Annotated in this window: 60 protein-coding genes and 1 pseudogene (2 of these 61 running past the window's edge); 34 read left to right on the top strand and 27 right to left on the bottom strand. The window is 65.0% G+C overall.

What is annotated here, in order from left to right; genetic code table 11:
- From FXN65_RS22655 to FXN65_RS22640, 4 genes are all read right to left on the bottom strand, one after another.
- Positions 1-273, bottom strand: the 5' portion of a protein-coding gene (locus FXN65_RS22655) for a DUF1513 domain-containing protein (RefSeq protein ID WP_151136629.1). Its footprint begins 822 nt before the window's first position; only the first 273 of its 1,095 coding nucleotides appear in the window; its start codon is at positions 271-273; the stop codon falls past the left edge of the window.
- A gap of 1 nt (position 274) precedes the next feature.
- Positions 275-1,339, bottom strand: coding sequence for an imelysin family protein (locus tag FXN65_RS22650; protein ID WP_151136627.1), 1,065 nt, complete (start codon positions 1,337-1,339; stop codon positions 275-277).
- A gap of 10 nt (positions 1,340-1,349) precedes the next feature.
- A complete protein-coding gene (locus FXN65_RS22645) occupies positions 1,350-2,777 on the bottom strand; it encodes a di-heme oxidoreductase family protein (protein ID WP_151136625.1) in 1,428 nt (475 codons plus the stop codon).
- A 305-nt stretch (positions 2,778-3,082) separates the two neighbouring features.
- Positions 3,083-4,423, bottom strand: coding sequence for an imelysin family protein (locus FXN65_RS22640; protein WP_151136623.1), 1,341 nt, complete (start codon positions 4,421-4,423; stop codon positions 3,083-3,085).
- Between the two features lie 202 nt (positions 4,424-4,625).
- On the opposite strand from FXN65_RS22640, the gene FXN65_RS22635 reads away from it, so the two are divergent.
- Both FXN65_RS22635 and FXN65_RS22630 read left to right on the top strand, forming a co-directional pair.
- On the top strand, positions 4,626-5,198 hold the full coding sequence (locus FXN65_RS22635; RefSeq protein ID WP_151136621.1) for a LemA family protein: 573 nt from the start codon (positions 4,626-4,628) through the stop codon (positions 5,196-5,198).
- Between the two features lies 1 nt (position 5,199).
- The gene (locus FXN65_RS22630; protein ID WP_151136619.1) at positions 5,200-6,102 is read left to right on the top strand and encodes a GIDE domain-containing protein; all 903 of its coding nucleotides are present in this window, start codon (positions 5,200-5,202) and stop codon (positions 6,100-6,102) included.
- A gap of 619 nt (positions 6,103-6,721) precedes the next feature.
- Here the strand turns inward: FXN65_RS22630 and FXN65_RS22625 are convergent.
- From FXN65_RS22625 to FXN65_RS22610, 4 genes are all read right to left on the bottom strand, one after another.
- A complete protein-coding gene (locus tag FXN65_RS22625) occupies positions 6,722-8,788 on the bottom strand; it encodes a putative bifunctional diguanylate cyclase/phosphodiesterase (RefSeq protein WP_151136617.1) in 2,067 nt (688 codons plus the stop codon).
- A 287-nt stretch (positions 8,789-9,075) separates the two neighbouring features.
- Positions 9,076-9,657 carry a superoxide dismutase [Fe] gene (gene sodB / locus FXN65_RS22620; protein ID WP_120654729.1) on the bottom strand — a complete coding sequence of 194 codons (582 nt, stop codon included), beginning with the start codon at positions 9,655-9,657 and terminating at the stop codon, positions 9,076-9,078.
- A gap of 205 nt (positions 9,658-9,862) precedes the next feature.
- The gene (locus FXN65_RS22615; RefSeq protein WP_151136615.1) at positions 9,863-10,465 is read right to left on the bottom strand and encodes a LysE/ArgO family amino acid transporter; all 603 of its coding nucleotides are present in this window, start codon (positions 10,463-10,465) and stop codon (positions 9,863-9,865) included.
- 5 nt (positions 10,466-10,470) lie between these two features.
- A complete protein-coding gene (locus tag FXN65_RS22610; RefSeq protein ID WP_151136613.1) occupies positions 10,471-10,878 on the bottom strand; it encodes an ACT domain-containing protein in 408 nt (135 codons plus the stop codon).
- Positions 10,879-10,977: 99 nt separating this feature from the next.
- Between FXN65_RS22610 and FXN65_RS22605 the strand changes: the two genes are divergently transcribed.
- Together FXN65_RS22605 and FXN65_RS22600 are read left to right on the top strand one after the other, a co-directional pair.
- Positions 10,978-11,874: a LysR family transcriptional regulator ArgP gene (locus FXN65_RS22605; protein WP_151136611.1), complete on the top strand. Its 897-nt coding sequence runs from the start codon at positions 10,978-10,980 to the stop codon at positions 11,872-11,874.
- Between the two features lie 126 nt (positions 11,875-12,000).
- The gene (locus tag FXN65_RS22600; RefSeq protein WP_151136609.1) at positions 12,001-12,990 is read left to right on the top strand and encodes an NAD-dependent epimerase/dehydratase family protein; all 990 of its coding nucleotides are present in this window, start codon (positions 12,001-12,003) and stop codon (positions 12,988-12,990) included.
- Here FXN65_RS22600 and FXN65_RS22595 read toward each other — a convergent pair.
- Positions 12,987-13,250 carry a hypothetical protein gene (locus FXN65_RS22595; protein WP_151136607.1) on the bottom strand — a complete coding sequence of 88 codons (264 nt, stop codon included), beginning with the start codon at positions 13,248-13,250 and terminating at the stop codon, positions 12,987-12,989. The two genes, FXN65_RS22600 and FXN65_RS22595, sit on opposite strands and share 4 nt — an antisense overlap.
- A 306-nt stretch (positions 13,251-13,556) precedes the next feature.
- Here FXN65_RS22595 and FXN65_RS22590 point away from each other — a divergent pair, with 306 nt between their 5' ends.
- A complete protein-coding gene (locus FXN65_RS22590) occupies positions 13,557-14,405 on the top strand; it encodes an ATPase (protein ID WP_151136605.1) in 849 nt (282 codons plus the stop codon).
- 60 nt (positions 14,406-14,465) lie between these two features.
- Here the strand turns inward: FXN65_RS22590 and FXN65_RS22585 are convergent, their stop codons facing one another.
- The 4 genes from FXN65_RS22585 to FXN65_RS22570 form a co-directional block, all read right to left on the bottom strand.
- Positions 14,466-14,798, bottom strand: a complete 333-nt coding sequence (locus tag FXN65_RS22585; RefSeq protein WP_151136603.1) for an amidase — start codon at positions 14,796-14,798, stop codon at positions 14,466-14,468.
- Positions 14,795-15,907, bottom strand: a complete 1,113-nt coding sequence (locus FXN65_RS22580; RefSeq protein ID WP_151136601.1) for a serine hydrolase domain-containing protein — start codon at positions 15,905-15,907, stop codon at positions 14,795-14,797. The genes FXN65_RS22585 and FXN65_RS22580 overlap by 4 nt, the downstream gene beginning before the upstream one ends.
- 108 nt (positions 15,908-16,015) lie before the next feature.
- Positions 16,016-16,801, bottom strand: coding sequence for an oxygen-binding di-iron domain-containing protein (locus FXN65_RS22575; RefSeq protein WP_151136599.1), 786 nt, complete (start codon positions 16,799-16,801; stop codon positions 16,016-16,018).
- A 194-nt stretch (positions 16,802-16,995) separates the two neighbouring features.
- Positions 16,996-17,883 (bottom strand): acyl-CoA dehydrogenase family protein, encoded by an 888-nt coding sequence (locus FXN65_RS22570; protein WP_151136597.1) that lies wholly within the window; start codon positions 17,881-17,883, stop codon positions 16,996-16,998.
- A gap of 171 nt (positions 17,884-18,054) precedes the next feature.
- Between FXN65_RS22570 and olsB the strand changes: the two genes are divergently transcribed.
- Both olsB and FXN65_RS22560 read left to right on the top strand, forming a co-directional pair.
- On the top strand, positions 18,055-18,825 hold the full coding sequence (gene olsB / locus FXN65_RS22565) for an L-ornithine N(alpha)-acyltransferase (protein ID WP_151136595.1): 771 nt from the start codon (positions 18,055-18,057) through the stop codon (positions 18,823-18,825).
- An 8-nt stretch (positions 18,826-18,833) separates the two neighbouring features.
- On the top strand, positions 18,834-19,607 hold the full coding sequence (locus FXN65_RS22560; RefSeq protein WP_151136593.1) for a lysophospholipid acyltransferase family protein: 774 nt from the start codon (positions 18,834-18,836) through the stop codon (positions 19,605-19,607).
- Positions 19,608-19,612: 5 nt separating this feature from the next.
- On the opposite strand, the gene FXN65_RS22555 is transcribed toward FXN65_RS22560, so the two are convergent.
- Both FXN65_RS22555 and FXN65_RS22550 read right to left on the bottom strand, forming a co-directional pair.
- Positions 19,613-20,491 (bottom strand): universal stress protein, encoded by an 879-nt coding sequence (locus FXN65_RS22555; protein ID WP_151136590.1) that lies wholly within the window; start codon positions 20,489-20,491, stop codon positions 19,613-19,615.
- Positions 20,492-20,559: 68 nt separating this feature from the next.
- Complete coding sequence (locus tag FXN65_RS22550; RefSeq protein ID WP_151136589.1) at positions 20,560-21,141, bottom strand: acyl carrier protein phosphodiesterase; 582 nt, start codon at positions 21,139-21,141, stop codon at positions 20,560-20,562.
- Between the two features lie 124 nt (positions 21,142-21,265).
- On the opposite strand from FXN65_RS22550, the gene FXN65_RS22545 reads away from it, so the two are divergent.
- From FXN65_RS22545 to FXN65_RS22510, 8 genes are all read left to right on the top strand, one after another.
- On the top strand, positions 21,266-21,574 hold the full coding sequence (locus FXN65_RS22545) for an ArsR/SmtB family transcription factor (RefSeq protein ID WP_151136586.1): 309 nt from the start codon (positions 21,266-21,268) through the stop codon (positions 21,572-21,574).
- A gap of 44 nt (positions 21,575-21,618) precedes the next feature.
- Positions 21,619-22,782, top strand: coding sequence for an MFS transporter (locus tag FXN65_RS22540; protein WP_151136584.1), 1,164 nt, complete (start codon positions 21,619-21,621; stop codon positions 22,780-22,782).
- 15 nt (positions 22,783-22,797) lie between these two features.
- Positions 22,798-23,847, top strand: a complete 1,050-nt coding sequence (locus tag FXN65_RS22535; RefSeq protein WP_151136582.1) for an alkene reductase — start codon at positions 22,798-22,800, stop codon at positions 23,845-23,847.
- Between the two features lie 412 nt (positions 23,848-24,259).
- On the top strand, positions 24,260-24,841 hold the full coding sequence (locus tag FXN65_RS22530) for a YceI family protein (protein ID WP_151136580.1): 582 nt from the start codon (positions 24,260-24,262) through the stop codon (positions 24,839-24,841).
- Positions 24,838-25,995 carry a phospholipase D-like domain-containing protein gene (locus tag FXN65_RS22525; protein WP_151136578.1) on the top strand — a complete coding sequence of 386 codons (1,158 nt, stop codon included), beginning with the start codon at positions 24,838-24,840 and terminating at the stop codon, positions 25,993-25,995. The genes FXN65_RS22530 and FXN65_RS22525 overlap by 4 nt, the downstream gene beginning before the upstream one ends.
- A 107-nt stretch (positions 25,996-26,102) precedes the next feature.
- Positions 26,103-26,714, top strand: coding sequence for a DUF2846 domain-containing protein (locus FXN65_RS22520; RefSeq protein WP_151136576.1), 612 nt, complete (start codon positions 26,103-26,105; stop codon positions 26,712-26,714).
- Positions 26,715-26,822: 108 nt separating this feature from the next.
- On the top strand, positions 26,823-27,404 hold the full coding sequence (locus FXN65_RS22515) for a DJ-1/PfpI family protein (RefSeq protein WP_151136574.1): 582 nt from the start codon (positions 26,823-26,825) through the stop codon (positions 27,402-27,404).
- Between the two features lie 119 nt (positions 27,405-27,523).
- The gene (locus FXN65_RS22510; protein WP_151136572.1) at positions 27,524-27,826 is read left to right on the top strand and encodes a ribbon-helix-helix domain-containing protein; all 303 of its coding nucleotides are present in this window, start codon (positions 27,524-27,526) and stop codon (positions 27,824-27,826) included.
- Positions 27,827-27,973: 147 nt separating this feature from the next.
- On the opposite strand, the gene FXN65_RS22505 is transcribed toward FXN65_RS22510, so the two are convergent.
- A complete protein-coding gene (locus FXN65_RS22505) occupies positions 27,974-28,372 on the bottom strand; it encodes a nuclear transport factor 2 family protein (protein ID WP_151136570.1) in 399 nt (132 codons plus the stop codon).
- A gap of 113 nt (positions 28,373-28,485) precedes the next feature.
- Here FXN65_RS22505 and FXN65_RS22500 point away from each other — a divergent pair, with 113 nt between their 5' ends.
- Both FXN65_RS22500 and FXN65_RS22495 read left to right on the top strand, forming a co-directional pair.
- Positions 28,486-29,076 (top strand): GNAT family N-acetyltransferase, encoded by a 591-nt coding sequence (locus FXN65_RS22500; RefSeq protein WP_151136568.1) that lies wholly within the window; start codon positions 28,486-28,488, stop codon positions 29,074-29,076.
- Positions 29,073-29,951 carry a carbon-nitrogen hydrolase family protein gene (locus FXN65_RS22495; protein ID WP_151136566.1) on the top strand — a complete coding sequence of 293 codons (879 nt, stop codon included), beginning with the start codon at positions 29,073-29,075 and terminating at the stop codon, positions 29,949-29,951. The genes FXN65_RS22500 and FXN65_RS22495 overlap by 4 nt, the downstream gene beginning before the upstream one ends.
- A gap of 100 nt (positions 29,952-30,051) precedes the next feature.
- Here the strand turns inward: FXN65_RS22495 and FXN65_RS22490 are convergent, their stop codons facing one another.
- Together FXN65_RS22490 and FXN65_RS22485 are read right to left on the bottom strand one after the other, a co-directional pair.
- Positions 30,052-30,732 carry a hypothetical protein gene (locus FXN65_RS22490; protein WP_151136564.1) on the bottom strand — a complete coding sequence of 227 codons (681 nt, stop codon included), beginning with the start codon at positions 30,730-30,732 and terminating at the stop codon, positions 30,052-30,054.
- Between the two features lie 138 nt (positions 30,733-30,870).
- Complete coding sequence (locus FXN65_RS22485) at positions 30,871-32,394, bottom strand: fumarate hydratase (RefSeq protein WP_151136562.1); 1,524 nt, start codon at positions 32,392-32,394, stop codon at positions 30,871-30,873.
- A gap of 215 nt (positions 32,395-32,609) precedes the next feature.
- On the opposite strand from FXN65_RS22485, the gene FXN65_RS22475 reads away from it, so the two are divergent.
- From FXN65_RS22475 to FXN65_RS22465, 3 genes are read left to right on the top strand one after another with little or no spacing between them, the layout of a single operon-like run.
- Positions 32,610-33,737, top strand: a complete 1,128-nt coding sequence (locus tag FXN65_RS22475) for a GGDEF domain-containing protein (protein WP_151136559.1) — start codon at positions 32,610-32,612, stop codon at positions 33,735-33,737.
- A complete protein-coding gene (locus FXN65_RS22470; protein WP_151136557.1) occupies positions 33,730-34,671 on the top strand; it encodes an iron-sulfur-binding ferredoxin reductase in 942 nt (313 codons plus the stop codon). The genes FXN65_RS22475 and FXN65_RS22470 overlap by 8 nt, the downstream gene beginning before the upstream one ends.
- 32 nt (positions 34,672-34,703) lie before the next feature.
- Positions 34,704-35,477 (top strand): enoyl-CoA hydratase, encoded by a 774-nt coding sequence (locus FXN65_RS22465; protein WP_151136555.1) that lies wholly within the window; start codon positions 34,704-34,706, stop codon positions 35,475-35,477.
- 181 nt (positions 35,478-35,658) lie between these two features.
- Here FXN65_RS22465 and pyk read toward each other — a convergent pair whose 3' ends face one another.
- The gene (pyk, locus tag FXN65_RS22460; RefSeq protein ID WP_151136553.1) at positions 35,659-37,110 is read right to left on the bottom strand and encodes a pyruvate kinase; all 1,452 of its coding nucleotides are present in this window, start codon (positions 37,108-37,110) and stop codon (positions 35,659-35,661) included.
- A 110-nt stretch (positions 37,111-37,220) separates the two neighbouring features.
- Positions 37,221-38,024: a tetratricopeptide repeat protein gene (locus tag FXN65_RS22455; protein ID WP_151136551.1), complete on the bottom strand. Its 804-nt coding sequence runs from the start codon at positions 38,022-38,024 to the stop codon at positions 37,221-37,223.
- Positions 38,025-38,191: 167 nt separating this feature from the next.
- Between FXN65_RS22455 and FXN65_RS22450 the strand changes: the two genes are divergently transcribed.
- The 3 genes from FXN65_RS22450 to FXN65_RS22440 all read left to right on the top strand — a co-directional run bounded on the left by FXN65_RS22450 (position 38,192) and on the right by FXN65_RS22440 (position 39,489).
- Positions 38,192-38,563, top strand: coding sequence for a tetratricopeptide repeat protein (locus FXN65_RS22450; protein WP_151136549.1), 372 nt, complete (start codon positions 38,192-38,194; stop codon positions 38,561-38,563).
- An 83-nt stretch (positions 38,564-38,646) separates the two neighbouring features.
- Positions 38,647-39,069, top strand: a complete 423-nt coding sequence (locus FXN65_RS22445) for a DUF4124 domain-containing protein (protein WP_151136547.1) — start codon at positions 38,647-38,649, stop codon at positions 39,067-39,069.
- 60 nt (positions 39,070-39,129) lie between these two features.
- The gene (locus FXN65_RS22440; protein WP_151136545.1) at positions 39,130-39,489 is read left to right on the top strand and encodes a PilZ domain-containing protein; all 360 of its coding nucleotides are present in this window, start codon (positions 39,130-39,132) and stop codon (positions 39,487-39,489) included.
- Positions 39,490-39,592: 103 nt separating this feature from the next.
- Here the strand turns inward: FXN65_RS22440 and FXN65_RS22435 are convergent, their stop codons facing one another.
- On the bottom strand, positions 39,593-40,096 hold the full coding sequence (locus FXN65_RS22435; protein WP_151136543.1) for a L,D-transpeptidase family protein: 504 nt from the start codon (positions 40,094-40,096) through the stop codon (positions 39,593-39,595).
- A 45-nt stretch (positions 40,097-40,141) separates the two neighbouring features.
- Positions 40,142-40,696 (bottom strand): NUDIX hydrolase, encoded by a 555-nt coding sequence (locus tag FXN65_RS22430; RefSeq protein ID WP_151136541.1) that lies wholly within the window; start codon positions 40,694-40,696, stop codon positions 40,142-40,144.
- A 168-nt stretch (positions 40,697-40,864) separates the two neighbouring features.
- Between FXN65_RS22430 and FXN65_RS22425 the strand changes: the two genes are divergently transcribed.
- Genes FXN65_RS22425 through FXN65_RS22405 form a run of 5 tightly spaced genes read left to right on the top strand, consistent with a single transcriptional unit; the run spans position 40,865 to position 44,191 of the window.
- Positions 40,865-41,467: a CoA pyrophosphatase gene (locus FXN65_RS22425; RefSeq protein WP_151136540.1), complete on the top strand. Its 603-nt coding sequence runs from the start codon at positions 40,865-40,867 to the stop codon at positions 41,465-41,467.
- 21 nt (positions 41,468-41,488) lie between these two features.
- A complete protein-coding gene (locus FXN65_RS22420) occupies positions 41,489-42,013 on the top strand; it encodes a gamma carbonic anhydrase family protein (protein WP_151136538.1) in 525 nt (174 codons plus the stop codon).
- Complete coding sequence (locus tag FXN65_RS22415; protein WP_178119382.1) at positions 42,013-42,222, top strand: DUF1289 domain-containing protein; 210 nt, start codon at positions 42,013-42,015, stop codon at positions 42,220-42,222. The genes FXN65_RS22420 and FXN65_RS22415 overlap by 1 nt, the downstream gene beginning before the upstream one ends.
- Before the next feature lie 17 nt (positions 42,223-42,239).
- Positions 42,240-43,421, top strand: a complete 1,182-nt coding sequence (gene purT, locus FXN65_RS22410; protein ID WP_151136536.1) for a formate-dependent phosphoribosylglycinamide formyltransferase — start codon at positions 42,240-42,242, stop codon at positions 43,419-43,421.
- Positions 43,418-44,191 (top strand): SGNH/GDSL hydrolase family protein, encoded by a 774-nt coding sequence (locus tag FXN65_RS22405; protein WP_151136534.1) that lies wholly within the window; start codon positions 43,418-43,420, stop codon positions 44,189-44,191. Before purT ends, FXN65_RS22405 begins: the two co-directional genes overlap by 4 nt.
- Here FXN65_RS22405 and FXN65_RS22400 read toward each other — a convergent pair.
- The 3 genes and pseudogenes from FXN65_RS22400 to FXN65_RS22390 all read right to left on the bottom strand — a co-directional run.
- A pseudogene (locus tag FXN65_RS22400) lies at positions 44,181-44,593 on the bottom strand (MFS transporter); the annotation flags it as partial. The gene FXN65_RS22405 and the pseudogene FXN65_RS22400 sit on opposite strands and share 11 nt — an antisense overlap.
- 15 nt (positions 44,594-44,608) lie before the next feature.
- The gene (locus FXN65_RS22395; RefSeq protein ID WP_151136532.1) at positions 44,609-45,433 is read right to left on the bottom strand and encodes a transporter associated domain-containing protein; all 825 of its coding nucleotides are present in this window, start codon (positions 45,431-45,433) and stop codon (positions 44,609-44,611) included.
- Positions 45,434-45,440: 7 nt separating this feature from the next.
- Positions 45,441-46,241: a cytochrome C assembly family protein gene (locus tag FXN65_RS22390; protein WP_151136530.1), complete on the bottom strand. Its 801-nt coding sequence runs from the start codon at positions 46,239-46,241 to the stop codon at positions 45,441-45,443.
- A gap of 156 nt (positions 46,242-46,397) precedes the next feature.
- Here FXN65_RS22390 and ffh point away from each other — a divergent pair, with 156 nt between their 5' ends.
- The 6 genes from ffh (at position 46,398) to FXN65_RS22360 (ending at position 50,473) form a co-directional block, all read left to right on the top strand.
- Entirely contained in the window at positions 46,398-47,771 is a 1,374-nt protein-coding gene (ffh, locus tag FXN65_RS22385; RefSeq protein WP_151136528.1) for a signal recognition particle protein, read from the top strand.
- Positions 47,772-47,895: 124 nt separating this feature from the next.
- Positions 47,896-48,147, top strand: a complete 252-nt coding sequence (gene rpsP, locus FXN65_RS22380) for a 30S ribosomal protein S16 (protein ID WP_151136526.1) — start codon at positions 47,896-47,898, stop codon at positions 48,145-48,147.
- Positions 48,148-48,156: 9 nt separating this feature from the next.
- On the top strand, positions 48,157-48,693 hold the full coding sequence (rimM, locus tag FXN65_RS22375) for a ribosome maturation factor RimM (RefSeq protein WP_151136525.1): 537 nt from the start codon (positions 48,157-48,159) through the stop codon (positions 48,691-48,693).
- 9 nt (positions 48,694-48,702) lie between these two features.
- Positions 48,703-49,455, top strand: a complete 753-nt coding sequence (gene trmD / locus FXN65_RS22370; protein ID WP_151136523.1) for a tRNA (guanosine(37)-N1)-methyltransferase TrmD — start codon at positions 48,703-48,705, stop codon at positions 49,453-49,455.
- Between the two features lie 44 nt (positions 49,456-49,499).
- Positions 49,500-49,850, top strand: coding sequence for a 50S ribosomal protein L19 (rplS, locus tag FXN65_RS22365; RefSeq protein WP_028630298.1), 351 nt, complete (start codon positions 49,500-49,502; stop codon positions 49,848-49,850).
- Positions 49,851-50,044: 194 nt separating this feature from the next.
- Positions 50,045-50,473: an acyl-CoA thioesterase gene (locus FXN65_RS22360; RefSeq protein WP_151136521.1), complete on the top strand. Its 429-nt coding sequence runs from the start codon at positions 50,045-50,047 to the stop codon at positions 50,471-50,473.
- A 45-nt stretch (positions 50,474-50,518) separates the two neighbouring features.
- On the opposite strand, the gene FXN65_RS22355 is transcribed toward FXN65_RS22360, so the two are convergent.
- Positions 50,519-51,199 carry a hypothetical protein gene (locus tag FXN65_RS22355; protein ID WP_151136519.1) on the bottom strand — a complete coding sequence of 227 codons (681 nt, stop codon included), beginning with the start codon at positions 51,197-51,199 and terminating at the stop codon, positions 50,519-50,521.
- A gap of 95 nt (positions 51,200-51,294) precedes the next feature.
- Positions 51,295-53,101 carry the 3' portion of a cation:proton antiporter gene (locus FXN65_RS22350; protein ID WP_151136517.1) on the bottom strand. 32 nt of this gene lie beyond the right edge of the window, so 1,807 of the gene's 1,839 nt are visible here — the last part of the coding sequence; its start codon lies off the right edge, out of view — the gene reads right to left on this strand; it ends in the stop codon at positions 51,295-51,297.

Raw genomic sequence — 53,101 nt, 5'->3', positions numbered from 1 at the left:
CACCAGGTAGCTCTCGGTACCCGGACGGCGGGCGACGAACAACGCCACCGGCTCGCTGGGGTGCAGGACGATGTCATGGCAGCGCTGGGCGACGCGGGTGGCGAACACCTGCGTGCCGTCCAGGCGGTAGCCGACCGCGTAATGATGGCCGTCGGCGTCGTCGCGGGCGGAGAGCAGCAGGGGCGAATCGCCCTTGCGGCTCAGGGTCCAGCCGCCCAGGCCAACGGCACCGAGCAGCAGGCTGGCGAGAGTGAGTACCTGGCGGCGGAGCATCTCAGTCACCGTCGTTGGCGTTGAAGCCGAGCTGCACGCCCAGGGCCTTGGCCAGGTCGCCGGAGTGCAGGCGCTGGACGCGATCCAGGCTGTCGTAGAAGTCGTTGACCTGCTGGCGGCCTTCTTCGCTGGCCAGCAGCTCGCCCAGGGGCTGCTTGAGGGCGTCGAGCTTGCCGCGGGCCTCGCTGTAGCCGGCATCGATCTTCTCCGCCAGGGCCTTCTGGTCGTCGCCCAGCAGGCTGCGGATGCCGTGCTTGTCGACGCCCAGCCAGAGGGACTCGGCGCTGGCCAGGGCGGCGGAGACGTTGGAGAGGGAGGTTCCGCTGCGCCAGGCTTCGGCTTGCATTGGCTGGGGCAGGCCCTTGGTCTGGCGGCCCAGCGGGGTGCCGAGCTTCTTCTTCAGCGTATCCAGGGCGGTGACCTGGACGCGCAGCAGCTCGGAGATGGCTTCGTGGGAGTCGGCGTAACGCTGGTTGGGGAACTTGCTCAGTTGGTCGAGCATGCCGTCCTTGCTGTTCCAGCGCGCGAGGATTTCCTCGGCCAGGGTCTTCTGGCGTTCACCGATGGCCTGCAGCAGCGGGCAGTAGCGCTCCTTCTGGGCGTTGTCGGCCAAGTCCAGGTTGCTGTCGAAGAGGATGTACTCGTAGGCGGACAGGCCCTGCACGACCACGCTGGCCTTGGCCAGGGCGGTGGCGTCGATGTTCGGCTGGGCCTTGACCAGTTGCTCCACCTGGCGGCCGACCAGGTTCTTCTTGTCCGGCCAGAACTGCACCTGCCACGCGCGGTTGCCTTCGGCCAGAGGGCCCACCATCAGCGGCTGCAGCTCGGCCCAGGCTTTTTGCGCAACCAGGAAGTCCGCACGCGCCTTGGCCAGGTCTTCCTTGCCGGAGCAGAAGGCCAGGGCGCTGGCGGCGAGCTGGCGGTCCGCTTCGACCCAACGGCTGTAGGTTGGCAGGATCACTTCCTTGGCCAGGGCGGCTGCGGTCTGCGCCTGCTGGTCCTGCGGGGTGCAGGCGCCGAGGGCCAGTGCGGCGAGGCTGGTGAACAGCAGTTTGGGGCGGAACATGCGTGGCTCCTTAAAGGGAATTCAGGAAAGCCAGCAGCGCGGCTCGCTGCTCGGCGTTGTAAGTCAGGACCTTCTGCTTCGCCGCTTCGGCTTCACCGCCGTGCCACAGAATGGCTTCCAGCAGGTTGCGTGCACGGCCATCGTGCAGGAACTGGGTGTGTCCGCTCACCGCTTCGGTCAGGCCGATACCCCACAGCGGCGGGGTGCGCCAGTCGCGACCTCCGGCCTGGAACTCAGGGCGGCCATCGGCCAGGCCTTCACCCATGTCATGGAGCAGCAGGTCGCTGTAGGGACGGATCACCTGGTTGGCCAGCTCGGGTTCTGCGGCACTGGCCGCGGTGGTGAAACTCGGGGTATGGCATGCCTGGCAGCCGGCCTGGTGGAACAGGCCCTTGCCATCCAGCACCTGCGCGGCGTCCGCCCCGCGACGGGCCGGTACGGCCAGGTTGCGGGTATAGAACAGTACGAGGGACAGGATGTTATCGCTGACTTCCGGCTCGCCACCACTCACCGCGGCCTTGCAGGCGGCCTGTGCCGCCGTGCAGTCGTCCTTTGGCAGGGAGTTGGTGGTCAGGCCCATATCACCAGAGAAAGCGTGAAAATTCTGTTGGTTCAGGTTCGGCTGACCGGCCTTCCAGCCGAAGCGACCGGTTACCGTCTTGCCGGCGACATCGTCCCAGACCTGGTTGGCGCGGCCGCGTATGCCATCGCCATTGGCGTCATCGGGGTCGGCATTGGCGAGGATCGCGGATTCCGGAATCGCTTCCAGCAGGCCGAGTCCGATCATCGGCGGGGCGACCCGCGCGGAGAACAGGGTGTCCGGGTGCATCGGGCCGTAGCCGAGCCGGGAGATTTCCAGGCGTGGCTTGCGCAGCTCGACGGTGGTGCCGTCGGCAAAGGTCACCGGCAGGCTGTCGTAGCTGACCCGCACCTTGCCCTCGGGCTCGACGCCGGGAATCGCGACGTCCTGCAGCTGGCCACCGTACACCGGCTCCGGCACCACGCCCAGGCGTTCGAGTTGCCGCGCATGTTCGGCCGATGCGTCGGCGGGGATCGACAGGCGCACCAGCATGGACACCGCATTGTTCGCGCCCGGAGCTGGAGGATGGCCACGGCCGTCCTTCACATGGCAGTTCTGGCAGGCGTTGGTGTTGAACAGAGGGCCCAGGCCGTCACGCGCCGTGGTGGTGGCGGGGGCGATCACCCAAGGGTTGCGGAAGAAGCTGTTACCCACGCTGAAATCCAGCCGGCGCGAAGGTGTCAGGTTGGCCGATGGCATGGAGAAGGCGTTGTGGTCGAACTGGCGGACCGTCGTGGCACCGCCGGAGAGGCGCTCGCCGGGTTCGGCCTGGGTGAACCGCGGAGCGTCGTCACAGGCACTGAGACTGAGGGCCAGCAGCAGGGGCGACAGGCGGCTAAGGGCCGGTGGAGCGAGCATTGGCGGGGTCCGGTCGGCGAGAAACAGGCGGGCAAGCTTATCAGGACTGGGGTGTTTGAATAAGAGGGATTTGCGTTTGGCAAAGTGTCTGCCGGGGAGTGTTGGGCGGACGATATCTGTGGGGGCGAATTCATTCGCAAAGTGGCGCGCAGCGGCCCCGATAGCCTAATGGGGCGGGCCTGCGGCCTGCTAAGCGAATGAATTCGCCCCCACAGGGAATGCACCCATTCATGAGCAAAACGGCGTGCACAAAAAAGCGGATGCGGCACTGGGCCGCATCCGCTTATCGCTCGACAGCGCGTCGATCAGAACTGGTGATCGGCGTTGTCCGGCTTCAGGTCGGTGATGCCGAGCTTGCTGGCGGCTTCTTCGATGGCGCCGGTCTGCTTGACCAGGGAGGCGATGGCGTCACGTACCAGTTGCTGACCGGCGGTGTTGTCGGCGGCGATCAGCTGGTCGAAGTGCACGCCCTTGTTGGCGCTGTCCACCAGGGCTTGCAGTTTGCCTTCGGTGGCTTCCAGGTCGGCTTTCACCGTGGTGTCGGTCTGGGCGTCGATCTTGGCGACCAGGGAGGACAGGCTCGGGCCGGTCAGGGTGGTGCCGTCGACCTTCTTGTACTCGCCCAGGTACACGTTGCGGATGCCCTTGCCGTTGTAGAAGTGCGAGTTGTGGGTGTTGTCGCTGAAGCAGTCGTGCTCGTCTTCGGTGGAGTTGGCTTCCAGGGCGACCTTCATGCGTTCGCCGGCCAGCTCGCCAAGGGACAGGCTGCCCATGCCGAAGAGCATCTTGCGCAGGCCGGACTCGGCCGGTTCGGCTTCCAGCTTGGCGCGGTAGTTGTCGGCAACGCCGGCTTTCCACTGGCCGACCATGTATTCCAGGTCGGAAACCAGCAGGTCGGTGGCGGCCTTCAGGTACTCGCGGCGACGCTCGTTGTGGCCACCGGTGGCGCCTTCGCCGACGACGAAGTCGGTGGCGGGACGGTTGCCGGCGCCCGGGCCGGTGCCGTTCAGGTCCTGGCCCCAGAGGAGGAATTCGATGGCGTGGTAGCCGGTGGCGACGTTGGCTTCGGAACCGCCCAGCTCGTTCAGGCTGGCCAGCTTCTCACCGGTGATCTCGGTGACGTCGATCTTGTCTTCGCCAACCTGGATGGTGGTGTTGGCGATGATGTTGGCGGTGGCGCCGGGGTTGCCCAGGGCGTGCTGGTAGTCAGTGGCGACGTAGTCGATCAGGCCTTCGTCCAGCGGCCAGGCGTTCAGCTGGCCTTCCCAGTCGTCCACCACCGGGTTGCCGAAGCGGAACACTTCGGTCTGCATGTAGGGCACGCGGGCGGCCAGCCAGGCTTCGCGGGCGGCTTTCAGGGTGTCGGCATCGGGCTTGGCGAGGAAGGCGTCAACGGCCTTCTGCAGGTTCACGCCGGTGGTGTGGGCGTCGGTGAATACGGCCAGGGCGAGGTCGGCGTAGTGGGCAACGACCTTCTTGGCTTCGGCCTCGTCGACCTTGGCGGCGGCAGCCGGAGCTGCGGCAGTGCTGGTGGCGGCCGGGGCGGCGGCTTGCTGTGCGGCAGCTTCTTTCTTGTCGTCACCGCAACCGGCGAGGGCAATGGCGACAGCGAGCAGGCTGGCGGCTGCCAGGGGCTTACGAATCATGGGCGAGGTCCTTTGCTTCTGGGTGATGGCAATATGAAGTTGCGCAAATGAAAACCGCAACATAATGCGAAAGATTTTCATTTTTGGAAAGGCTGTTATCGGGCGTTTTGCAACAGCTGAGTACGAGGTCTCCGCATCCTTGGCCAAACGCCATTAGAATCGACGCAGCCCTCATGACCCGCAGCCTGAAGGAGAAGCCTGCATGAGTCTGACCAGCGTCGCCCTGATCGTGGTCCTGCTACTCGTCGCCGCCTATGCGGTGATCCTCTACAACGCGCTGGTGCGCCTCAAGCACGGCGTCGGAAAGGCCTGGTCGAACATCGAGGTGCTGCTCAAGCAGCGCCATGACGAGCTGCCCAAGCTGGTGGAAACCTGCAAGCAGTACATGCAGCACGAGCGCACCACCCTGGAGCGGGTGATCGCCGCGCGCAATGCGGTGGCCAGCGCCCGCGAGAAGGGCGATATCGGTGCCCTCGGCCAGGCCGAAAGCGGCCTGCGCGCCGGCCTCGGGCAACTCTTCGCCCTGGCGGAGAACTACCCGCAACTCAAGGCAAACGAGAGCTTCCAGTTTCTCCAGCAGCGCATTAGTGGCCTGGAGAACGGCATCGCCGACCGCCGCGAGCTGTACAACGAGGCGGTGAACCTCAATAACGTGCGCATCGAGCAGTTCCCGGATGTGATCATCGCCGGCCTGTTCGGCTTCAAGGCCGCCGAGTTGCTGGAATTCAGCGAGGCCGAAAAGGCCGACGTCGACCTCAAGAGCCTGTTCGGCTGACATGGCCGTGGATGTCGCCGGGCTGGCCATCAGCCTGGGGTTCAGCCTTGGCGCCTTCGCTGGTGGCGGCTGGTGGTGCCTGCGCCGCCTGTCGCAGGCGCGGATGCTGCTGGATACCCCGACTTCGAAGATCCGCTCCGCCGCCCAGGGCTACGTGGAGCTGTACGGCATCCTGCACGAGCAGGGGGACGGCCAGCTCAGCGCACCGCTGACGGGCAAGCCCTGCCTGTGGTGGCGCTATCGGATCGAGGAATACAGCGAAAGCGGCAAGAACAAGACCTGGCGGGTGGTGGACAGCGGCGTCAGCGATGCCTGGCTGCGCCTGGCCGATGCCACCGGCGAATGCCTGATCGATCCACGCGGTGCCGAGGTGCGACCGTCCACCCGCGAGGTGTGGAAGGGGGCTTCACGTCATCCGCGTGGGCTGGTCAGGAGCGGCCTGGGCGCCTGGATCGGTAGCGGCGAGTACCGCTATACGGAAGAACGCCTGCATGCCGGGGAGCCGCTCTATGCCATCGGTGACTTCCACACCAGCGGTGGGGGCCGCCAGGGGCTGGATCTGAACGCAGCCCAGGGCGCCGTGATTCGAGAGTGGAAGGGTGACTTCACCGGCCTCCTGACGCGCTTCGACAGCGATGGCGATGGACAGCTGGACGAGGCCGAATGGGGCCGCGTGCGTCTGGCCGCACAGCTGGAGGCCGAAGACCGGCATCGTCGTACCAGTGCGGCGCCGGCGATGAACCACATGCGCCGTCCCGGGGAATCCCAGCCCTTCCTGCTCTCCAGTCATGGCGAAGACGTGCTGGCGCGGCACTTCCGCTGGCAGGCGCTGTTCGGCGCGGTCCTTTGCGTGGCCGGGGCGGTGGCGACGATCTACCTGCTCAGGGTGACCGGGCTCTTGTAGAGGGGATCGCGCTTCACTGATCCACCGTTGATGTTCGGAGCGGCGAAGCGGTGGATGGGAAGAGCGTCATCCACCCTTGGGGCTGCTTCGCAGCCCTTTCGCGAATGAATTGGGCATGTCCGCGTTTAAGGTTGCTAGAACCGCTGAGCCGGGCTGCTTGCCGAGTTCTGCGGATGTTTCTGGTTTCGCCTTGCCAGGCGAGTCCCTTTTTCAAACGCCAGAAAGGAACCGAAAGGCTTGCCCCTGCATCCGGCCCCGGCTGCGCCAGGGTGCCCTCGCTTCATCGTTGCACCGGGGCACGGCGCCAGGGGCCAGCCATGCCGCTCGTCCCCTGACTCGCTGCGCTCGCCCTTCGGGCCAGCCTTCGGCTGTTACTTCGCTTCGCTGCGTTTTACAACGCTTGCGCTCGGCCTCCTGACGAGGCGGGGTCGCTGCTCCACCGCCTCTGCCCAGTTTCAGGCCGCTGGTCGCTTCAGGATGATTTCTCCCGCACCGGCGCGAGTCACCCCTCTCCTCTTCAGGGAGAGGGCCCGGGGTTAGAGCGTTCCATTCAACTCGGCATCAGCTAGCGCCGACATAGCCAATGAGTTTGCCCCCCTACAACGGAGCCGGGGTGGCGTCAGAGCGTGGCGGGATTGGAGGCCGCGTTGGACAGGCGCCGGGCCTGCTTGAGGTAGAGGGTGAGTTCGCGGGCGGGCAGGGGTTTGCTGTAGAGGTAACCCTGACCCTCGTTGCAGCCCTGGGCGATGATGTAGGCCTCCTGCTCGGCGGTTTCCACGCCTTCCGCAATCACCTGCATGCCCAGGTTGCGCGCCAGCTGGATGATGGCGCGGACGATGGTGGCGTCGTCCTCGTCTTCCAGCACGTCCTGCACGAAGCTCTTGTCGATCTTGATCTTGTCCAGCGGCAGGCTCTTCAGGTAGCTCAGGGACGAATAGCCGGTACCGAAGTCGTCGATCGCGATCAGCGCGCCGGAGCGGCGCAGGCTGAGCAGATGTTGGGCGGCGGTGGAAATGTCTTCCATCAGTCCGGTTTCGGTGACTTCCATCTCCAGGCTGCGTTGCGGCAGGCGGTAGACCTGCAGCAGGTTGTTCACCACCCGCGGCAGTTCCGCATGGTGCAGTTGCACGGTGGACAGGTTGATGGCCATGCGCAGTTCGCTGAAGCCCTGGTCGTGCCATTCGCGCAGCTGGCGGCAGGCCTGGTCCAGCACCCATTCGCCGATGGCGATGATCGAGCCGTTCTGCTCAGCCAGGGGGATGAACAGATCCGGCGGCACGAAACCGTGCTGCGGATGTTGCCAGCGCAGCAGTGCTTCGACGCCCACTACGCGGTGGTCGCGGTAGTCCACCTGGGGTTGGTAGACCAGGTGCATCTCGCCCCTGTTGAGGGCCTCGCGCAGGTCCTTCTCCAGCTCGCGGCGGCGGCGCATCTCGCTGTCCACGCTGGCGATATAGAACTGGTAGCGGTTTCGCGAGCGGCTCTTGGCCAGGGTCATGGTCTGTTCGGCTTTCTGCAGCAGCTTCTCGGTGCTGTCGCCGTCCTCGGGGAAGAGGGTGATGCCGATGGTGGCGCGCAGACGTACTTCCTGCTGCTCCAGGGAGAAGGCCACTTCCAGGTCGTCCAGCACGGCCTGGGCGAGTTCGGCGGCCTCGTAGGGCTGCTCGATATCGGCCTGGACCAGGGCGAACTGGTCGCCACCCAGACGCGCCAGGGCGCCGAGGCGGCCACTGTGGCCGCGCAGGCGGTCAGCCAGGGCGATCAGCAGCTGGTCGCCAGTCTGGTAGCTGAACTGCTCGTTGACACCCTTGAAGTCGTCCAGGCCCACGCAAAGCACGGCCACGCGACGCTGCAGCCGGCCGGCGTCGTCGAGGATCTGGTCGAGTTGCTGCTGCAGTTGCTGGCGGTTGGGCAGGCCGGTGAGGAAGTCGTACTGGGCCATGCGCAGCAGGCTGTTCTCGGCTTCACGGCGCAGGTGGGTGTTACGTTCGATGGAGGCCAGCAGGTCGTTGGCGGTATTTATCCACAGTCCCAGTTCGTTTTTCTCGTTGCCCTTGAGCATGGGCAGCTTGTGTTCGCTGGGACGGTCGGGATTGATGCTGGACAGGTGCTCGATGATTTTCGACAGCGGCTTGGTCAGCAGCCAGTGGTACACGAGGTAGAGCACCAGGCCCATGGCCAGGGCGCGCAGTACGCCGGAGATGAAGATGATCACCGAACTGGTGACGAAGTCCTTGCCGTAGGGGGCGGTGTCGAGGGTGATGCTGAGGTCGCCGTAGTACTCGCTGTAAGGGCTGCGGCCGACCAGTTGGGTGGTGAAGGTCTGTTCCCTGTCGAGGATGGGGTCGGTCAGCCAGCGGGTCGACAGCTCCATCAGCGGCCGGTCCTTCTCCGCCAACATGGGTTCGTTGGGGTGGCCGATGGAGGCGTGGCGGACCGATTCGTGCTGGAACAGGCCCTCGATCACCTGCATGCCCATCTCGCGATCCAGGCTGTAGACCGCCTGGGTCGAAGGGTCGCGGAACATGCCGAGGATCCGGTTGGCGTCATTGGAGACCGCCTGCCGTGTCTTGTAGACATCGAACACGATCTGCGCGCAGCTGAGCACCACACCGACTACCAGTGCGGACAGCAGCACCACGCGCAGCAGCTTCAGTGACAAGCTGTGTTTGAGATCCAGCTTCAAATGGAAATTCCTTGTTCGATGCCGCCAGGCGTCAGACGGGTGTGAGTATTGGCAAACAGGCCCTGGCCGTCAAAGGGCCAGTATGTGAATGCCACTATTCAATACGTCGAGCCAATTCTGGAATCGCCGTATTCATTTCCTCCTCGACTTTATGTCGGTGCGAACAGGTCCGAGCTTGAGGGGGTGTCCGACAATTTTTCCCTTGTACCGCAACAAGACGACGAATGACGCACAAAAATGAAGAAACCCGGCGATTGGCCGGGTTTCCCTTACCGCAGGAGCGGGTCTCAGGCAGCGTAGTTCTTGGCTACGAAGTCCCAGTTGACCAGGTTCCAGAAGGCCTCTACGTACTTCGGACGCAGGTTGCGGTAGTCGATGTAGTAGGCGTGTTCCCATACGTCGCAGGTCAGCAGCGGGGTGTCGCCGCTGGTCAGCGGAACGCCGGCGCCGATGGTGCTGGCCAGGGCCAGGGAACCGTCAGCCTTCTTCACCAGCCAGGCCCAGCCGGAGCCGAAGGTGCCGATGGCGGTCTTGGTGAACTCTTCCTTGAACTTGTCGAAGGAACCGAAAGCGGCGTTGATGGCGTCAGCCAGGGCGCCGGTGGGCTGGCCACCGCCGTTCGGGCTCAGGCAGTTCCAGTAGAAGGTGTGGTTCCAGATCTGGGCTGCGTTGTTGAAGATGCCGCCGGAAGAGGTCTTGATGATTTCTTCCAGGCTCTTGCCTTCGAACTCGGTGCCCGGAACCAGGTTGTTCAGGTTTACCACGTAAGCGTTGTGGTGCTTGCCGTGGTGGAATTCCAGGGTCTCGGCGGACAGGTGCGGCTCGAGGGCGTTTTTCTCGTAAGGCAGCGGCGGCAATTCGAAAGCCATGTCTATCTCCTTCATCAGGTCGGGATTTTTGCGCAAGGCGCGGGGCCGTTCACGGTCGGCCGAGAATGCGGCTGCGAGTTCGTACTCATTCTTGCCGCGAAGTCCGGATCATAGCACCGGGCATAGGGCTTAACCACGCAGCAAGTGTGTGGTTAAGCCATAGCCGGCGGCTCTGGCACGCCTATCCCATCTGGACCTTCCTGGCTCAGATACCGTTCACCAATTGTGCCGCCATGCCGAACATCATCATCGCCACCGCTAGGTCGAGCAGGCGCCAGGTGGCCGGCCGTGCCAGCCAGGGTGCGAGCCAGGCGGCGCCGAGCGCCAGGGCGAAGAACCACACCAGCGAGGCGCTGGCTGCGCCCAGGGCGTAGGCACCGGGGACCGTCTGTTGCGCACCGAGGGAGCCGATCAGCAGCACGGTGTCGAGGTAGACGTGGGGGTTGAGCAGGGTCACCGCCAGGGCCGCCAGCAGCACGGCGCGGCGCGAGCGGGGGCCGGCATCAGCGGACTGGTCGAGGACGCTGGGGCTGATGGCGCGACGCAGCGCCTGTACGCCGTACCAGAGCAGGAAGGCCACGCCGCCCCAACGGGCGATAGCGAGCAACAGGGGGTTCTGTGCCAGCAGAGTCGCCAGGCCGAAGACACCGGCGCTGACCAGCAGCGCATCGCACAGCACGCACAGGGCCGCCACGGGCAGGTGGTGCTCGCGGCGCAGGCTCTGGGCCAGGACGAAGGCGTTCTGGGCGCCGATGGCGATGATCAGGCCGGCGGCCATCAACAGACCGTTCAGGTAGCTCTGCCACATGGCGTTCACTCCGGCTGGGCGTTGGCCGCCAGGGCCCGCAGGGTGGAAACGGCGCGCTCGGCGTCTTCGCTGGCGACGAACAGGTGGTCGTGGAAATAGCCGGCCACCACGTTGCAGCTCACGCCGGCCTGGGCCAGTGCGGCGGCGAAGGCGGCGGTCAGGCCGACGGCGCTGAGGGACGAATGCACCTGGAGGGTGATCCAGGCGGCGGTGTAGTCGTAGAGCAGCCCCAGGCGATCGGCCTCGCTGCGTTCGAGGATCACCGTCAGCCCTTCCTGCTCGCGGATACTGCCCAGCGGCACGCTGCCCTGCAGGCGTGCGGCGTCGTCCAGGGTGCAGAACACGTATTGGCCGGAGTTGAGCTGCGGCGACATGTTGCGGATCAGGGTGGAGAGAGCGGTTTCGCCGGCCATGGTGCTTCCTTCGATACGACGGTTGGGATGTGGCGAGTCTGGGGCGCGGCAATGTATAAGGAAAACGAATCTTGCTGATCTCTCATTAGGAAAACTGATTTGTTCGACTACAAGTTGCTGTCCGCCCTGGCGGCCGTGGTGGAGCAGGGTGGTTTCGAGCGGGCTGCCCAGTTGCTCGGCCTGTCGCAGTCCGCGGTGTCCCAGCGGATCAAGCTGCTGGAGGCGCGGGTCGGCCAGCCGGTACTGGTGCGCGCCACGCCGCCGGCCCCCACCGAAGTGGGCACTCGCCTGCTCAACCATGTGCAGCAGGTGCGCCTGCTGGAGCGCGACCTGCAGCGCCAGGTGCCGGCCCTGGAAGAGGGCGGCCTGCCGGAGCGCCTGCGCATCGCTCTCAATGCCGACAGCCTGGCCACCTGGTGGGCTGTCGCCGTGGGGGACTTCTGCGCTGAACAACGGGTGCTGATGGAGCTGGTGGTGGAAGATCAGGAAGTGGGCCTCAAGCGCATGCGCGCCGGCGAGGTCGCGGCCTGTGTCTGCGCCGCCGAGCGCCCGGTGGCCGGCGCCTGCAGCCTGGCGCTGGGCGCCATGCGCTATCGCGCGCTGGCCAGCCCGGCCTTCATCGAACGGCATTTTCCCAAGGGCGTGACGCCTCAGGCGCTGGCCCGTTCACCGGCAATCGTCTTCGGCCCGGATGACCTGTTGCAGCACCGCTACCTGGCGGCGCTGGGCGTCGAGGGTGGCTTCATCCATCACCTGTGTCCCTCTTCCGAAGGCTTCGTGCGCCTGACCGAAGGTGGGCTGGGCTGGGGACTGGTGCCCGAGCAGCAGGTGGGAGCGCAACTGGCGCGAGGCGAGTTGCAGGAACTGATTCCCGACCGGCCCATCGATGTGCCGCTCTACTGGCACCACTGGCGCCACGGCGGCGAGTTGCTCAGCCTGCTAACCGACCATCTGGCGGCCGCAGCGGGCCGCTGGCTGGTGCCGTTGCAGCGTTGACGGCCCGGCGGGAACGATGGGCGGGGATTGCGTTCAGAGTCGTTCTATTGGCTCGCGACGCCACACCTGGCTGCCGCCGGGGCTGCTAGAGTCGCGGGGATAACGACGCATGGCAGGGGACCATAGATGAAGATTCTGGTGACGGGGGCGAGTGGGTTCATCGGTGGGCGCTTCGCGCGTTTCGCCCTGGAGCAGGGACTCGACGTGCGGGTGAACGGCCGCCGTCCGGAAGGCGTGGAGCATCTGGTCAAGCGCGGTGCCGAGTTCATTCAGGGCGACTTGTCAGACCCGGAGCTGGTGCTGGGCCTGTGCGATGACGTCGATGCAGTGGTGCATTGCGCTGGCGCCGTGGGCGTCTGGGGCAGGTACGAGCACTTCCACCAGGCCAACGTCCAGGTCACCGAGAACGTGGTGGAAGCCTGCCTGAAGCAGCGGGTACGGCGCCTGGTGCACCTGTCGTCCCCCTCGGTCTACTTCGATGGCCGCTCCCATGTGGGCATTCGCGAAGAGCAGGTCCCCAAGCGTTTCTCCGACCACTACGGCGCCACCAAGTACCTGGCCGAGCAGAAGGTCTTCGCTGCCGAGGAATTCGGTCTGGAAGTCATCGCCTTCCGCCCGCGCTTCGTCACCGGCGCCGGCGACACCAGCATCTTCCCGCGGCTGATCGCCATGCAGCGCAAGGGCCGCCTGAAGATCATCGGCAATGGCCTGAACAAGGTCGACTTCACCAGTGTGCAGAACCTCAACGACGCCCTGCTCAGCGGCCTGCTGGCCAGCGGCCCGGCTCTGGGGCAGGCCTACAACATCAGCAATGGCCAGCCGGTACCGATCTGGGACGTGATCAACTATGTGTTTCGCAAGCTGGGTGTGCCGCAGGTGAACCGCCACGTTCCCTATGGCCTGGCCTACAGCGCCGCGCTGCTCAACGAGTCGGTGTGCAGGCTGCTGCCGGGACGGCCGGAGCCGGCGCTCTACCGGCTGGCCGTGGCGGTGATGGCCAAGGACTTCTCACTGGACATCAGCCGCGCCCGGCAGTACCTGGAGTACGAGCCTCGGGTGAACCTGTGGTCGGCGCTGGACGAGTTCTGCGCCTGGTGGGGCGCCCAGCAACCCTAGCCGCGCAGCGGGCCGGCGTACTGGGTGTACTTGCGCACCAATTCTTCTTCGCTGAGGACCGCCGGTTTCAGGCGCACGCCGGTGAGAATGCTGAGATGTTCGCCCAGCTCGCGGGTCGCGTCGCGATGGGATTCGGCGCAGGCATTGAGCATGGACAGGATAGCGTCGGGCTGGCTGAGGCGGATATCCACAGCCTGTTCTTCACGCAGCTGGCGCCGCAGGGTCTGCATGCAATCCAGCACGGCCTTGGTCAATTCCATTCCTTCTTCCCCCATGGTCGAAGAGCGCTCCGTTCCTTCCCGGTGAAGTGTTCGGAGCCAGACGGAGCGGTCGGCTCCCGATGGTGATTTCCTGGCATGGCCCCGTGCAGGGGGCTGGCATCTGGCTAGCAAGCCCCGTACCAGACGTGAAGGCCCGGAACTGCGGGGCTCTGGCGTGGTCAATCGAGGGGCGTCGCCCCCGCGCGGTGCAACCCGCACCGCCATGGCGCGACGCTGAAGACCGCCGTGCGAACCGGTATACTTCCGGCCATTCGCGGTTATGCGTTTCCCTCCAAAGGTCCCCCCATGCGCAATGACGCTCTCGATGAATTGGATGATGTTCCCAGCCTGACCACCGATGCCCGTGATCGCGACGAGTTCGGCCATCACCCGGTGGCCGAGCCGCTGCACCGTCACACCAACGGCTATGCCAATCCCGCCCCTGTACCCAAGGCCGCCAGCACCGGTCCGCTCTGGGCCCTGGTGGTCGCCCTGGTCGTCGCCCTCTGCGGCCTGGGCTGGTGGAGCTTCCAGCAGATCAGCCTGATGGAGCAGCAACTGGTCGCCACCCAGGAAAGCTTCGCCCGTATCAGCGAAGAGGCCGCCGGCCGGATCCAGGACATTTCCGGCAAGGTGGTCGCCACCGAATCCAACATGACCACCGGCAATGAGTCCGTGAAGCTGCAGCTCAAGCAGCTGCAGGCCAAGGTGATCGAGCTGTCCAAGCAACAGCAGGCCGCCAATGCCCAGCTGGGCACCCAGGGCAAGCGCGTCGAGCAGCTGTCCGCTGACGTCAAGGCGGCCCAGGGCGCTGCCGCCCAGTTGGGCAGCCAGTTGAATGGCAAGGTCGACGGCCTGGCTGCCGAACAGGTGAAGCTGAAGGCCGCCCAGGGCGACATGGCTCAGCTCGACAGCCGTCTGAAGGGCCTGGGCAGCGATGTGGAAGCGTTGAAGAAACAAGGCAACCCGAACCAGGCGATCAAGAGCCTGGAGCAGGACCTGCTGGTACTGCGAAGCGAGCTGGACAACCGCCCGGCGCCGTCCCAGGGCGCCAGCACCGCCGAGTTCGATGCCTTCCGCGCACAAATGACCCGCAACATCAGCACCCTGCAGAGCCAGGTGCAGAACCTGCAGCAGCAGCTCAACATGCGCTGAGGTCGGCGCTTCAACGAAAAAGCCCCCGGATTCGGGGGCTTTCTTTTATGGGTGGCGGCTTCAGAACGTGCTGTTTGCCTCGGGCAACAGCCGGCAGCCCTGCTGCGGGCTGACCCACGCCGCCGTGTTGCTGCGGCCCAGGCCGCTGGCAGTCACGCGCTTGTGCTCGGCGTCGTCGAGGAAAGCGCTGGTGGGCACGTATTGCTTCACGTAGCCCTGGCAGTAGTCGGCCGGGTTGCCCATCACGTAGCGGCAGGAGCAGTACTCCTTGGCGGTGTAGGCGCTGATGATGCCGGGGAAGGCGGCCAGGTGCTGGCGGTTCTGCCAGGCCGTGGCGGCCAGCAGGATGAGCGCCAGCACGAACAGGCTGAGGACGGGGCGACGGGCGATCATGGCTGCACCTCCGGGGCGAATGCGGCCAGGGCCAGCTTGAGGAAGTCGTTGTGGCGGTAGCTGCCGTCGCGGTCATCGGCGTAGCGCACGATCACCAGCTTCTGGCTGGGCAGCACGTAGAGCGCCTGGCCCCAGTGACCAAGGGCGGCGAAGGCGTCTTCCGGGGCGTCCGGCCAAGGTTTCGCCGCGCCCTGCACCTGAGTGTTCAGCCACCAGTGGCCACCGGGCACGGCTTCGCCCGGAGAGGCAGCATCGGGCTTGTAGCCGGCGAAAGGCTTGCGATTGAAGGCGACCCAGTCCGCCGGCAGCAACTGGCGCTCGCCCCAGCGGCCGTCGCGCTGCATCAGCAGGCCGACGCGGGCCAGGTCACGGGCGGTGAGGTAGGTGTAGGAAGAGCCGACGTAGGTCCCGGCGGCGTCGGTTTCCCACACCGCCGAGCGGATGCCCAGGGGATCGAACAGGGCGGTCCAGGGATATTCCGCGTAGGCCTGCTCGCCCACCACTCCGCGCAGGGCGGCGGACAGTACATTGGTATCGCCGCTGGAGTAGCGGAAGCGCTTGCCGGGTACGGCATCCAGCGAGTGCTCGGCTGCGAAGGCGGCCATGTCGCCGCGACCACGGGTGTAGAGCATGGCCACCACCGAGGATTTCAGCGGCGCGTATTCGTAGTCCTCCTGCCAGGCGAGGCCGGACGCCCAGTGCAGCAGGTCATCGAGGTGGACATTGGCGTGGCCGGCGAAGGCCGGGTAGTAGCGCGCCACCGGTTCGTCCAGCTTGAAACGTCCTTCGCCATAGGCGACGCCGAGCACGGAGGCCAGCAGGCTCTTGCTCACCGACCAGGTGAGGTGGGGCGTCTCGGCGTTGGTGGGGCCGGCGTAGTGCTCATAGATGAGTTCGCCGTCGCGGATTACCACGACGGCGTCGGTACGCACGCCCTTGCGCTCTTTGTCATCGCGCTCGGGAAAGGCGTAGTTCTCGAAGGACTGGACTGCGGCGCCGCTGGGGGCGGGGCCTTGTTGCCAGTCGGTGGTGGGCCAGGTTTCAGCCTGGGCCAGACCGGCCCCGAGACCGAGCGCCAGGGCCAGCGGGCGAAGGAGGTGGAGGGGCATTGGTCGGCCTCTTCTGCTTATCGAAGGGCGCAACCTAGCACGGCCCGTATGACGGTAAATAGCGCCGAACGTGCCGGCTGGTGTGGCTATTCGGCGCGATACGTCAGTTCAGCGTGGCAGCCGGTAATCGTCCGGCCCGAGGAGGTCGATACCGCACTCCAGGTTCTCGATCCAGTAGAGGAAGGCGCTGATCATTTCCTTGCCGACGAAGGGCCGGCCGTGCTGCGGGACGATCATTTCCACATCCATGGTGCGCACCATCGCGGCCCAGAGCCGGCAGACCTTGTTGCTGGCCATGTAGCGGCGATGGAAGCCTTCCATGTTCGGCACATGGTTGACGAAGTCGCGCACCGGCGTGGCGTCTTCCACAAGGGAAGCACCCATGTCGCCGGAAAAGAGGATGCGGCTGACCGGGTCATACACCTGGAAGTTGCCCACCGAGTGGAGGAAGTGCGCAGGCACCGCCTTGAGCTGGCAGCGGCCCAGGTTGATGGACTGTCCGCGGTCGGGCAGGGCGATGATGCGGTCATAGGTGGAGATGCCGTGGCTGATGGCCAGGTAGTTGGCGGTCAGGTGCGGCAGGAAGCGCGCCCAGAGCTTGGAGCAGATCACTTTCGCGCGGGTGTGCAGCAGCCATTTGTCCAGGGAGGCGATGATGTCCGGGTCCTGGTGGGAGGCGAAGATGTAGGTCAGGTCCTGCACCGGAATGTGCTTGGACAGTTCCAGCGACAGCGGGGTGTAGGTCAGGTCGCCGCCCGGGTCCAGCAGCAGGTACTGCTGGTTGTCGGTAATCAGGAACTGGTTGGACTGCACGCCGTCGCCGCTGACCAGATCGTCGAACATCAGGCATTGGTGGGTGCCGTTGTCGAACAGCACGATGGGTTCGCGACGCATGGAAACCTCTGTGGGAAAAGCGACGCGCAGATGTAAGGCATTTCTGAAGGGCGAGTGCTGACTTGAGTCAATTCACACTGGCCGGCGGTGCTTTTTGTGGGGCAATTTCAATCGCGAATGAATGCGCCGCTAAAAGTCGATGGCTGGCTCTTGTCGGTTGGGCTTCGCTGCGCTCAGCCACAACCCATGGGAAATCAGGCCATGCCCATTGCTGCCAGGGCCTTTTCCAGCCGTTTCGCCCTTGGTCCGCTGGCGATGTCCAGCACGCCCTGGTCGCGCTTCCAGAGGTTCGCCCAATCCTCCGGCCCGCTGGCGAAGGCGGCGTCCAGTTCCGGCTTGAGCGCCCTGAACTGGGCGAAGAGGGCTGCCAGCAGGAGGTGCATGGCCGGTGCCGTGGCGCATTGGCGGGAGACTTCCGCCGCACCGCTGAGCAACGCCAGCAGGCGCAATTGCAGGTCCTGGGGCCAGGCGTTGTCGCGGCCCACACCGTACAACCAAGCCAGCAGCGCGGCGAGGACATGGAGGTCCTCGATACTGCGAAACGGCTTCACGTAGGCGTCCCAGCCATCGCCGGCCAGGCGCTCGCAATGGGCGCCTTCCAGATGCAGGCGTGCATGGGGGACGTCGGGCATCAGCGGCAGCGGCTTGAGCTGCTCGACGCGCACACCCGGTGAGCCGTTGCGCACCACGGTCAGGGCCAGGCGCGGTGATTCGCCATCGGTTTCCTCGCGGGCCGCCACCAGCAGCCAGTCGGCGGCATCCCCGGCGGTGACGAAGTCCTTGCGTCCAGCGAGGCTGAGGCCGCTCAGGCGGGTCTGCATGTCCGCAGGGCGTACGCTGCGGCTCTCGGTCACGCACAGCGCGCCCAGGCTCTGCGGCGCCGAAGGCCAGAGCAGGCGCAGGGCACCCTGGTAGCCGGCGAGGAACGCCAGCCCGGGCGTGGCGGCCAGCTTGCCGCCGAGCACTGCCAGTTCGAAGGGCGTCACCTCGCCCAGGCGGTCCAGCAGGGCGCCGTACCAGTCATCCAGCGGTTGGCCGGAGGGCAGGCGGGCAGTGGCTTCGAACAGGCGTTGCCAGGGCATTGTGGGCTCCTCGAGGACAGTGGGTGCGAGGTTGCGAGATGTCAGTGGCCCCATGTCATACAAGCATCACGGGATCGTCATGGGGGTGACACCGGGTCTACCTAGCCTGAGCTTGCACAACAAGATCGTCCGGCTGCAACCGGGATCTAGCCGGCCAACGGAGGCTTATTCATGACTCAGATCGCCATGACCCGCGACAGCGTCGCACCCAACGGGAAAAGCCCTCGCCGTCTCCAGGCCGAGCGCCTGGAAGGCATTGCTGCGCTGCGTGAGGCGCAAGCCCTGCGTTTTCGAGTGTTCAGCGCCGAGTTCGACGCCAAGCTGCAGGGCGCCGAGTTCGGTCTCGATATGGATGACTACGATCCGCACTGCCAGCATATCGGTGTGCGCGACCTGGACAGCGGAGAGCTGGTCGCCACCACCCGCCTGCTCGATCACCACGCCGCCCGTGACCTGGGCCGCTTCTACAGCGAAGAGGAATTCAGCCTCCACGGCCTCGGCGAGCTGCAAGGCCCGGTGCTGGAAATCGGTCGTACCTGCGTCGATGCTTCCTACCGCAATGGCGCCACTATCGCCGTGCTCTGGGGTGAACTGGCTGAAGTGCTGAACCAGGGCGGCTACCGCTACCTGATGGGCTGCGCCAGCATCCCGATGCAGGACGGCGGCGTCCAGGCCCAGGCCATCATGCAGCGCCTGCGCGAGCGGCATCTGTGCACCGAATACCTGCGCGCGGAGCCGAAGAACCCGCTGCCGGTGCTGGAGCTGCCGGGCAACGTGATCGCCGAGATGCCACCGCTGCTCAAGGCCTACATGCGCCTGGGCGCGAAGATCTGCGGCGAGCCCTGCTGGGACCCGGACTTCCAGGTGGCCGACGTGTTCATCCTGCTCAAGCGCGACGAGCTTTGCCCGCGCTACGCCCGTCATTTCAAGGCTGCGGTCTGAGGCCGGGCATGCACAAGTCCGTCCGTTTCTACGCCCGCGTCGCCCGCCTGCTGGCAGTGATCGGCCTTGGCCTGTCGCTGGCGTTGTGGGTTGGCGTGCTGGAACGCCTGGGGCGTCGTGATCTGATGGCCACCCGACAGCGCCTGACCCGCTGGTTCCTCGCCCGCCTGGCTGGTGCGCTGCCGTTTCGCGTGCAGGTCACTGGCCGGGTGCCGGAGCAGCCCATGCTCTGGGTGAGCAACCACGTGTCCTGGACCGATATCCCGCTGCTCGGCGCCGTGGCGCCGCTGTCCTTTCTGTCCAAGGCCGAGGTACGTGCCTGGCCGGTGGCCGGTTGGCTGGCGCACAAGGCGGGCACCCTGTTCATCCGCCGTGGCTCGGGGGATAGCGGTCTGGTCGGCCAGCAACTTGCCCGCCATCTCGGGGATGGGCGTCACCTGCTGATCTTCCCGGAAGGCACCACCACCGACGGCAGCCTGTTGAAGACTTTCCACAGCCGCCTTCTCACCAGTGCCGTGGAAACCCAGGTACCGGTGCAGCCGGTGGCGATCCGTTATTGGCGTGATGGCCAGCGCGACGAGATCGCGCCTTTCATCGGCGAGGACGATCTGCTCTCGCACCTGCTGCGTCTGTTGCGCAGCGATCTGGCCGAAGTGGAAATCCGGTTGCTCGAACCGGTTACCAGTCAGGGACTGACCCGCACCGAATTGAGCCGGAAAGCGAAGAGCGCCGTGCAACTGGCGCTCTTCGGTGAGGTGGAAGACGAGGCCCTGGCCGCCTGATGGGGTCAGGCCTTGTCGCTGTCGGGCCAGCGAATCGGCGGCACCGTGAGGATGTCGCAGTCCAGCTCGCGCATGGCGGCATCCGCTACGCTGCCGATCAGCATACGTTTCACCCCTGTCAGTCCACGCGTACCCATCACCAGCAGGTCCACCGGTTCTTGCTCCAGCACCCGGCGCAGCGCGGTCATGGGCAGGCCTTCCTCGATCAGGCGCTGGCCGATCATGGCGTCCAGTCCTTCCTTGCGCAGGAATTGGTCCAGAGCCGCGGTGGCGCGATGTCGTTCGGTCGCGAAGTCCTTGGCGATCGCGCCCGCTCCGGCGCCTGCCGCCAGCAGCACGGCGCCGCCCAGCGGGTCGAAGGCATGCAGTGCCCTGGCGCCGCTGGCGGGGAGCAGGCCCAGTTCGTTGGCGGCGCGCACGGCCTGGGCGGAAGCGGGTGAGCAGTCCACGGCCAGCAGCGGTGCCAGGTAGTCGTCCTCGGCGACCCTGTTCACCAGCAGGATCGGTACGTGGCTGGTGCGCACCAGGCGTTCCAGGGTGGTGCCGACGAAGATGTCGCGCAGCGGGCTCTTGCGATGGCTGCCGACTACCAGCAGGTCGATGTCGGCCCAGCGCGTACAGTCGGCGATGTGCTTGGCCGGATCGCCCACTTCCACCCAGATCTCCGGCGTGCGGCCGGCCAGCTCGGTGAAGAAGTCGAGTTGTTCATTGAGGTAACGGCGGACCTGCTCGACTTCAAGTTCGATCCGCAGCTGCGGCTGGTCTTCGTCGACGACGTGAAGGATGAACCAGGGGCAGCCGAATTGCCGGACCAGTCTGGCTGCGCGCCGCATGGCGCGGTCGGAACGGTTGGAAAGGTCGGTCGCCAGCATCAGCGCTTTCATCGGGCACCTCCATAGCGGGTCTCTCAGACCATTGCACTGCAGGTGCCCCGGTCTCCCCTTGATGCAGATCAACCATGGATTTGTTGGGTTCCCGCGAATTGCTGGAGCTGTGGATAGAACTGACGGAAGTCATCGAACAGCGGCTGATACAGCGCCTCCAGTTCGGCCATTGCACCATCCAGCGCTTCGGGCCGCGAAATGCGCCGCGCCATGCCGGCGATGACCAGTTCCAGGGTCTCGAACTCCCGGTAGCTGCCGAGCCAGTCCTGGGCGGCCATGCGCGGGGCGATCAGCGCCAGGCGTCCAGGCAGTGCGGGTTCGTTGACCAGCACGTCGTAGACATGGCGGGTGAAGGCGTCCAGCGGTTCGGCGGAGTAGCGCTCCCAGTCGCGCGCCAGGCAGTGGTCGAAGAAGACGTCCAGCAGGATGCCGGCGAAGCGCCGCCGCTCACTGGGGAAACGCAACTTGGCCTGGGCGATCAGCGGGTGGCCGTCGGTGAAGGCGTCGATGCGCCGGTGCAGGCGGATGCCGGCTTCGATATCCGTCGGCCAGCGCCCGGCCAGCGGCCCTTTGACGAAGTCGCCGTAGAGGCTGCCGAGCAGCTGCGCCGGCTGGGAGCCGCCGAGATGGAGGTGGGCGAGGTAGTTCATGGGCCGAGCTTAACCCAGAGACGGTTTTATCATGGCGGTCGATGATGACTATCGGCACAAACGATCCCGTATCGTTCTTTCCCGATATAAAGTTCGTTCCATCTCGATATACGAATCCACCGCCATGAGCACATCCATCGACCTCGACGAAATCATCAAGGCACTCGCCAATCCCGTCAGACGGGAGATGTTGCAGTGGCTCAAGGACCCGGAGAAGTACTTCGTCGAGCAGGACCACCCGTTTGAAATCGGCGTCTGCGCCGGCAAGTTCGACCAGCGCTGCGGGCTGTCCCAGTCCACCGTCTCGGCGCACCTGGCGACCTTGCAGCGCGCCGGCCTGGTCACGAGCCGCAAGGTGGGCCAATGGCACTTCTTCAAACGCAATGAAGCCGTCATCGCTGAATTTCTTCGCCAGATGAGCGACGAGCTGTAACTGCAGCACCTGCCTACAACCCGACATTTCCAAGGAGCAGGCCCATGCCTACTGCGCTTCTCGTCCTCGCCTTGTCCGCGTTTGCGATAGGCACCACTGAATTCGTCATCATGGGCCTGCTGCCCGAGGTGGCCACTGATCTCGGCGTATCCATTCCCGGTGCCGGCTGGCTGGTCACCGGCTACGCCCTGGGCGTGGCCATCGGCGCGCCGTTCATGGCGATGGTCACCTCGAAGCTGCCACGCAAGCGCGCCCTGCTGGTGCTGATGGGCGTGTTCATCATCGGCAACCTGCTTTGCGCCATCGCCGCCAACTACGGCCTGCTGATGCTGGCGCGGGTCGTTACCGCACTCTGCCACGGCGCCTTCTTCGGTATCGGCTCGGTGGTCGCCGCCAGCCTGGTGCCGGCCAACCGCAAGGCCTCGGCCGTGGCCCTGATGTTCACCGGCCTGACCCTGGCCAACGTGCTTGGTGTGCCCCTGGGCACCGCCCTGGGCCAGGTCGCCGGCTGGCGCTCCACATTCTGGGCCGTGACCCTGATCGGCATCGCTGCGCTGATCGGCCTCTGGCGTGTGCTGCCGCGCCAGGATGACGAAGAGGCCTCCGACATCCGCGCCGAGTTCGCCGCCCTGCGGGGTGCCGGGCTCTGGCTGGCGCTGTCCACCACCGTACTGTTCTCCGCCGCGGTGTTCTGCATCTTCACCTACGTCGCGCCGCTGCTCGGCGACGTGACCGGCGTTTCGCCCCGAGGCGTGACTTGGAGCCTGCTGCTGATCGGCCTGGGCCTGACCCTGGGCAACGTGATCGGTGGCCGCCTGGCTGACTGGAAGCTGGCGCAGACGCTGATGGGCGTGTTCGTCGCCCTGGCCGTCGCCTCCAGCGTCCTGACCTGGACCAGCGCAAGCCTGATTCCCACGGAGATCACCCTGTTCCTCTGGGCCACGGCCGCCTTCGCCGCGGTGCCGGCCCTGCAGGTCAACGTGGTGAATTTCGGCAGTGACGCCCCGAACCTGGTTTCCACCTTGAACATCGGCGCCTTCAACGTGGGCAATGCTCTCGGCGCCTGGGTCGGTGGCCTGGTCATCAGCCACGGATTCGGCCTCACCAGCGTTCCCCTGGCCGCTGCAGTACTGGCGATCCTCGCCCTGCTGGCGACCCTGCTCACCTTCAGCAACCGTAATCCCGAGCTGCAAGCGGCTCTCGACTGACCCGAGGTAAACGACATGCCCACGCTCTTCGACCCGATCAAGATCGGCGACCTGGAACTCGCCAACCGCATCATCATGGCTCCCCTGACCCGCTGCCGCGCAGACGAGGGCCGTGTGCCCAACGCGCTGATGGCCGAGTACTACACCCAGCGCGCGTCCGCCGGGCTGATCATCAGCGAAGCCACCTCCGTCACGCCCCTGGGCGTCGGCTACCCGGATACCCCCGGCATCTGGTCCGACGAGCAGGTGAAGGGCTGGAGCAATATCACCAAGGCGGTGCACGCCAACGGCGGCAAGATTGTCCTGCAGCTGTGGCACGTGGGCCGCATCTCCGACCCGAGCTACCTGGGCGGCGAAGCCCCGGTCGCGCCCAGCGCCATCGCCGCCAAGGGCCACGTCAGCCTGCTGCGTCCGCTGCGTGACTTTCCGGTGCCGCGCGCCCTGGAAACCGAAGAGATCGCCGACATAGTCGAGGCCTACCGCATCGGTGCCGAGAATGCCCAGGCTGCCGGTTTCGACGGTGTGGAAATCCACGCCGCCAACGGCTACCTGCTGGACCAGTTCCTCCAGGACGGCACCAACAAGCGCACCGACCAGTACGGCGGCTCGGTCGAGAACCGTGCCCGCCTGCTGCTGGAAGTCACCGATGCCGCGATCAAGGTGTGGGGCGCTGGCCGAGTAGGTGTGCACCTGTCGCCGCGTGCCGACTCCCATGACATGGGCGACTCCGATCTGGCCGGCACTTTCGGCCATGTCGCCCGGGAACTGGGCAAGCGTGGCGTGGCCTTCCTCTGCGCTCGCGAGAAGGAGGGCGAGGACAGTCTGGCGCCGCAATTGAAGGAAGCCTTCGGTGGCGTGTTCATCGCCAACGAGCGCTTCACCCGGGACAGCGCCAACGCCTGGCTGGCAAGCGGCAAGGCCGACGCCGTGGCCTTCGGCATTCCCTTCATCGCCAACCCCGACCTGCCCGAGCGCCTGCGCCTGGATGCCCCGCTGAACGAGCCGCGCCCCGAGCTGTTCTACGCCAAGGGCCCGGTGGGCTACATCGACTACCCGCGCCTGTAACAGCCCACTGCCGCGAAAGAAGCCTCGTGCCGCCAGGTCGGGGCTTTTTTCGTTATTGGTTCGGGTAGGGCTCAGGCAGGGGGGAATACATTCGGCATGGGCCTCGGGTCTGTGGGAGCGAATTCATTCGCGAAAGGGCAGCGCAGCAACCCATGGGTATTGAAGGCAGCCCTTCGGATTGCAATCGCGATTGCAATCGCGATTGAAATCGCTACCACTGGGGCGTTACGAGCTAATCGATTCGTCCCGGCTGTTCTGGCGCCGTGCCCACCAATCGTCTTTCCTCTGGTAGCTTTGCATCCATTGTCCGTCCGTCGGGTCTGCTCCATGCGGAACCCCGCGGCGATTCGTGTGACCAATGGAGTCCGGCCGCAGTCTTCCGGCCGTCAGCGACATGCCAAAGGAAGCCCGCATGCACAAATCGATACGCCCCCTCATTGCCCTGCTAGGCGCCCTGGCCCTGCCGGTGCAGGCCAGCTGGTACCTGGACAACGAGTCGTCGCGCATCTCCTTCATCTCCACCAAGGCCGGCAGCATTTCCGAGGTGCACCGCTTCCTCACCCTGCACGGCAAGATCGGCAAGGAAGGCAAGGCGCACTTGCGCGTCGAGCTGGAATCGGTGAGCACCGGGGTTCCGCTGCGTGACCAGCGCCTGCGTGACCAGTTCTTCGAGATCGCCAAGTACCCCGAGGCGGAGATCACCGCCCAGCTCGACCTGCGTCCCATCACTGACCTGGCCCCTGGCGCCCAGCTGGAGCTGGGCCTGCCGCTGACGGTGAAGATTCGCGACAAGGCCCAGCAATACCGCGCCGAACTCCTGGCCACGCGCCTGGACGACCATCGCTTCCAGGTGGTGACCCTGGCGCCGCTGGTGCTGCAGGTCGAAGACTACGGCCTGGCCACGGCACTGGATGGCCTGCGCAAGGTGGCCGGCCTGCCCGGCATCAGTCTGTCGGTGCCGGTGGGCGCCGTGCTGATCTTCACGGAGCGCTGATGGGGCAGATTTTCCCCTGGAAGTCCGGCAACCGCTTCGAGCTGTTGATCGACGGCCCGCAGTTCTTTCCGACCATGCTCACCGCCATCGCCCGGGCCGAGCATCAGGTCGCGCTGGAGCTTTACCTGGTGGAGGACGGCCGCTGTAGCCAGGCCCTGGTGGATGCCCTGTGCGTGGCCGCCGCACGCGGCGTGCGGGTGCGCTGCCTGTTCGATGACTTCGGCTGCCTGAAGCTGGGCGCGGTCTTGCGCGAGCGCCTGGTCGAGGCCGGGGTGATGCTGCAGTTCTACAACCCGCTGCGCTGGCGGCGTGGCTTCAGCAACCTGTACCGCGACCACCGCAAGATCCTGGTGGTGGATGATCGCCAGGCGTTCATTGGCGGCACAGGCTCCACCAACGAGTTCTGGGACCCGAGCCAGGAGACCAGTCGTTGGCACGAAGTGATGGTGGCCATCGAGGGACCGCTGGTGGCGCATTGGCAACTCATTTTCGACTACCAGTGGCTGGCCAGCCTCGGCCGTCGCCCCTGGAAACCGGGCGAGGCACCGGGGCTGGCCCATCTGCCGCCCTATCCGGCGGTGGGGGAGGGGCTCGGCAGGCTGGCCTACGCCGATGCGAACCAGCACCGCGACATCGTCCGTTCGCTGGTGCGCAGCATTCGCACGGCGCGCAACCGCGTGTGGCTGGCGACGCCCTATTTCCTGCCGAGCTGGAAGGTTCGCCGCGCGCTGATCAAGGCCGCGCGTCGGGGGGTCGAGGTGCGCCTGTTGCTCACCAGCCGGCACACCGACCACCCACCGGTGCGTTTCGCCGGCCAGCGCTACTACCCGCGGCTGCTGCGCGCCGGGGTGCGCATCTTCGAGTACCAGCAGCGCTTCCTGCATCTGAAGATGGTGCTGGCCGATGACTGGGTCAGCGTGGGCTCCTGCAACTTCGACCACTGGAACCTGCGCTTCAACCTGGAAGCCAACCTGGAAGCACTGGACCCGAACTTCACCCTGGCGGTGGACGCCTGCATGCGCCAGGACTTCTCCGACAGCCGCGAGATCACCATGGACGACTGGCACGCGCGCCCGCTGATGAAACGCCTGCGCCAGCGCCTCTGGGGCTGGCTGGACCGGCTGGTGGTGAACCTCCTCGATCGTCGCCGCTGAGGCCTTTTTTCGCCCCAACGCCCGGCCGCCGGGCCGCACTTTGGTCGGGTGTATGTGGCTCGCGGCCGGGCTAGGCTTGCTCCACGACAACAAGAGGGAGTGGCTGCATGGGCCGCCGACACCTGCTGATCCTGCTGCTGTGCTCCGTACTGGGCGGCTGTTCCACCCCCGGCGCCTTCTTCGGCGCGACCGAAGGGCCTGAATTCCAGCCTTCCGCGCCGAGCGACGGCGAGCATGCACTGGTCTACCTCTATCGCCCGCAAAGCGAATGGGCCGATCAGGAACTGGAAGCTCCCGGCATCTTCCTCAACAACGAGCTGATCGGCAGCCTGCCGAGCAACGGCCACCTGGCCCTGGAGTTCGACGCGGCCAGCTACAAACTGGAAATGCGTCGACCTCTGTTCGGCAGCTACTGGACGCTGCTGGCCGATGGCCCGCTGGATTTCACCCTCATCAGCTCCTTCGCCCTGGAAGCTTCTGCCGGACGCACCTATTACCTGCGCTACGACGAACTGGACCCGCCGCCGAAGAATAGCGAGCAGCAAGGTGCCGGCAATGGACCGCTGCAACTGGTGGCGGAGTCCCTGGGCAGCCAGGAGATCGCCGCCACCCGCCAGGTCCAGCCGAGCCAGCGCGTAGCCGCCAACGGTGAAGTGGTGCGGCCCCAGGTTGGGTTCTGGCGCGGAGTGGGGCGGGCGCTGGACAAGATCGGCATCTGACCCCGCCATCCATCCTGTAGTAGGGGCCTATTACCCGGGGGCGAAGGGTGCCGGGGATAATTGGCTAACCTTTGAAGCCCCGGGGCTTCCAATTCAGGAGGATGAGCAATGGCCGCGAAGAAGATTCTGATGCTGGTCGGCGACTACGCCGAAGACTACGAAACCATGGTGCCCTTCCAGGCCCTGTTGATGGTCGGCCATGCGGTACACGCCGTGTGCCCGGACAAGGTCGCCGGACAGACCGTGCGCACCGCTATCCATGATTTCGAAGGCGACCAGACCTACAGCGAGAAGCCGGGGCACAACTTCGCCCTCAACTTCGATTTCGCCAAGGTCCGGGCGGAGGACTACGACGCCCTGCTGATCCCCGGCGGACGCGCTCCCGAATACCTGCGCCTCAACGCCAGGGTGCTGGAACTGGTGAAGGCCTTCGACCAGGCCGGCAAACCTATCGCCGCCGTCTGCCATGGCGCCCAGTTGCTGGCGGCCGCCGGCGTGCTGGAGGGCCGCGAGTGCAGCGCGTACCCGGCCTGCGGCCCGGAAGTGAAACTTGCCGGTGGTCAGTATGTGGATATCCCGGTGGACGCCGCCCATACCCAGGGCAATCTGGTGACCGCTCCGGCCTGGCCGGCCCACCCCGCCTGGCTGGCAGGTTTCCTCAAGCTGCTCGGGACGAAGATCGAGCCGTGATCGCAGGTTGTGGCTGAGATGTGTGAAGCCCAACATCGAGTGTGTCGGGCTTCGCTGCGCTCTGCGCCAACCTGCCTGGCCCAATTGATCCCGCATAGCCAAAAAACAGGAGGCGCGCCATGTGCGAGCTCTACGTCAAGGCCGACCCCATTCTCTACGAGTCCCGCTCGCGCTCGTTGCGCATCCGAGGCGTGGTCACCACGCTGCGCCTGGAGAACCAGTTCTGGGACATCTTGCGGGAAATCGCGGAGGTGGACGGCATGACCACCAACCAGCTCATCGCCAAGCTCTACGACGAGGTGATGGAGTACCGGGGCGAGGTGGTCAACTTCGCGTCCTTCCTGCGGGTGAGCTGCACCCGCTACCTGGCCCAGCGCCGCGCCACGGTGGTCGAGCTGCCGAAGGCGCGGGTGAATACTTGACGGACATGTCACAGCGTCGCGAGCTGAAGCGAGGCACGGCATGAACAGCCGAGAAGACGGACTGGGCTCGCACGCGAGTTTACGACTGTAAATGAGCATTTCGAGGCTGTTTATGACGCCGTAGCGCCGACGCGCAGCAGGCTGTTTTCAGCAGACCTGTTCGACCCAGTCGTTGAGGTTGTAATAGTTGGTCACGCGGGCAATCTTGCCGCAGTGGATATGGAAGAAGGCGCCGGCCGGCAGCACGTAGGTCTGCCCCTTGGCCGGCGGCAGGCCCTCATCGTCGGCCAGATACTGGCCGTGCACCACGAACTCGGCGGCGGCGCGGCTGCCGTCGGCGCTCTGCATGACCACGATGTCCGAAAGGCGCTCCTTGTAGCAGCGATTCATCTTGTCCATGAAGGCGGCGAAAGCGGCCTTGCCCTGCTGGCGTTCACCCTGGTTGATGTCGTGCACCACGTCCTCGCTGAGCAGGGCGAGGAAGGCCGGCATGTCGCCGGCGTTGAAGGCGTCGTAATAGGCTTGCACCAGTTCGATAGCGGTCATGGCTGGGTTCCTGTCGCAAAGAGGTCAGTCGGTACGTGACCGGCATGATAGGTTCTTGACCCAGGCCCGGCTTAGCCAGGGGCGTCATCCACTTCCCCAGAACGACCGCTCCCATGCAGATCCGACTTCTTCAAGGCGGCGCCATCTCGCCCCATATCGATGACCTCGCGCGCCTTCGCCTGACGGTGTTCCGCGAGTTTCCCTATCTCTATGACGGCACGCTGGATTATGAAGCGCGCTATCTCTCTACCTATGCCGAGTCGAAGGAAAGCCTGTTCGTGCTGGCGCTGGATGGCGGGCGGGTGGTGGGAGCCTCCACCGGCCTGCCGATGGCGGACGAAACCGAGGAATTCCAGCGGCCTTTCCGCGAACAGGGCTGGGTGCCGGAGCGCATCTTCTATTTCGGCGAGTCGGTGTTGCTGCCCGAGTACCGGGGCAGCGGCCTGGGCGTGCGCTTCTTCGCCGAGCGCGAAGGCTATGCGCGGCGCCTGGCGCGCTTCGACCACTGCGCCTTCTGCGCGGTGGAGCGTCCGGCCGATCATCCGCGACGCCCACCCGGCTACCAGCCCCTGAACGAGTTCTGGGCGCGGCGCGGTTATCGCCACCACCCGGAACTGCGCACCGAGTACCACTGGCGTGACCTGGACGAAGATACCGAGTCGGCCAAACCCATGTCCTTCTGGCTCAAGGAGATCACCCGATGATCAGGATTGCGGCCTGCCAGTACGCCATCGAGCTCCATGAACGCTGGGATACCTATGCCGCCCACCTGGAGGGACTCTGCACCGAAGCCGCCCTGGGCGGCGCGAAGCTGCTGGTGTTGCCGGAGTACGCCGGCCTGGTGCTGGCCGGTCAACTGCCGCCGGATGAGCGTGCTGACCTGCAGGCGTCCATCGCCGGTATCCAGCCCCTGCTTCAGGATTGGCGGGCGCTGTGCGCGGGTATCGCGGCGAAGCTTGGCGTCTACCTGCAACCCGGTAGCCTGCCCGTGCGCGATGCCGATGGACGGTTCCGCAATCGCGCCTGGCTGTTCGGTCCGGGCGGTGAACTGGGCTTCCAGGACAAGCTGATCATGACCCGTTTCGAGCGCGAGCAATGGGGCATCGAGGCAGGGAAGGGACTCAAGGTGTTCGACACGGCCCTCGGCCGTCTGGGCATCCTGATCTGCTACGACAACGAATTCCCCATGCTCGCCCGCACCCTGGCCGAAAGCGGCGCCGACCTGATCCTCGCTCCCAGTTGCACCGACACCGAGGCCGGTTACAACCGCGTGCGCATCGGCGCGCAAGCCCGCGCGCTGGAGAACCAGATCGCCGTGCTGCAGTCGCCTACGGTGGGGCTCGCCCCCTGGTCCCCGGCGCTGGACGAAAACATCGGTCGTGCCGGCCTCTACGTGCCGCCGGACTACGGCATGCCGAGCAACGGCGTGATCGCCGAAAGCCTCGAACTCTGTCCGGCAACCAGCCAGTGGCTGATCTGCGACCTGGATCTGGAGGAGGTACGCCGGGTGCGCGCGGAGGGGCAGGTATTCACCCGGCGTGACTGGCCGGAGCAGTTCGGCCAGGCACAGCTTTTGTAGGTTGTCGCTGAGCTTTCGAAGCCCAACGCAACGTTGTTGGGCTTCGCTCCGCTCTGCCACAACTTACAAGAGCCTGGCATTCGATTGGTCCATCGACACCTCAACCGCCCCAGAGGAACTCCTGCATGCTTACCCGGCCACGTTGCTTGTCGAGGATTTCCTGCGGGACCTTGTCGACGAAGTAGTCTCGCTGCAAGAGCGTGGGATTCGGGGTGGCGTTCTCGACCTTGCCAGGTATGTCCGGGTTGCGCTTACGGGCCTGTGCAAGATCCTGCTCCTGACGATCCTCGATCAGAAAGATCGGCGGCCCGACTTTGGTGGCTCCAGCAGGGTTCTGGCCCTCCGTGGCATATGCCTGGAAGTGCCCGAGGTAGGTAGTGGCGCCGGGCAGGATGGTGAAGCGGATCGAGAATGGAGCGTTGGGGGTGTAGTGAATAACCGCCCCACCTGTGCCCTGTTGGGTGAGGACGCTGAACAACTCGTACTCTCCAGGAGCAAGCCGGGCAGTAAGTACAGCGCCTTCTTCCTGCTCATTCCGATATTCCGGTTTGCTGAATGGCAAGGTGGACTGATCGAAGGTGAAGTTCCCTTGCTCGACCTGGTCGCCGGCGTTGAAGGCAGAACGCTTGTAGTAGAAGCGGTAGAAGGAATACTCGGTACCCGCTGCCGCGCTGATTCCGATAACCGCCTGTCCGGCATCCTTACCGGCGTAGGCGCTATTCAGTTGCGGGCTTAACAGGGCATTGCAGCCACTCAGGGCAATGGCGATCAGCAGGATCATCGCTGACTTCACAGGAACCTCCTTCCTTGGTCGTGATTCTGGTTCGTGATGCTAGCCATGTGCCTTGATTGTTGAAATACCCACCCAATAAAAAGCCCGGCACATGGCCGGGCTTTTTCATTCAGCGAAGGTGAAGGCTTACTTCACTTCCACCGCCAGGTTCTCGGCGATCTTCTGTTGCCAGATCGCCGGGCCGGTGATGTGGACCGACTCGCCGTTGGTGTCGACGGCGACGGTGACCGGCATGTCCTTCACGTCGAACTCGTAGATGGCTTCCATACCGAGTTCGGCGAAGGCCAGGACCTTGGACTTCTTGATCGCCTGGGCCACCAGGTAGGCGGCGCCGCCGACGGCCATCAGGTACACGGCCTTGTTGTCCTTGATCGCTTCGATGGCAATGGGGCCACGCTCGGACTTGCCGATCATGCCCAGCAGGCCAGTGCTTTCCAGGATCTGGCGGGTGAACTTGTCCATGCGGGTCGCGGTGGTCGGACCGGCCGGGCCAACCACCTCGTCACGCACCGGATCGACCGGGCCGACGTAGTAGATGAAGCGGCCTTTGAGGTCCACCGGCAGTTCTTCGCCCTTGTTCAGCATGTCGACCATGCGTTTGTGCGCGGCGTCGCGGCCGGTGAGCATCTTGCCGTTGAGCAGCAGGGTCTCACCCGGCTTCCAGCTCTGCACTTCTTCCGGGGTGATCTTGTCCAGGTCGACGCGGCGCGCGGACGGGCCGGCTTCCCAGACGATTTCCGGGTAGGCATCCAGCGGCGGGGCCTCCAGGGCAGCCGGGCCGGAGCCGTCGAGCACAAAGTGGGCGTGACGGGTGGCGGCGCAGTTGGGGATCATGCAGACCGGCAGCGAAGCGGCGTGGGTCGGGTAGTCCATGATCTTGACGTCGAGCACGGTGGTCAGGCCGCCCAGGCCCTGGGCGCCGATGCCCAGCTGGTTGACCTTCTCGAACAGTTCGAGGCGCATTTCCTCGATCTTGTTCTGCGGGCCGCGAGCTTTCAGCTCGTGGATGTCGATCGGGTCCATCAGGACTTCCTTCGCCATCACAGCGGCCTTCTCGGCGGTACCGCCGATGCCGATGCCGAGCATGCCCGGCGGGCACCAGCCGGCGCCCATGGTCGGGACGGTCTTCAGAACCCAGTCGACGATGGAGTCGGACGGGTTGAGCATGGCCATCTTCGACTTGTTCTCGGAACCGCCGCCCTTGGCCGCCACGTCCACTTCCACGGTGTTGCCGGGAACGATGGAGTAGTGGATGACCGCCGGGGTGTTGTCCTTGGTGTTCTTACGGGCGCCCGCCGGGTCGGCCAGGATGGAGGCGCGCAGGACGTTCTCCGGCAGGTTGTAGGCGCGACGCACACCCTCGTTGATCATGTCGTCCACGCTCATGGTGGCGCCATCCCAGCGCACGTCCATGCCGACGCGGACGAACACGGTGACGATACCGGTGTCCTGGCAGATCGGGCGGTGGCCGGTGGCGCACATGCGCGAGTTGATCAGGATCTGCGCCATGGAATCGCGCGCGGCGGGCGATTCTTCACGCAGATAGGCCTCGTGCATGGCCTGGATGAAATCCACGGGGTGGTAGTAGGAGATGAATTGCAGGGCGTCGGCGACACTCTGGATCAGATCATCTTGCTTGATCACGGTCATGTGGGCGCTCCTCTTGGAGGGAACATCAGGGAAGCGCCGGACCACGACCCGGCGCGCTTGCAGGCTAAAAAGGCGCGGCAGTATAGCGCGTGGGGCCCGTCGGGCACAGTCGCCGGTAATCGACCTTGGTCGGTTGTCGGACGTTTCCTACGTACTAGGCAATCTGTGATCACAAGCGTACATTGAAGGCATGGTGCCATTACGGGAAGGAGCCCATGAGCCCATCCAGCCAGCGGGTCAGCCATAGAGCCTTGCAAAGTCTGCTGTTGAAGCGCTTCGGTATGGCCGTGGCTACCTACTCGATGGTACTGCTGCTGTGCTGGATCGCCATGTTGGGCGGACTGCTCCGGGTTTCGGTGAGCACTGCCCTGATCGGTTCCGGCCTCGTTGCCCTGTCCCAGTTAACGCTGTTCTGGCTGTTCATCAGCGGCCGCAACCTGCGTTTCTCCGACCCCAGCCTGACGGAACCCCAGGTGCTGCTCGCCCTGGTCTGGAACACCTGGCTGATGTCCATGGTCGACAACGCGCGGGGCACCCTGCTGGCGGTCTACGTGCTGATCATGATGTTCGGTGTGTTTCAGCTGAAGCCCAGGGTATTCGCCCGATGTGCTGCCATCGGCTTCTTCGCCTTCGCCGGCCTCAACCTGTACGAGGCCTACCAGATGCAGCTGGCCGACCCGGCCCTGGCGCTGCTGCAGGTCTGCGTGCTCTTCGTGCTGATGGTCTGGTTGAGCCTCTTCGGCAGCTACGTCCAGGCGCTGCGTCAGCGCATGCGCCAGCGCCGCTTCGCCCTGCAGGCCCACCAGGACACCCTGCGCGGCATGATGCGCCAGCTGGAAGACCTGGTCGCCACGGACGAGCTGACCGGGTTGTTCAACCGGCGCCATTTCCTGCGCCTTGCCAGCCGCGAGCTGGATAACCTGGCGCCGAATCGCCAGCACGGTCTGGCGCTGATCGATCTCGACCATTTCAAGCGAATCAACGACGTTCACGGCCATGCCGCCGGCGATCGGGTGCTGCAGACCTTCGCCGCGGTGGCGCGTGCCTGCCTGCGGGACGGAGATGTGCTGGCGCGCTACGGCGGCGAGGAGTTCGTCCTGCTGCTGCCCGGTTGCGATGCGGATCGCCTCACTGCGTGCTGCGAGCGCCTGCGCGAGGCCTTCACCAGCGCGGAGCCGGTAGGGGTACAGGTGGAGCGGTTGAGCCTTTCGGCGGGCATGACCCTGCTGTCTGCCGGGGACGATCTGGATGATGCGTTGCAGCGTGCGGATCAGGCACTCTATCGGGCGAAGCGCGGCGGACGTAACCGTTGCGATGCCGCCTGGGAGGGCCAGGGTGCCTGAACTCGAAGTCGCTGGAAAACGCTGGACCGTAGCACCTGCCAGCAACCTGCTGGATGCCCTGAACGCCGGGGGCTGCAAGGTCCCTTACAGCTGTCGGGCCGGTAGCTGCCATGCCTGCCTGGTGCGATGCCTCTCGGGCGAGCCGGCAGATGCCAGGCCGGAAGCGCTGGACAGTTTCCAGCGCGCCGAGGGCTGGCGGCTGTCCTGCCAGTGCCTGGTGGTGCAGGATCTGGTGGTGGAGGTGTTCGATCCGGCGCGCGATGGCGTGGAAGCCGAAGTCGTCTGCGTCGACTGGCCGGCCCCGGATGTCCTGCGCCTTCGACTCGCGCCGTCACGGCCACTGCGATACAGCGCCGGCCAGCATCTCCTGCTGTGGAATGACGAGGGCGTCGCCCGGCCCTATTCCCTGGCCAGCCTGCCTGGTTTCGACGATTTCCTCGAATTCCACCTGGATTGCCGCAAGCCCGGATTGTTCAGCGACAGGGCCCGGCGCCTGGTTCCGGGGAACAAGCTGCGCCTTGGTGAACTCCACGGCGGTGCGCTGCACTACGATCCTTCCTGGGACAGCCGGCCGCTGTTGTTCCTTGCCGCAGGCACTGGACTGGCGCCGCTCTGGGGGCTGCTGCGGGAAGCACTGCGAAATCATCATCAGGGCCCCATCCGCATCATTCATCTGGCCCATGACGCCAGTGGGCATTATCTGGCCAAATCCCTCACAGAGATGGCTGCAGCCCATTCCGGGCTTGTCGTCCAACTGATCACGCCGGCCGAGCTGCCAGAGGTTTTGGCGCAATTCCGTCTTGTTTCGCGGCAAACCATCGCCTTACTCTGCGGCCACCCCGCCAGCGTCGAGGAGTTCGCGCGCCGGCTTTATCTGGCCGGTCTGCCCCGTAATCAACTGCTGGCCGATACCTTCCTGACCCGCGACGCCTGACGCCGCGGGCCAATACCAATCGAGGAGTTGCCATGAGCGAGCACATTCTGGTCGAGCGCGAGCAGGGCCTGCTGACGCTGCGCATGAACCGCCCGGACAAGATGAATGCCCTGACCCGCGCCATGTACAGCCGCATGGCCGAAGTGCTGGACGCGGCGCGGGACGATCGCGAAGTGCGCGCCGTGCTGATCACCGGTACCGAGGAGTGCTTCACCAGCGGCAACGACATCGTCGACTTCCTGCAGGAGCCGCCGAGCGGGATGGACAGCCCGGTGTTCCAGTTCATGCGCGCGCTGTTCGATTTCCCCAAACCGATCGTGGCGGCCGTGAGTGGCCCGGCGGTGGGCATCGGTACCACCCTGCTGCTGCATTGCGACCTGGTCTTTGTGAGCTGCAACGCCAAACTGAAGATGCCGTTCGTCAATCTTGGCCTCTGCCCCGAATTCGGTTCCAGCCTGATCCTCCCGCGCCTGCTCGGTCACGCGAAGGCCGCGGAGCTGTTGCTGCTGGGCGAAGGCTTCACCGGTGAGCAAGCCGCCAGCTGGGGCATTGCCAACGCAGCCCTGGAAAACGGCGCCGTGACCCTGGCCCGCGCCCGAGAGGCGGCGCTGCGCTTCCTAGACCTGGCGCCCTCGGCCCTGGCGGTGAGCAAGCGCCTGATGCAGGCGCCGGGCCGTGAGGAGCTGCGCCGGGTGATCGCGGAGGAGGGCGAGTTGTTCAGCGAGCGCCTGCGTTCTCCGGAAGCGGTGGAAGCGCTGTCGGCCTTCACCCAGCGTCGCAAGCCGGATTTCTCGAAATTCGTGTAATGGACGAACGCTTGCAGTTTTTCCTGTGGGCGCGAATTCATTCGCGATTGGCAGCGGAGCCGCCCCAGCAGGAGTGACTGGCGGGCCTGCGGCCTGCTTCGCGAATGAATTCGCTCCTGCAAGAAGCCCGAGAATCAAAAAGCCGCCCCGAAGGGCGGCTTTTTCGTTTCCAGTGTCCGGGTCAGACCAGCAGGTCGCCGACGTGGAGGATTTTCATGGTGTTGGTGCCGCCCTGGGTGGTGTAGCTGTCACCCTTGGTCAGGATCACCCAGTCACCCTTGGTCACCACGCCGCGTTGCAGCAGTTCGTCCACGGCCATCTGGCTGACCTTCTCCGGTGGCAGCGCGGCGGCGTCGAAGGGGATGGTTTCCACGCCACGGAACAGCGCCACGCGGGCCTGGGTTTCGCGGTGGGGGGAGTAGGCGAAGATCGGCACCGAGGAGCGGATGCGCGACATGATCAGCGGGGTGTAGCCGCTTTCGGTCAGACAGATGATGGCCTTGATGCCCGGGAAATGGTTGGCGGTGTACATCGACGCCAGGGCGATGCTTTCGTCGCAGCGGTCGAAGGTCTGGCCGACGCGGTGGTGCGAGCGGCGGCTGTCCGGGTGTTTCTCGGCGCCCTGGCAGATACGTGCCATGGCCTGCACCGCTTCCACCGGGTACTCGCCGGCGGCGCTTTCGGCGGAGAGCATCACGGCGTCGGTGTAGTCGAGCACGGCGTTGGCTACGTCCGAAACTTCGGCGCGGGTCGGCATCGGGCTGTGGATCATCGACTCCATCATCTGGGTCGCGGTGATCACGGCTTTGTTGTAGCGGCGGGCGTGCAGGATGATCTTCTTCTGGATGCCTACCAGCTCGGCGTCGCCGATTTCCACGCCCAGGTCGCCACGGGCCACCATCACGGCGTCGCTGGCGCGGATCAGGCCGTCGAGGGCCTCGTCGTCGGCTACCGCTTCGGCGCGTTCGATCTTGGCCACCAGCCAGGCCTTGCCACCGGCTTCGTCGCGCAGGCGGCGGGCCAGTTCCATGTCGGCGGCGTCACGGGGGAAGGACACCGCCAGGTAATCCAGTTCCATTTCCGCGGCCAGCTTGATGTCGGCCTTGTCCTTGGCGGTCAGGGCCGGAGCGGTCAGGCCGCCGCCACGGCGGTTGATGCCCTTGTGGTCGGAGAGCGGGCCGCCGATCAGTACGCGGCACTGCAGTTCGTCGGCGCTGGTGCCTTCGACACGCATGACCACGCGGCCGTCGTCCAGCAGCAGCTCGTCGCCCACGCCGCAATCCTTGACCAGGTCCGGATAGTCGATGCCCACCACTTCCTGGTTGCCGGCGTCACGGGGATGGGTGACGGAGAAGCGGAAGCTGTCGCCTTCCTTCAGTTCGATGCGCTTGTTGGCGAACTTGGCGATGCGGATCTTCGGGCCTTGCAGGTCGCCGAGCAGTGCGACGAAGCGGCCGTGCTTTGCGGCCAGCTCGCGGACCAGGCGGGCGCGTGCCTTGTGTTCTTCGGGGCTGCCGTGGGAGAAGTTCAGGCGGGCGACGTTCAAGCCCGCGATGATCAGTTGCTCCAGGACCTCCGGGGAGTTGCTGGCCGGGCCGAGGGTGGCGACGATTTTGGTGCGGCGGAAAGGCATGCGAAGACTCCATTTTTCAAGCAGAGCCCGAGGCTACTACGCAGAAAAACTGTAGTCATTGTTCCTTTTCACTACCCGCTGAATTGTTTCAGGTGGCCCGCCGGGCGGTGTCACGGACGATCCGAATTCAATGCCTGGTCCAGGTGGCGCGAGGCCTTGGTGGCCAGGTCGCTGTCGGGGAACTGCACCAGCAGCCGGCGGAAATAGCCGATGGCCTTGTCGCGGTTGGCGTGGGGATTGTCCGGCGCCAGGTACATCAGGCCCAACTGGTAGAGCGCCTTCTGTTTGATGTCCGGTTGTACATGGGCGTCGGACAGCGCCAGCAGATAGAGCTCCTCGGCTTCGGCGACGCGGTCCTTGAGTACGGCGCGGCGCGAGAGCAGGGTCATGTCCGGGTCCAGCCCCGGCTTGTAGAGGTCGAGATTGCTGCTTGGCTGCCAGGTGGCGAGGAGCTCGCGGGAGGTCTTCTGTACCGGGTCCTTCGCCCGCTGGCGGATCACCAGGATGCGCGCCTCGGCACGTTCGGCGGCGCGGCTGCCGGGGAACTCGTTCAGCACCCGCTCCAGGTACGCCAGCGCCTTGGTGTCATCACGCTGCTCGTTGAAGCGGCTCATGTAGATCAGGCCGATCTGGTACAGGGCGATGGCGCGCACGTCGTCGCTGAACTTGTCGTCGCGGTAGCCGACCAGGTAAAGCTCTTCCGCTTCCGGGCTCTTCGCGTCGCGGATGGCCATGGCGCTGTAGGTGAGCAGGTCGCCTTCCTCTTCCACTGCGGCGGCCATGCGTTTGCTCTTCATGGTCTTGTATTCCACCACTTCGTTGGTGGTGATCTGTGCAATGAACAACGGGGTAGTGGGCGAACAGGCGCCCAGCAGAAGACAGAGGGCGAGCAGGGCGGGAAGGCTGGGATGCATGGCGGAACCGGGTCTTTGGGCGACCTCCGCAGTCTAGCAGTGGCCGCGTGCTATCCATGGCAGGCGCCTGCAGGACCAATCGGAGGTTATGCTTCGCACCCTGATCGCCCGGCGGCCTGAAGAAGCGACGCGCCCGGCCGATATACCGGTGGACGGAGGAACCAACCATGCGAACCCTGATCATCCTGACCCTGCTGGCGGCCGTGAGCGGCTGCACGCGCTGGTCCCTCGACCATCACCTGAACAATGCCTACCGTTCCTACGACGACGGCGACTGCGAAGACGTGATGCTCGAATTGTCCAAGGCCGAGCGCAAGAGTCGCTCCCGCCAGTACCTGCAGCCGGAAATCTCCCTGCTGCGCGGCCAGTGCCTGGAGCGCCAGAGCCTGTTCGTCGATGCGGCGCAGACCTATCAGTTCATCATTGCCCGCTACCCCACCAGCGAGTACGCCTACCGCGCCAAGGCGCGCCTGGAGACACTCCAGCAGCTCGGCCGCGTGGGCGGCAGTACCGTCAAGACGAGCGCGGCACCGCTCTGACCCGTAACCCGGCCGTCGGTCGTTGGCCGCTTGAGCAGCGACCGGCCGGGACTAAGCTGAGCCTCTATCCGAGGAACCCTGGAATGCACCACCTGCTGTGTTGCCTGTTGCTGTTACCGGCCATCGCCGGTGCGCAGATCTACCGCTGGACCGATGCCCAGGGGCAGGTGCATTTCAGCGAGACGCCACGGGAGGGAGCCGAGGCGGTATCGGTGAAGCCCCAGGTGGTGGAGCGGGATCAGGCGACCCGCGAGCGTGAGGCACGCACCGAGAAAATCCACGATGCGCGCCGCCAGGAACAGGCGGCCGCCGCCGACAAGGCCGAGGCAGCACGCGAACAGCGGCAGAAGCGGTGCGGCCAGTGGCGCGATCAGCAGGGACAGCTGAGCCATGGCGGACCGTACTACCGCCTCGACGAGCGTGGCGAGCGGCAGTACTACACTGATCAACAGATCGACTCCTTCCGTCGCAAATTGGCCGAGAGCCTGGCCCGGGACTGCAATTGAAGGTTGGTCTGGAGCGGCAACGAGTCCATACTGAAATGCCATCAATAGCGATTTGATATCATGCCGACAAAGCGCCGTATCGAACGCCATCAGTTGCCTTACTACCTGAAGGTGTTCAATCGCATCACCGACAAGCCCATGGGGTATCTGGGCAACGTCTCCATGGACGGCCTGATGCTGATCAGCCAGCTGCCCATGCTGGTGGGCGCGCGCTTCGACATGCGCTTGAAGATTCCGGGCAAGGATGGGCAGTTGCACTTCATCGACTTCTACGCCACCTGCCAGTGGTGCCACGAGGACGTGACCCCGGGGAACTACGATTCCGGCTTCTCCCTGGTGGCACCGCCGGCGGAATACGCCGATCTCATCGATGCCCTGCGTTTCTATTTCAGCTTTCGCCCTTTGGCCGCCTCGGCCTGAGTCTGCCTGAAAGTTGGCCGTCGATTGGCTGCACGTTTCCCGAGGATGATCGAAGAGCTAAAGAAAAAGGCGCCAGATGGCGCCTTTTTCAATGCAGATGGGATCAGGGGCGGATCTCGATCAGGGTACCGTCCTTCACCAGGCTCCAGATCTCGCGCATGTCCGCGTTTTTCATGGCGATGCAGCCCTCGGTCCAGTCCAGGGTGTGGAAGTACCACTCCGGGTATTCCTCATCCAGCGGGGTGCCATGGATCATGATCATGCCGCCCGGCGGCACGCCCTTGTCCCGAGCCTTGGCAGCGTCGCGGGCATTGGGGTAGGAGATGTGCATGGCCAGGTTGAACTTGTCGCTGGTCTTGCGCCAGTCGATCCAGTAGAAGCCTTCCGGGGTACGCTGGTCGCCTTCACGCAGCTTGGGGCCAGTGGGGACTTTGCCAAGGGAAATGCGGTACGTCTTCAGGATGTCGCCGCGATTCATCAGCAACAGCTTGCGTTCCGATTTCACCACCAGGACCTTGTCGATGGATTTGCCACCCAGCGTCGGCGTAGTGCTTGCCTGGGCGAGAGCGGCAAGGCTCATGGAAAGTACGACTAGCAACCAGCGCATCGGCACGGCATCCCCACAGTGTTCACATATTAAGCAGATTAGCGGTCAGGCTTTCTTGTAGTAGGCCAACAACGGCGCGAGTGGCTCGTTGCGCACCGGGAAGACCTGCCCGGTGCGGTCGGCGAAGTAGCATTCTAAGGTACGGCCCACGGTCGGAAAAGCCAGCTCCGACCAGGGAATATCCCGCTCGTGAAACAGGCGAACTTCCAGGCTTTCTTCGCCGGCAGCGAAGTCCAGGTCCACCAGTTCGGCGCGAAAGAAGGTGTAAACCTGGCTGATGTGCGGCAGGTCGAACAGGGTGTAAAGGCTGAGGTTGCGCACCCTGGCGCAGGCTTCTTCGAGGGTTTCGCGTGTGGCGGCCTGCTCCATGGTCTCGCCGTTCTCCATGAAGCCGGCGGGGAGCGTCCAGTAACCCAGGCGCGGGTCGATGGCGCGGCGGCAGAGCAGCACCTGCTCGCCCCACACCGGCAGGCAACCGGCGACGATGCGTGGGTTCTGGTAGTGGATCGTGTGGCAGCGTTCGCACACGTAGCGCAGGCGGTTGTCGCCGTCGGGGATGCGCTGGACGACCGGGCTGCCGCACTGGCTGCAGTATTTCATCGTGAATCCTCAGGGTACGCGCCCATCTTGGCGCGGCACGGTGTTGCACGGCAAGCGGTGTACCGGGCAAACCAAAGGTGGTCAATGGTGCGACCTGTCGGTGTGGGACTTGGGCGGTCCCAAGGTTCATGCCATGATGCCCGGCAGTCGAGAACAACGAGAAAATCCATGCTGGATGACCTGCTCCGTCGCGTGCAGAGCTACTCCCCGAGAACCCTGGAAACCGATCACGACTTCCCCGAAGCCGCGGTGCTGGTGCCCATCACCCGCAGCGACGAGCCGGAACTGGTGCTGACCCTGCGCGCCAGCGGCTTGTCCACCCACGGCGGTGAGGTGGCCTTTCCCGGTGGCCGCCGCGATCCTGAGGATCAGGACCTGGTCCGTACGGCCCTGCGCGAAGCGGAGGAAGAGGTCGGCTTGCCTCCGGGGCTGGTGGAGGTCATCGGCCCGCTCAGTCCCCTGGTCTCCCGTCACGGTATCAAGGTCACGCCCTATGTCGGCCTGGTTCCGGACTTTGTCCAGTACAAGGCCAACGATGGCGAGATAGACTCGGTGTTCAGCGTCCCGCTGGAGTTCTTTCGCGATGACCCGCGCCAGGTGACCCACCGCATCGACTACCTCGGCCGCAGCTGGTACGTGCCCAGCTATCAGTACGGCGAATACAAGATCTGGGGCCTGACCGCCATCATGGTCGTCGAGCTGGTCAACCTGGTGTACGACGCCGGGATCGACATGACCCGCGCCCCCGAGACCTTCATAAGACTCAAATAAGCCCCGATCGAGGAGCGCCTGATGAAATACCGCCTTGGATCCGCCCAGGTCGAAGCCCATGTCGACAGCTGGACCGCCCCCACTGCCACCCTCGTGGGCAAGGTGCGCCTGGACGCCGGCGCCAGCGTCTGGTTCGGCGCCGTACTGCGCGGCGACAACGAGCTGATCCACATCGGTGAGAACAGCAACGTCCAGGATGGCACCGTGATGCATACCGACATGGGGTACCCGCTGAACATCGGCCGCTCCGTCACCATCGGCCATAACGCCATGCTGCACGGTTGCTCGGTGGGCGACTTCAGCCTGATCGGCATCAACGCCGTGGTGCTCAACGGCGCCAAGATCGGCAAGTACTGCATCATCGGCGCCAACGCGCTGATTCCCGAAGGCAAGGAAATTCCCGACGGTTCGCTGGTCATGGGTTCCCCCGGCAAGGTGGTGCGCGAGCTGACCGAGCAACAGAAGAAGATGCTCGAAGCCAGCGCCGCTCACTATGTTCACAACGCCCAGCGCTACGCCCGCGACCTGGCGGAGCAGGACGGCTGATGGACGCCGAACGCCCCGTCCGTTCGCCCTGCGTGCAGGTCTGCGTGCTGGACGACCACGACATCTGCAGTGGCTGCCAGCGCACCGCCGATGAAATCACCCGCTGGGGCCGCATGGACAATGCCGAGCGCCGCGAGGTCCTGGCCCGTTGCTTCGAACGCGCCAAGGCCAGCGGCCTGTTCATCATTCCCCCGACCCAGGCTTCTTGACTCCCCGAGGAAACGACATGCCCCGTATTGGAACCCCCTTGTCGCCCAGCGCGACCCGTGTACTGCTGTGCGGCTCCGGTGAGCTCGGCAAGGAGGTGGCGATCGAACTGCAGCGCCTGGGCTGCGAAGTCATCGCCGTCGACCGTTACGCCGATGCCCCGGCCATGCAGGTGGCCCATCGCAGCCACGTGATCAGCATGCTGGACGGTGCTGCCCTGCGCGCCGTGATCGAGCAGGAGAAGCCACACTTCATCGTGCCGGAGATCGAGGCCATTGCCACCGCCACGCTGGTGGAGCTGGAAGCCGAAGGCTTCACCGTGGTGCCCACCGCCCGCGCCGCCCAGCTGACCATGAACCGCGAAGGCATTCGCCGCCTCGCCGCCGAGGAGCTGGGCCTGCCCACCTCGCCGTACCACTTCTCCGACAACTTCGAGGATTACTGTGCCGCCGTGGCCAGCGTGGGTTATCCCTGCGTGGTCAAGCCGATCATGAGCTCTTCCGGCAAGGGCCAGTCCGTGCTGAAGTCGGACGCCGACCTCAAGACGGCCTGGGACTACGCCCAGGAAGGCGGCCGCGCCGGCAAGGGCCGGGTGATCGTCGAAGGCTTCATCGACTTCGACTACGAGATCACCCTGCTCACCGTGCGCCACATCGGTGGCACCAGCTTCTGCGCCCCTATCGGCCACCGCCAGGTGAAGGGTGACTACCACGAATCCTGGCAGCCCCAGGTCATGAGCCCGAAGGCCCTGGCCGAGTCCGAGCGCATCGCCCAGGCGGTGACCGGGGCCCTGGGTGGTCGCGGTCTGTTCGGCGTGGAGCTGTTCATCAAGGGTGACCAGGTATGGTTCAGCGAAGTCTCGCCGCGTCCCCATGACACCGGCCTGGTCACGCTGATTTCCCAGGACCTTTCCGAATTCGCTCTGCACGCGCGGGCCATCCTCGGCCTGCCGATCCCGGCCATCCGCCAGGTAGGGCCTTCCGCGTCGGCGGTGATCCTGGTCGAAGGCAAGTCCAGCCAGGTCAGCTTCGGCAACCTGGGCGCCGCCCTCGGCGAGCCGGATACCGCCCTGCGGCTGTTCGGCAAGCCGGAAGTGGATGGCCAGCGCCGCATGGGCGTAGCCCTGGCGCGGGATGAGTCCACCGACCTCGCGCGGGCCAAGGCGACCCGTTCGGCCCAGGCGGTCGACGTCCAGCTGTGATGCATCTGGCCGGTCTGTGCTGGTGGGCGGCGGCGCTGCCGCTGCTGCCCCTGGCATTGCCCATGGCCGTGCATACCCGCCGTACCGCCCTGCGCCTGGCGCCGGCCGCCGGGCCAGAACGCGGCCTTGCAGGAGGCGAGTTCGAAGGCGAGCCCCTGCGTCTCCTTCTGATTGGCGAGTCCACGGTGGCTGGCGTCGGTGCGTCCTGCCTGGACTTCGCCCTGGCCGGCCAGCTGGCTGCTGCCCTGGCGATGCGCCTGGGGCGCCCCGTGGCCTGGCGCGCCTGTGGCGAGAATGGCATCACCGCCGGCGAGGCCCTGGAACGGCTGTTGCCGCAGGTGGCGCAGGAGCCCGCCGATCTGGTGTTGCTCGTATTTGGCGTGAACGACACCACCCATTTCAGCTCCAGCCACAGCTGGCTGGGATCGCTCCAGGGCCTGGCCCGACACTTCACCGAGCGTGGCGCGCAGGTCGTCCTGGCGGGCGTGCCACCGCTGCAGCACTTCAGTGCCTTGCCCTGGCTGTTGCGTCAGTTGCTGGGTTGGCGGGCGCGATTGCTGGATCGTCAGCAGCGAGCATTGGCGCAGCGGGAAGGGCTGGCGTGTTGCGCCACCAGCCTGGAGATGCGCCCGGAATACCTGGCCCTGGATGGCTACCATCCTTCGCCCCTGGGCTATCGCGTCTGGGGTGAGTCGCTGGCGGACGGGTTCGTCGAGCTGGCTCTTCCACCCAAGGAGACGGAGGAACTGGCGCTCGACCTCAGCGTGTGAGGATGAGGTCGCTGTCGCGAATTTCCTTCAGGCAGAGCACCGCCAGCAGGCTGAGTGCTGCCGCTGCCGACACATAACCCCCTACCCAGCCCAGGCCGCCCATCGCCACCAGTTTCTGGGCGAAGAACGGCGCTACCGAGGCTCCGACTATGCCGCCCAGGTTGTAGGCCGCCGATGCGCCGGTGTAGCGCACGCGAGTGAGGAACAGCTCCGGTAGCAGGGCGCCCATGGGTGCGAAGGTCACCCCATCAGGAATAGCTCGATGCAGAGGAACAGCGCCACGCCGTAGGCCGAGCCCTGGGTCAGCAGCGGTTCCATGGTGAAACCGGAGAGGATCGCCAGGACGGCCTCGCCGATCAGCACCGGCTTGAGCCCGAAGCGGTCGCTGAGCCCTGCGGTGATATGAGGACAGCGTCACTAGGCCTTCGGCGTAAGCCCGGCGCGCCAGGCGAGCACGCGCTGCACGCGGTTTTCGCCGGACTGGAGGATTTCCAGGCGGTAGGGGCCGACCTTGAGGCAGACGCTGCAGTCGGGAATCTGCTCCAGGGCCTCGGTGATCAGCCCGTTGAGCGTTTTCGGACCGTCGCAGGGCAGGTGCCAGCCGAGTACCCGGTTCAGCTCGCGCAGGTGCAATGCACCGTCCAGCTCGTAGCGGCCGTCGTCGCGGGACAGGATGCCGGGGTTGGGGGCGAAGTCATCCAGGCTGCCGAACTCGCCCACCAGTTCCTGGAAGATGTCTTCCAGGCTGACCAGGCCCACCACGTCGCCGTACTCGTCGACCACGATGCCCAGGCGGCGCTTCTGTTTCTGGAAATTCACCAGCTGGGTCAGCAGCGGCGTGCTTTCCGGGACGAAATAGGTCTCGCGGCTCACCGCCATCAGCTGCTCGGCGCTGGTCGGGCCTCCGGTCAGCAGGCGCGGCAGCTGGCGCAGGTGGAGGATGCCTTCGATCTGGTTGATGTCTTCGCGGTAGAGCGGCAGGCGGGTGTGGGTGGCGTTCTGCAACTGGGCGAGGAGTTCGTCCGGCGAGGTGTTCAGGTCGATGCCCTGGATTTCGTTGCGGGGAATCATGATCGAGCTGACGGTGACCTGCTGCAGCGCGTCGCTCACTGCCACCGGCAGGCGGGACTGTGGCTGGATCTCGACGCCGTGGCGCCGCCGGGTCGCCAGCCAGGCCACTATCGCGCCGGCTACCAGGGAGAGGGTGATTCCGAGGAGGAGGCCGGCGAGCAGTCCGTGCATGGTGTCTTCAGACGTGGAGGATGAATTCGCGGACCAGCTTGCTGCCGAAGTACGCCAGCATCAGCAGGCAGAAGCCCGCCAGGGTCCAGCGGATGGCCTTGTGCCCGCGCCAGCCCAGTTGGTGGCGGCCCCAGAGCAGCACGCCGAACACCACCCAGGCGATACAGGACAGGATGGTCTTGTGCGCCAGGTGCTGGGCGAACAGGTTGTCGACGAACACCCAACCGGAAATCAGCGACAGCGACAGCAGGCTCCAGCCGGCCCAGAGGAAGCCGAACAGCAGGCTTTCCATGGTTTGCAGGGCGGGGAAGTTCTTGATCAGCCCGGACGGGTGCTTGTGCTTGAGCTGGTGATCCTGCAGCAACAGCAGCAGGGCCTGGAACACCGCCATGGTCAACAGGCCGTAGGCCAGGATCGACAGCAGGATGTGGGCGAGAATGCCCGGCTCCTCATCGATGGCCTGGGAAGTACCACCCGGTACCAGAGCCGCCGCCAGCACTGTCAGGGCGCCGAGGGGCAACAGCAGGAGCAACAGGTTCTCGATGGGGATCCGCGCGATGGCCACGATGGTCAGCAGGATCACCGCTGCGGCGATCAGGCTGGCGGCGTTGAAAAAGTCCAGGTAGAGACCGGCAGGCGTCAACAGCTCGAGGAACAGTGCGGTGCCATGGGCGAGCAGCGCCAGGCCGCCACCGATGATCAGCAGGCGCTTGTCCGGCGTAGTGCGCTGGCCAAGGCGAAGGCCCTGGTAGCCAGTGATGCCCGCATAGAGGAATGCAGCCAGGAGGCTGGGCAGCAGAGGGTGCATAAGTCCTTGTAAGGCAAGCCCGAAAGGCAGTGAGTGTGGCATACAAGGCCTGCCGGTGAAAGACCGCTGGCGGTGTCGGCAAGGCCGACACTTCGTTATACTCCGCCGCCTGCCGCAAGCTCAGCCGGGGCTCACGAGAGCCCGAAAGGAACGCGCATGTTTGAAAACCTTACCGACCGCCTCTCACAGACGCTGCGCCATGTCACCGGCAAGGCCAAGCTGACCGAGGACAACATCAAGGACACCCTGCGCGAGGTGCGCATGGCCCTGCTCGAGGCCGACGTCGCCCTCCCGGTGGTGAAGGACTTCGTCTCCAGGATCAAGGATCGAGCGGTCGGTACCGAGGTTTCCAAGAGCCTGACCCCGGGCCAGGCCTTCGTGAAGATCGTCCAGGCCGAACTGGTGGAGCTGATGGGCGCCGCCAACGAGGACCTGTCGCTGAATGCCGCGCCGCCGGCGGTGATCTTGATGGCCGGCCTGCAGGGGGCGGGCAAGACCACCACCGTGGGCAAGCTGTCGCGCTTCCTCAAGGAGCGCAAGAAGAAGTCGGTGCTGGTGGTTTCCGCAGACGTCTACCGTCCGGCGGCCATCAAGCAGCTGGAAACCCTGGCCAACGACATCGGCGTCACCTTCTTCCCCTCCGATACCAGCCAGAAGCCGGTGGATATCGCCCAGGCGGCGATCCGCGAAGCGAAGCTGAAGTTCATAGACGTCGTCATCGTCGACACCGCGGGCCGCCTGCACGTCGACGCCGAGATGATGGACGAGATCAAGCAGGTCCACGCCGCCATCAAGCCGGTGGAAACCCTGTTCGTCGTCGACGCCATGACCGGCCAGGACGCCGCCAACACCGCCAAGGCCTTCAACGACGCCCTGCCGCTGACCGGCGTGGTGCTGACCAAGGTCGACGGCGACGCCCGTGGCGGTGCCGCGCTCTCGGTGCGCGCCATCACCGGCAAGCCGATCAAGTTCCTCGGCATGGGCGAGAAGACCGAAGCCCTCGATCCCTTCCACCCGGACCGCGTCGCCTCGCGCATCCTCGGCATGGGTGACGTGCTCAGCCTGATCGAGCAGGCCGAGCAGACCATGGACCGCGAGAAGGCCGAGAAACTCGCGAAGAAGATCAAGAAGGGCAAGGGCTTCGACCTCGAAGACTTCCGCGACCAACTGCAACAGATGAAGAACATGGGTGGCCTCGGCGGCCTCATGGACAAGCTGCCGATGCTCGGTGGCGTCAACCTGGCGCAAATGGGCAACGCTCAGAACGCGGCCGAGAAGCAGTTCAAGCAGATGGAAGCGATCATCAACTCGATGACGCCCGCCGAGCGCCGTGATCCGGAAATGATCAGTGGTTCGCGCAAACGCCGTATCGCGCTGGGTTCCGGCACCCAGGTGCAGGACGTCGGCCGCCTCATCAAGCAGCACAAACAGATGCAGAAGATGATGAAGAAGGTCACCGCCAAGGGCGGCATGGTCAAGATGATGCGTGGCATGGGCAGCATGTTCCCTGGCGGCATGCCGAAGATGTGAGCCCGGCCGCCGACCGGCGGCCCCTAAAAAGAGATTTGCAATCGGCCGGATAATCCTTAGAATATGCGGCCTTTCGGGCCCATGGCCCATGCTTGAAAAGCACCGACTATAGGAACGAAGTTCAATGGTAACCATCCGTCTTGCCCGTGGCGGCTCCAAGAAGCGCCCCTTCTACCACCTGACCGTGACCAACAGCCGCAATGCGCGCGACGGTCGCTTCGTAGAGCGCATCGGTTTCTTCAACCCGATCGCCACTGGTGCGGAAGTCAAGCTGTCCGTTAACCAGGAACGCGCCAACTACTGGCTGAGCCAGGGCGCCCAGCCGTCTGAGCGCGTTGCTCAGCTGCTGAAGGAAGCTGCCAAGGCTGCTGCCTAAGCATCTTTTATGAGCACGACGCCGGCCGCCGCCGACGAACTCATCGTTCTCGGCAAGATTTTCTCGGTGCACGGCGTACGTGGCGAGGTGAAGGTCTACTCCTTCACCGATCCGCTGGATAACGTGCTCGATTACCGCCGTTGGACGCTCAGGCGTGACAACGAGGTAAAGCAGGTTGAAGTCGCCAGCGGACGCGTGCACGGCAAGGTCCTGGTGGTGAAGCTGAAGGGGCTGGTCGATCGCGAGATCGCCCGTACCTACGCAGGTTTTGAAATCTGTGTTCCCGTCAGCGAACTGCCGGATCTCGACGAAGACGAGTTCTACTGGCACCAGTTGGAAGGTCTCAACGTGATCAACCAGGACGGGCACCTGCTCGGCCGCATCGATCACCTCCTGGAGACCGGCGCCAACGATGTGATGGTGGTCAAGCCCTGCGCTGGAAGCCTGGATGATCGCGAACGCCTGCTGCCCTACACGGAGCAGTGCGTACAGTCGATCGACCTGGAGTCCGGCGAAATGCGGGTGGAATGGGACGCCGATTTCTGAGGACCTGACATGAAAGGCATGCAGGTTGAAGTGATCAGCATCTTTCCCGAGATGTTTGCCGCCATCAGCCAATATGGCATCACCAGCCGAGCGGTGAAGCAGGGGCTGCTCAAGCTCAACTGCTGGAACCCACGGAGCTTCACCGAGGACCGCCACCAGACGGTGGATGACCGGCCTTTCGGCGGTGGCCCCGGGATGGTGATGAAGATCCAGCCCCTGGAACGGGCCCTGGCGGCAGCCAAGGCAGCGGCAGGGGAGAAGGCGAAGGTGATCTACCTCTCGCCGCAAGGGCGCCAGCTGAAGCAGGCGGCCGTGCGCGAGCTGGCGAACGAGGAAGCATTGATCCTCATCGCCGGACGCTACGAAGGCATCGACGAACGCTTCATTGAGGAGCACGTCGATGAGGAATGGTCGATTGGCGACTACGTCCTGTCTGGCGGTGAGCTGCCGGCCATGGTGCTGATCGATGCGGTGACGCGGTTGTTGCCCGGTGCTTTGGGCCACGCGGACTCCGCCGAGGAGGACTCCTTTACGGATGGCCTGCTCGATTGCCCGCATTACACCCGTCCGGAGCTGTATGCAGGCAAGCGTGTTCCGGAGGTGCTGCTCAGCGGCAACCACGAACACATCCGGCGATGGCGTTTGCAGCAGGCGCTTGGGCGCACCTGGGAACGTCGGGCTGATCTTCTGGATTGCCGCTCGCTTTCTGGAGAAGAGAAAAAGCTGCTGGAGGAATACATCCGCCAGCGGAACGATAGTTAACGTATCGATGGCACGCCCAGAAGGCCTGTCTTAGGAGCATAGCGATGACCAACAAGATCATTCAGCAACTCGAAGCTGAACAAATGAACAAAGAGATTCCGGCTTTCGCCCCGGGCGACACCGTAATCGTTCAAGTGAAAGTGAAGGAAGGCGACCGTTCCCGTCTGCAGGCCTTCGAAGGTGTGGTCATCGCCAAGCGTAACCGCGGCCTGAACAGCGCTTTCACCGTGCGCAAGATCTCCAACGGCGTTGGCGTAGAGCGTACCTTCCAGACCTACTCCCCGCTGGTTGACAGCCTGAGCGTCAAGCGCCGCGGCGACGTACGCAAAGCCAAGCTGTACTACCTCCGCGACCTGTCCGGCAAGGCAGCTCGTATCAAGGAGAAGCTGGCCTAATCGCCACAGCTTCCCCGAAAAACCCGCCCAGGTTCGCCTCGGCGGGTTTTTTCTTGCCTGCGCGCAGGGGATAATCCGCGCCCCGCCCGATTACCCGGACGGGAGCATTCCTGCCCATCCGGCAGCGCATAGAAGAACGACAAGAGTCGCAGCACGAGTGGCAGCCACATGGTTTCGATTCAGGTAGTAGTGGCATGACCCCGAGAGAGCAAGAGATCGCCCGCCGGACAGCGCTGTCCGAAAGCCGGGTAACCAAGGCGGTATTCCCGCCCAGTACCAACCATCACAACACCCTGTTCGGCGGAACTGCCCTGGCCTGGATGGACGAAGTGTCCTTCATCGCCGCCACGCGCTTCTGCCGCCTGCCCCTGGTAACCGTTTCCACCGACCGGATCGACTTCAAGCATCCGATCCCGGCCGGCTCCATCGTCGAGCTGGTGGGACGTGTGGTAAAGGTGGGCAACACCAGCCTCAAGGTCGAGGTCGAGGTGTTCGTCGAGGACATGTACAGCGCCACCCGTGAGAAGGCCATCACCGGCGTGTTCAGCTTCGTTGCCATCGATGACGAGAAGCGCCCGGTGCAGATCCTGCCAGCGTTTCCCCAGGCGGCGGACGCCGCATGAATGAAGAAGGCACCCAAAGGGTGCCTTCTTCGTTATCGGCCAGGATCAGTTGCGCATGCTGATCTTCAGTGACGCCTGGGACAGGTCGATGTTGTTCAGCGTCAGACTGCCGAAACTCTGGTTCTGCGGCGAGCCAGCAACGCGGATGTTCTCGAAGCGCAGCTCGCCTATGGAACTGGGTAGCCGCAGGTTCACTGAGCCGTCCGAATTGACCACCGAGGTCATTCTGCTGGTGTCGTAGACCACGTCCTTCATCGACGTCTCGGCATCCAGGCTGTCCAGCACCGGCATCACCAGCTTCGCCAGTTGCTTCACTGCGCCCAGCCCGTCGCCCTGTTCGGCTTGCAGGAACAGGCCCTGCAACACATCGTCCAGCCCCTGGGCGCTGACATTGCTCATCTCCAGGTCGGTCAGCGGGCGCAGGCCCCGCGGCGTTTCCTGGCGGCTGATGCTGGCGGGCGGCTGCAAGCGCTGGATATCGGCGCTGGCCATCTGGAAGGGGCTCATCAACGCGGCCACGAGGGTAGCCGCCAGACGCAGGTTGTTCTGTTTCTTCAGGGCCTTGGTCAGTTGCTTCTGGGTCAGCAGGCCTTGCGCTATCAGTACTTCACCCAGCCGCATCTTGCTGGTGAGCTGCATCTTGATTGCGGCATCCAGCTGCTGGGATGTGATCAGACCCTTGTTGATGAGGATCTGCCCCAGGCGGGAGTTCATTTGGTTGGCCATGTTCCGGTACCGGCAATGGGTGATAGCAAGATGAAATCATCCACGGCCAGCCCGATCCTGTCACCAGACTAAGGATAGGCTGGCCATGCCGCCCGTCAGTGTGTTTGCGCCAGAGTGCGATCAGCGGTAACACCGGGTTGCTCTTCGGTTTCCATCAGGGACACCAGTGTCCAGTCCTTTTCCGGCGTGAAGTCCAGCGGCTGCCCGGCCAGGTGAACCCAGCCGCGTGGGTCGCGGGCCAGCAGAAGCGTGGCGCGGCTGCCGTGCAGGGCCTGGTATTCGGCCCAGCCGAAGGTCGCGGTCAGGGTGGTGGTGCGCACGTCGGCGCCCTTGGCGAGATAGCTGGCGAACTGTGGAAAGGTCAGCGGCTGGCCACCGAGGGGGCGGCCGCGCACGGTCTGGCTGACGCGATGCTTGTCCGACCGCCGGCTTTCGTTGCCGGTGGGAAGGGTGAAGCGGCGCTGGGCGCTGAAATCATGGCGGAAATGCATGCAGGCCAGGGCATTGAGTTCGCTGGAAGGGGAGAGCGCCAGCAGATGACCCAGGCCCACCAGGTCGAGGTGCGCTTCGGCATGCTGCGATGTCGGATTGCCGAAGTAGGTGGGCAGGTTGTCCATGCGCGCGGCACGGATGTTTTCCCAGCTGGAATCGGTGAGCAGTACCCGGCTGCCGAGGTTCTGCAGGGCCTTGCCGAGTTCGCGGGCCACGGGATTGGCGCCGATGATGAGGAAACCCGACGGCGCGGGCTCCGCCACCTTGAGCAGTTGCGCCAGCGGGCGTGCGGTGGCGCTCTGCAGCACCACGGTGCCGATGATCACCAGGAAGGTCAGCGGCACCAGCAACTCGGCCTGCTCGTTGCCTTCGCCCTGAAGACGCAAGACGAAGATCGCCGATACGGCTGCGGCGACGATGCCGCGTGGGGCGATCCAGGCCAGCAACGCGCGTTCACGCCAGTTCAGGCTCGATCCCAGGGTGCTGACAGCGACGTTCAATGGCCGCGCGATGAACTGGATCACCGCCAGCAACAGCAGGGTCGCCGGGCCCATGGCCACCAGCGCAGCGAAGTCCAGGCGCGCGGCAAGGAGGATGAACAGCCCGGAGATCAGCAGCACGCTGAGGTTTTCCTTGAAGTGCAGGATCTGCCGCACATCCACGTCGCGCATGTTGGCCAGGGCCATGCCCATCACGGTCACCGCCAGCAGGCCGGACTCATTCACCAGCAGGTTGGCGCCAATGAACACGCCGAGTACCGCCGCCAGTGCCGCGAGGTTCTGCAGGTACTCCGGCAGCCAGTGACGCCGCAGCACCACGCCGAACAACCAGCCACCGACGGCGCCCAACAGAGTCCCGCAGGCGATCACCGCGGCGAAGGTCGACAGGCTGGCGCTCCAGCCTCCGTTATCACGGCTGACGATGAAACTGAACACCACCACCGCCAGCAGCGCACCTATGGGGTCGATGACGATGCCCTCCCAGCGCAGGATGTTGGCGATCGAGGCGCGCGGTCTCACCACACGCAGCATCGGTACGATCACCGTCGGCCCCGTCACCAGGGTGAGGGTGCCGAACAGCAGTGACAGCTCCCAGGAGAAGCCCAGCAGCCAGTGGGTGGCGATTGCGATCACCGCCCAGGTGATCAGCGCGCCCACGGTCACCATGCGTCGCACCACGCTGCCGATTTCGCGCCATTCGGAGAAATGCAGGGTCAGGCTGCCCTCGAAGAGGATCAGTGCCACCGACAGGGAAATCAGCGGGAACAGCAGCGGCCCGAACAGCGCCTGTGGGTCCAGCAGGCCGGTCGCCGGGCCGGCGAGAATGCCGGCCAGCAGCAGGAAGAGGATGGCCGGAAGGCGCAGGCGCCAGGCCAGCCACTGGCTGAACAGCGCAGCCGCGCCAATGCCG

Source organism: Pseudomonas lalkuanensis, assembly GCF_008807375.1.
In the GTDB taxonomy this organism is placed as follows: domain Bacteria; phylum Pseudomonadota; class Gammaproteobacteria; order Pseudomonadales; family Pseudomonadaceae; genus Metapseudomonas; species Metapseudomonas lalkuanensis.
This window is presented reverse-complemented; position numbering and strand designations above follow the sequence as displayed.

What these genes read in the sequence shown, in the direction of transcription:
- olsB (WP_151136595.1), top strand. Translation starts at nt 18,055, where the DNA reads ATGACTCAGATCGCCATGACCCGCGACAGCGTCGCACCCAACGGGAAA.
- FXN65_RS22570 (WP_151136597.1), bottom strand. Translation starts at nt 17,883, where the DNA reads ATGCCCTGGCAACGCCTGTTCGAAGCCACTGCCCGCCTGCCCTCCGGC.
- sodB (WP_120654729.1), bottom strand. Translation starts at nt 9,657, where the DNA reads ATGGCTTTCGAATTGCCGCCGCTGCCTTACGAGAAAAACGCCCTCGAG.
- FXN65_RS22560 (WP_151136593.1), top strand. Translation starts at nt 18,834, where the DNA reads ATGCACAAGTCCGTCCGTTTCTACGCCCGCGTCGCCCGCCTGCTGGCA.
- FXN65_RS22645 (WP_151136625.1), bottom strand. Translation starts at nt 2,777, where the DNA reads ATGCTCGCTCCACCGGCCCTTAGCCGCCTGTCGCCCCTGCTGCTGGCC.
- FXN65_RS22430 (WP_151136541.1), bottom strand. Translation starts at nt 40,696, where the DNA reads ATGAAATACTGCAGCCAGTGCGGCAGCCCGGTCGTCCAGCGCATCCCC.
- FXN65_RS22425 (WP_151136540.1), top strand. Translation starts at nt 40,865, where the DNA reads ATGCTGGATGACCTGCTCCGTCGCGTGCAGAGCTACTCCCCGAGAACC.
- FXN65_RS22490 (WP_151136564.1), bottom strand. Translation starts at nt 30,732, where the DNA reads ATGATCCTGCTGATCGCCATTGCCCTGAGTGGCTGCAATGCCCTGTTA.
- FXN65_RS22500 (WP_151136568.1), top strand. Translation starts at nt 28,486, where the DNA reads ATGCAGATCCGACTTCTTCAAGGCGGCGCCATCTCGCCCCATATCGAT.
- rpsP (WP_151136526.1), top strand. Translation starts at nt 47,896, where the DNA reads ATGGTAACCATCCGTCTTGCCCGTGGCGGCTCCAAGAAGCGCCCCTTC.
- FXN65_RS22520 (WP_151136576.1), top strand. Translation starts at nt 26,103, where the DNA reads ATGGGCCGCCGACACCTGCTGATCCTGCTGCTGTGCTCCGTACTGGGC.
- FXN65_RS22590 (WP_151136605.1), top strand. Translation starts at nt 13,557, where the DNA reads ATGCGCAATGACGCTCTCGATGAATTGGATGATGTTCCCAGCCTGACC.
- FXN65_RS22455 (WP_151136551.1), bottom strand. Translation starts at nt 38,024, where the DNA reads ATGCATCCCAGCCTTCCCGCCCTGCTCGCCCTCTGTCTTCTGCTGGGC.
- FXN65_RS22550 (WP_151136589.1), bottom strand. Translation starts at nt 21,141, where the DNA reads ATGAACTACCTCGCCCACCTCCATCTCGGCGGCTCCCAGCCGGCGCAG.
- FXN65_RS22450 (WP_151136549.1), top strand. Translation starts at nt 38,192, where the DNA reads ATGCGAACCCTGATCATCCTGACCCTGCTGGCGGCCGTGAGCGGCTGC.
- FXN65_RS22495 (WP_151136566.1), top strand. Translation starts at nt 29,073, where the DNA reads ATGATCAGGATTGCGGCCTGCCAGTACGCCATCGAGCTCCATGAACGC.
- FXN65_RS22580 (WP_151136601.1), bottom strand. Translation starts at nt 15,907, where the DNA reads ATGCCCCTCCACCTCCTTCGCCCGCTGGCCCTGGCGCTCGGTCTCGGG.
- FXN65_RS22475 (WP_151136559.1), top strand. Translation starts at nt 32,610, where the DNA reads ATGAGCCCATCCAGCCAGCGGGTCAGCCATAGAGCCTTGCAAAGTCTG.
- rplS (WP_028630298.1), top strand. Translation starts at nt 49,500, where the DNA reads ATGACCAACAAGATCATTCAGCAACTCGAAGCTGAACAAATGAACAAA.
- FXN65_RS22640 (WP_151136623.1), bottom strand. Translation starts at nt 4,423, where the DNA reads ATGATTCGTAAGCCCCTGGCAGCCGCCAGCCTGCTCGCTGTCGCCATT.
- FXN65_RS22515 (WP_151136574.1), top strand. Translation starts at nt 26,823, where the DNA reads ATGGCCGCGAAGAAGATTCTGATGCTGGTCGGCGACTACGCCGAAGAC.
- FXN65_RS22505 (WP_151136570.1), bottom strand. Translation starts at nt 28,372, where the DNA reads ATGACCGCTATCGAACTGGTGCAAGCCTATTACGACGCCTTCAACGCC.
- FXN65_RS22465 (WP_151136555.1), top strand. Translation starts at nt 34,704, where the DNA reads ATGAGCGAGCACATTCTGGTCGAGCGCGAGCAGGGCCTGCTGACGCTG.
- rimM (WP_151136525.1), top strand. Translation starts at nt 48,157, where the DNA reads ATGAGCACGACGCCGGCCGCCGCCGACGAACTCATCGTTCTCGGCAAG.
- FXN65_RS22510 (WP_151136572.1), top strand. Translation starts at nt 27,524, where the DNA reads ATGTGCGAGCTCTACGTCAAGGCCGACCCCATTCTCTACGAGTCCCGC.
- FXN65_RS22600 (WP_151136609.1), top strand. Translation starts at nt 12,001, where the DNA reads ATGAAGATTCTGGTGACGGGGGCGAGTGGGTTCATCGGTGGGCGCTTC.
- FXN65_RS22415 (WP_178119382.1), top strand. Translation starts at nt 42,013, where the DNA reads ATGGACGCCGAACGCCCCGTCCGTTCGCCCTGCGTGCAGGTCTGCGTG.
- FXN65_RS22420 (WP_151136538.1), top strand. Translation starts at nt 41,489, where the DNA reads ATGAAATACCGCCTTGGATCCGCCCAGGTCGAAGCCCATGTCGACAGC.
- FXN65_RS22355 (WP_151136519.1), bottom strand. Translation starts at nt 51,199, where the DNA reads ATGGCCAACCAAATGAACTCCCGCCTGGGGCAGATCCTCATCAACAAG.
- FXN65_RS22390 (WP_151136530.1), bottom strand. Translation starts at nt 46,241, where the DNA reads ATGCACCCTCTGCTGCCCAGCCTCCTGGCTGCATTCCTCTATGCGGGC.
- FXN65_RS22585 (WP_151136603.1), bottom strand. Translation starts at nt 14,798, where the DNA reads ATGATCGCCCGTCGCCCCGTCCTCAGCCTGTTCGTGCTGGCGCTCATC.
- FXN65_RS22445 (WP_151136547.1), top strand. Translation starts at nt 38,647, where the DNA reads ATGCACCACCTGCTGTGTTGCCTGTTGCTGTTACCGGCCATCGCCGGT.
- trmD (WP_151136523.1), top strand. Translation starts at nt 48,703, where the DNA reads ATGAAAGGCATGCAGGTTGAAGTGATCAGCATCTTTCCCGAGATGTTT.
- FXN65_RS22555 (WP_151136590.1), bottom strand. Translation starts at nt 20,491, where the DNA reads ATGAAAGCGCTGATGCTGGCGACCGACCTTTCCAACCGTTCCGACCGC.
- FXN65_RS22610 (WP_151136613.1), bottom strand. Translation starts at nt 10,878, where the DNA reads ATGGCCGGCGAAACCGCTCTCTCCACCCTGATCCGCAACATGTCGCCG.
- FXN65_RS22395 (WP_151136532.1), bottom strand. Translation starts at nt 45,433, where the DNA reads ATGCACGGACTGCTCGCCGGCCTCCTCCTCGGAATCACCCTCTCCCTG.
- FXN65_RS22535 (WP_151136582.1), top strand. Translation starts at nt 22,798, where the DNA reads ATGCCCACGCTCTTCGACCCGATCAAGATCGGCGACCTGGAACTCGCC.
- FXN65_RS22595 (WP_151136607.1), bottom strand. Translation starts at nt 13,250, where the DNA reads ATGGAATTGACCAAGGCCGTGCTGGATTGCATGCAGACCCTGCGGCGC.
- FXN65_RS22435 (WP_151136543.1), bottom strand. Translation starts at nt 40,096, where the DNA reads ATGCGCTGGTTGCTAGTCGTACTTTCCATGAGCCTTGCCGCTCTCGCC.
- FXN65_RS22635 (WP_151136621.1), top strand. Translation starts at nt 4,626, where the DNA reads ATGAGTCTGACCAGCGTCGCCCTGATCGTGGTCCTGCTACTCGTCGCC.
- FXN65_RS22575 (WP_151136599.1), bottom strand. Translation starts at nt 16,801, where the DNA reads ATGCGTCGCGAACCCATCGTGCTGTTCGACAACGGCACCCACCAATGC.
- FXN65_RS22440 (WP_151136545.1), top strand. Translation starts at nt 39,130, where the DNA reads ATGCCGACAAAGCGCCGTATCGAACGCCATCAGTTGCCTTACTACCTG.
- FXN65_RS22485 (WP_151136562.1), bottom strand. Translation starts at nt 32,394, where the DNA reads ATGACCGTGATCAAGCAAGATGATCTGATCCAGAGTGTCGCCGACGCC.
- ffh (WP_151136528.1), top strand. Translation starts at nt 46,398, where the DNA reads ATGTTTGAAAACCTTACCGACCGCCTCTCACAGACGCTGCGCCATGTC.
- FXN65_RS22545 (WP_151136586.1), top strand. Translation starts at nt 21,266, where the DNA reads ATGAGCACATCCATCGACCTCGACGAAATCATCAAGGCACTCGCCAAT.
- FXN65_RS22630 (WP_151136619.1), top strand. Translation starts at nt 5,200, where the DNA reads ATGGCCGTGGATGTCGCCGGGCTGGCCATCAGCCTGGGGTTCAGCCTT.
- FXN65_RS22530 (WP_151136580.1), top strand. Translation starts at nt 24,260, where the DNA reads ATGCACAAATCGATACGCCCCCTCATTGCCCTGCTAGGCGCCCTGGCC.
- FXN65_RS22650 (WP_151136627.1), bottom strand. Translation starts at nt 1,339, where the DNA reads ATGTTCCGCCCCAAACTGCTGTTCACCAGCCTCGCCGCACTGGCCCTC.
- FXN65_RS22360 (WP_151136521.1), top strand. Translation starts at nt 50,045, where the DNA reads ATGACCCCGAGAGAGCAAGAGATCGCCCGCCGGACAGCGCTGTCCGAA.
- pyk (WP_151136553.1), bottom strand. Translation starts at nt 37,110, where the DNA reads ATGCCTTTCCGCCGCACCAAAATCGTCGCCACCCTCGGCCCGGCCAGC.
- purT (WP_151136536.1), top strand. Translation starts at nt 42,240, where the DNA reads ATGCCCCGTATTGGAACCCCCTTGTCGCCCAGCGCGACCCGTGTACTG.
- FXN65_RS22540 (WP_151136584.1), top strand. Translation starts at nt 21,619, where the DNA reads ATGCCTACTGCGCTTCTCGTCCTCGCCTTGTCCGCGTTTGCGATAGGC.
- FXN65_RS22615 (WP_151136615.1), bottom strand. Translation starts at nt 10,465, where the DNA reads ATGTGGCAGAGCTACCTGAACGGTCTGTTGATGGCCGCCGGCCTGATC.